Source organism: Micromonospora tarensis, assembly GCF_016803395.1.
Taxonomy (GTDB): Bacteria; Actinomycetota; Actinomycetes; order Mycobacteriales; family Micromonosporaceae; genus Micromonospora; species Micromonospora tarensis.
The window spans coordinates 1-57671 of the sequence record NZ_JAEVHL010000009.1; the positions used below are offsets into that span (position 1 = coordinate 1).

Annotated in this window: 52 protein-coding genes and 6 pseudogenes (1 of these 58 running past the window's edge); 29 read left to right on the forward strand and 29 right to left on the reverse strand. The window is 72.2% G+C overall.

The window, feature by feature from the left end; genetic code table 11:
- The 3 genes and pseudogenes from JM949_RS36380 to JM949_RS03500 form a co-directional block, all read right to left on the reverse strand.
- Positions 1-315: pseudogene (locus JM949_RS36380) on the reverse strand (MFS transporter); the annotation flags it as partial.
- Positions 288-1181: an MFS transporter gene (locus JM949_RS03495; protein ID WP_238432515.1), complete on the reverse strand. Its 894-nt coding sequence runs from the start codon at positions 1179-1181 to the stop codon at positions 288-290. The gene JM949_RS03495 and the pseudogene JM949_RS36380, both read right to left, overlap by 28 nt.
- On the reverse strand, positions 1178-1888 hold the full coding sequence (locus JM949_RS03500; protein ID WP_203147014.1) for a siderophore-interacting protein: 711 nt from the start codon (positions 1886-1888) through the stop codon (positions 1178-1180). Before JM949_RS03500 ends, JM949_RS03495 begins: the two co-directional genes overlap by 4 nt.
- An 81-nt stretch (positions 1889-1969) precedes the next feature.
- Here JM949_RS03500 and JM949_RS03505 point away from each other — a divergent pair, with 81 nt between their 5' ends.
- Positions 1970-2530, forward strand: coding sequence for a GNAT family N-acetyltransferase (locus JM949_RS03505; RefSeq protein ID WP_203147015.1), 561 nt, complete (start codon positions 1970-1972; stop codon positions 2528-2530).
- Between the two features lie 28 nt (positions 2531-2558).
- On the opposite strand, the gene JM949_RS36385 is transcribed toward JM949_RS03505, so the two are convergent.
- A complete protein-coding gene (locus tag JM949_RS36385; protein ID WP_309231986.1) occupies positions 2559-3272 on the reverse strand; it encodes a glycoside hydrolase family protein in 714 nt (237 codons plus the stop codon).
- 236 nt (positions 3273-3508) lie between these two features.
- A complete protein-coding gene (locus JM949_RS36390) occupies positions 3509-4429 on the reverse strand; it encodes an RNA polymerase sigma factor (protein ID WP_238432516.1) in 921 nt (306 codons plus the stop codon).
- 327 nt (positions 4430-4756) lie between these two features.
- Between JM949_RS36390 and JM949_RS03515 the strand changes: the two genes are divergently transcribed.
- Positions 4757-5563 (forward strand): SigB/SigF/SigG family RNA polymerase sigma factor, encoded by an 807-nt coding sequence (locus JM949_RS03515; RefSeq protein WP_203147067.1) that lies wholly within the window; start codon positions 4757-4759, stop codon positions 5561-5563.
- Positions 5564-5648: 85 nt separating this feature from the next.
- Here the strand turns inward: JM949_RS03515 and JM949_RS03520 are convergent, their stop codons facing one another.
- The 3 genes from JM949_RS03520 to JM949_RS03530 form a co-directional block, all read right to left on the reverse strand.
- A complete protein-coding gene (locus JM949_RS03520) occupies positions 5649-6716 on the reverse strand; it encodes a DUF2855 family protein (protein WP_203147016.1) in 1068 nt (355 codons plus the stop codon).
- Positions 6717-6805: 89 nt separating this feature from the next.
- Complete coding sequence (locus JM949_RS03525; protein ID WP_238432517.1) at positions 6806-8020, reverse strand: PP2C family protein-serine/threonine phosphatase; 1215 nt, start codon at positions 8018-8020, stop codon at positions 6806-6808.
- A gap of 209 nt (positions 8021-8229) precedes the next feature.
- Positions 8230-9777, reverse strand: coding sequence for an MFS transporter (locus JM949_RS03530; protein WP_309231987.1), 1548 nt, complete (start codon positions 9775-9777; stop codon positions 8230-8232).
- Between the two features lie 104 nt (positions 9778-9881).
- Between JM949_RS03530 and JM949_RS03535 the strand changes: the two genes are divergently transcribed.
- From JM949_RS03535 to JM949_RS03555, 6 genes and pseudogenes are all read left to right on the forward strand, one after another.
- Entirely contained in the window at positions 9882-10361 is a 480-nt protein-coding gene (locus tag JM949_RS03535) for a winged helix-turn-helix transcriptional regulator (RefSeq protein WP_203147017.1), read from the forward strand.
- A 265-nt stretch (positions 10362-10626) separates the two neighbouring features.
- Positions 10627-11691, forward strand: a pseudogene (locus JM949_RS03540) (S8 family serine peptidase); the annotation flags it as partial.
- Between the two features lie 142 nt (positions 11692-11833).
- Positions 11834-13651, forward strand: coding sequence for a S8 family serine peptidase (locus JM949_RS36405; protein WP_305070580.1), 1818 nt, complete (start codon positions 11834-11836; stop codon positions 13649-13651).
- A 97-nt stretch (positions 13652-13748) separates the two neighbouring features.
- Positions 13749-14036: pseudogene (locus JM949_RS39545) on the forward strand (AAA family ATPase); the annotation flags it as partial.
- A 37-nt stretch (positions 14037-14073) separates the two neighbouring features.
- Complete coding sequence (locus JM949_RS36410; RefSeq protein ID WP_238432518.1) at positions 14074-14478, forward strand: hypothetical protein; 405 nt, start codon at positions 14074-14076, stop codon at positions 14476-14478.
- Positions 14379-16259 carry an ATP-binding protein gene (locus JM949_RS03555; RefSeq protein WP_238432519.1) on the forward strand — a complete coding sequence of 627 codons (1881 nt, stop codon included), beginning with the start codon at positions 14379-14381 and terminating at the stop codon, positions 16257-16259. The genes JM949_RS36410 and JM949_RS03555 overlap by 100 nt, the downstream gene beginning before the upstream one ends.
- Positions 16260-16369: 110 nt before the next feature.
- Here the strand turns inward: JM949_RS03555 and JM949_RS03560 are convergent, their stop codons facing one another.
- The 6 genes and pseudogenes from JM949_RS03560 to JM949_RS36415 all read right to left on the reverse strand — a co-directional run bounded on the left by JM949_RS03560 (position 16370) and on the right by JM949_RS36415 (position 24197).
- A complete protein-coding gene (locus tag JM949_RS03560) occupies positions 16370-16795 on the reverse strand; it encodes a hypothetical protein (RefSeq protein WP_203147021.1) in 426 nt (141 codons plus the stop codon).
- A 208-nt stretch (positions 16796-17003) separates the two neighbouring features.
- Positions 17004-19217, reverse strand: coding sequence for a glycoside hydrolase family 27 protein (locus tag JM949_RS03565; protein ID WP_203147022.1), 2214 nt, complete (start codon positions 19215-19217; stop codon positions 17004-17006).
- A gap of 47 nt (positions 19218-19264) precedes the next feature.
- The gene (locus JM949_RS03570; RefSeq protein WP_203147023.1) at positions 19265-21352 is read right to left on the reverse strand and encodes an alpha-galactosidase; all 2088 of its coding nucleotides are present in this window, start codon (positions 21350-21352) and stop codon (positions 19265-19267) included.
- Positions 21349-22170 carry a carbohydrate ABC transporter permease gene (locus JM949_RS03575; RefSeq protein ID WP_203147024.1) on the reverse strand — a complete coding sequence of 274 codons (822 nt, stop codon included), beginning with the start codon at positions 22168-22170 and terminating at the stop codon, positions 21349-21351. Before JM949_RS03575 ends, JM949_RS03570 begins: the two co-directional genes overlap by 4 nt.
- Positions 22170-23087, reverse strand: coding sequence for a carbohydrate ABC transporter permease (locus JM949_RS03580; protein WP_203147025.1), 918 nt, complete (start codon positions 23085-23087; stop codon positions 22170-22172). Before JM949_RS03580 ends, JM949_RS03575 begins: the two co-directional genes overlap by 1 nt.
- 1 nt (position 23088) lies before the next feature.
- Positions 23089-24197 (reverse strand): annotated as a pseudogene (locus tag JM949_RS36415) (ABC transporter substrate-binding protein).
- Between the two features lie 344 nt (positions 24198-24541).
- Between JM949_RS36415 and JM949_RS03595 the strand changes: the two are divergent.
- The 8 genes from JM949_RS03595 to JM949_RS03630 all read left to right on the forward strand — a co-directional run bounded on the left by JM949_RS03595 (position 24542) and on the right by JM949_RS03630 (position 31901).
- Positions 24542-25288, forward strand: coding sequence for an SDR family NAD(P)-dependent oxidoreductase (locus JM949_RS03595; RefSeq protein ID WP_203147028.1), 747 nt, complete (start codon positions 24542-24544; stop codon positions 25286-25288).
- Between the two features lie 35 nt (positions 25289-25323).
- Complete coding sequence (locus JM949_RS03600; RefSeq protein ID WP_203147029.1) at positions 25324-26034, forward strand: FadR/GntR family transcriptional regulator; 711 nt, start codon at positions 25324-25326, stop codon at positions 26032-26034.
- The gene (dgoD, locus tag JM949_RS03605) at positions 26031-27176 is read left to right on the forward strand and encodes a galactonate dehydratase (protein WP_203147030.1); all 1146 of its coding nucleotides are present in this window, start codon (positions 26031-26033) and stop codon (positions 27174-27176) included. The genes JM949_RS03600 and dgoD overlap by 4 nt, the downstream gene beginning before the upstream one ends.
- A complete protein-coding gene (locus JM949_RS03610) occupies positions 27173-28009 on the forward strand; it encodes an aldose epimerase family protein (RefSeq protein WP_309231989.1) in 837 nt (278 codons plus the stop codon). Before dgoD ends, JM949_RS03610 begins: the two co-directional genes overlap by 4 nt.
- An 11-nt stretch (positions 28010-28020) precedes the next feature.
- The gene (locus JM949_RS03615) at positions 28021-28641 is read left to right on the forward strand and encodes a bifunctional 4-hydroxy-2-oxoglutarate aldolase/2-dehydro-3-deoxy-phosphogluconate aldolase (protein ID WP_203147032.1); all 621 of its coding nucleotides are present in this window, start codon (positions 28021-28023) and stop codon (positions 28639-28641) included.
- Complete coding sequence (locus JM949_RS03620; protein WP_309231990.1) at positions 28638-29642, forward strand: sugar kinase; 1005 nt, start codon at positions 28638-28640, stop codon at positions 29640-29642. Before JM949_RS03615 ends, JM949_RS03620 begins: the two co-directional genes overlap by 4 nt.
- Complete coding sequence (locus tag JM949_RS03625) at positions 29599-30480, forward strand: SMP-30/gluconolactonase/LRE family protein (RefSeq protein ID WP_203147033.1); 882 nt, start codon at positions 29599-29601, stop codon at positions 30478-30480. Before JM949_RS03620 ends, JM949_RS03625 begins: the two co-directional genes overlap by 44 nt.
- 128 nt (positions 30481-30608) lie before the next feature.
- On the forward strand, positions 30609-31901 hold the full coding sequence (locus JM949_RS03630; protein WP_238432520.1) for a major royal jelly family protein: 1293 nt from the start codon (positions 30609-30611) through the stop codon (positions 31899-31901).
- Here the strand turns inward: JM949_RS03630 and JM949_RS03635 are convergent.
- Complete coding sequence (locus tag JM949_RS03635; RefSeq protein ID WP_203147034.1) at positions 31826-32581, reverse strand: dienelactone hydrolase family protein; 756 nt, start codon at positions 32579-32581, stop codon at positions 31826-31828. The genes JM949_RS03630 and JM949_RS03635 overlap by 76 nt on opposite strands.
- 144 nt (positions 32582-32725) lie before the next feature.
- Between JM949_RS03635 and JM949_RS03640 the strand changes: the two genes are divergently transcribed.
- Complete coding sequence (locus JM949_RS03640) at positions 32726-33688, forward strand: SDR family oxidoreductase (protein WP_238432521.1); 963 nt, start codon at positions 32726-32728, stop codon at positions 33686-33688.
- Between the two features lie 8 nt (positions 33689-33696).
- Here the strand turns inward: JM949_RS03640 and JM949_RS03645 are convergent, their stop codons facing one another.
- From JM949_RS03645 to JM949_RS03685, 9 genes and pseudogenes are all read right to left on the reverse strand, one after another.
- Positions 33697-35700, reverse strand: a complete 2004-nt coding sequence (locus JM949_RS03645; protein WP_203147035.1) for an FAD-dependent oxidoreductase — start codon at positions 35698-35700, stop codon at positions 33697-33699.
- Between the two features lie 99 nt (positions 35701-35799).
- Positions 35800-36480, reverse strand: coding sequence for a response regulator (locus JM949_RS03650; protein ID WP_203147036.1), 681 nt, complete (start codon positions 36478-36480; stop codon positions 35800-35802).
- Positions 36477-39024, reverse strand: a pseudogene (locus JM949_RS03655) (DUF4118 domain-containing protein). Before JM949_RS03655 ends, JM949_RS03650 begins: the two are co-directional and overlap by 4 nt.
- Positions 39025-39095: 71 nt before the next feature.
- The gene (locus JM949_RS03660; RefSeq protein WP_203147037.1) at positions 39096-39977 is read right to left on the reverse strand and encodes a potassium-transporting ATPase subunit C; all 882 of its coding nucleotides are present in this window, start codon (positions 39975-39977) and stop codon (positions 39096-39098) included.
- A complete protein-coding gene (gene kdpB / locus JM949_RS03665; RefSeq protein WP_203147038.1) occupies positions 39977-42139 on the reverse strand; it encodes a potassium-transporting ATPase subunit KdpB in 2163 nt (720 codons plus the stop codon). Before kdpB ends, JM949_RS03660 begins: the two co-directional genes overlap by 1 nt.
- A gap of 20 nt (positions 42140-42159) precedes the next feature.
- The gene (gene kdpA / locus JM949_RS03670) at positions 42160-43815 is read right to left on the reverse strand and encodes a potassium-transporting ATPase subunit KdpA (RefSeq protein WP_203147039.1); all 1656 of its coding nucleotides are present in this window, start codon (positions 43813-43815) and stop codon (positions 42160-42162) included.
- Positions 43815-43904 (reverse strand): K(+)-transporting ATPase subunit F, encoded by a 90-nt coding sequence (gene kdpF / locus JM949_RS36420; RefSeq protein ID WP_203147040.1) that lies wholly within the window; start codon positions 43902-43904, stop codon positions 43815-43817. Before kdpF ends, kdpA begins: the two co-directional genes overlap by 1 nt.
- Positions 43901-44077, reverse strand: a complete 177-nt coding sequence (locus JM949_RS03680) for a hypothetical protein (RefSeq protein ID WP_203147041.1) — start codon at positions 44075-44077, stop codon at positions 43901-43903. The genes kdpF and JM949_RS03680 overlap by 4 nt, the downstream gene beginning before the upstream one ends.
- A gap of 134 nt (positions 44078-44211) precedes the next feature.
- Positions 44212-45252, reverse strand: a complete 1041-nt coding sequence (locus tag JM949_RS03685; protein ID WP_203147042.1) for a TRM11 family SAM-dependent methyltransferase — start codon at positions 45250-45252, stop codon at positions 44212-44214.
- Between the two features lie 72 nt (positions 45253-45324).
- Between JM949_RS03685 and JM949_RS39550 the strand changes: the two are divergent.
- Both JM949_RS39550 and JM949_RS03690 read left to right on the forward strand, forming a co-directional pair.
- Positions 45325-45387: pseudogene (locus JM949_RS39550) on the forward strand (hypothetical protein); the annotation flags it as partial.
- Positions 45388-45577: 190 nt separating this feature from the next.
- Entirely contained in the window at positions 45578-46216 is a 639-nt protein-coding gene (locus tag JM949_RS03690) for a hypothetical protein (protein WP_407664687.1), read from the forward strand.
- Between the two features lie 31 nt (positions 46217-46247).
- On the opposite strand, the gene JM949_RS03695 is transcribed toward JM949_RS03690, so the two are convergent.
- Entirely contained in the window at positions 46248-46775 is a 528-nt protein-coding gene (locus JM949_RS03695) for a MarR family winged helix-turn-helix transcriptional regulator (protein WP_203147043.1), read from the reverse strand.
- Positions 46776-46853: 78 nt separating this feature from the next.
- Between JM949_RS03695 and JM949_RS03700 the strand changes: the two genes are divergently transcribed.
- Positions 46854-47243, forward strand: coding sequence for a hypothetical protein (locus tag JM949_RS03700; protein ID WP_203147044.1), 390 nt, complete (start codon positions 46854-46856; stop codon positions 47241-47243).
- Between the two features lie 84 nt (positions 47244-47327).
- Here JM949_RS03700 and JM949_RS03705 read toward each other — a convergent pair whose 3' ends face one another.
- Complete coding sequence (locus tag JM949_RS03705) at positions 47328-47978, reverse strand: TetR/AcrR family transcriptional regulator (protein WP_203147045.1); 651 nt, start codon at positions 47976-47978, stop codon at positions 47328-47330.
- A gap of 365 nt (positions 47979-48343) precedes the next feature.
- On the opposite strand from JM949_RS03705, the gene JM949_RS03710 reads away from it, so the two are divergent.
- The 7 genes from JM949_RS03710 to JM949_RS03730 all read left to right on the forward strand — a co-directional run bounded on the left by JM949_RS03710 (position 48344) and on the right by JM949_RS03730 (position 54413).
- Positions 48344-49336, forward strand: coding sequence for an acyl-CoA dehydrogenase family protein (locus JM949_RS03710; RefSeq protein WP_238432522.1), 993 nt, complete (start codon positions 48344-48346; stop codon positions 49334-49336).
- Positions 49326-50540 (forward strand): acetyl-CoA C-acetyltransferase, encoded by a 1215-nt coding sequence (locus JM949_RS03715; protein WP_203147046.1) that lies wholly within the window; start codon positions 49326-49328, stop codon positions 50538-50540. Before JM949_RS03710 ends, JM949_RS03715 begins: the two co-directional genes overlap by 11 nt.
- Before the next feature lie 14 nt (positions 50541-50554).
- Positions 50555-51391, forward strand: a complete 837-nt coding sequence (locus tag JM949_RS38760) for an enoyl-CoA hydratase-related protein (protein ID WP_305070579.1) — start codon at positions 50555-50557, stop codon at positions 51389-51391.
- A 140-nt stretch (positions 51392-51531) separates the two neighbouring features.
- Positions 51532-52191, forward strand: coding sequence for a 3-hydroxyacyl-CoA dehydrogenase family protein (locus JM949_RS38765; protein WP_305070581.1), 660 nt, complete (start codon positions 51532-51534; stop codon positions 52189-52191).
- Complete coding sequence (locus JM949_RS38770; protein ID WP_309231991.1) at positions 52188-52715, forward strand: hypothetical protein; 528 nt, start codon at positions 52188-52190, stop codon at positions 52713-52715. The genes JM949_RS38765 and JM949_RS38770 overlap by 4 nt, the downstream gene beginning before the upstream one ends.
- A gap of 169 nt (positions 52716-52884) precedes the next feature.
- On the forward strand, positions 52885-54003 hold the full coding sequence (locus tag JM949_RS03725; protein ID WP_309231992.1) for a CaiB/BaiF CoA transferase family protein: 1119 nt from the start codon (positions 52885-52887) through the stop codon (positions 54001-54003).
- 131 nt (positions 54004-54134) lie between these two features.
- Complete coding sequence (locus JM949_RS03730; protein ID WP_203147048.1) at positions 54135-54413, forward strand: hypothetical protein; 279 nt, start codon at positions 54135-54137, stop codon at positions 54411-54413.
- 9 nt (positions 54414-54422) lie between these two features.
- Here the strand turns inward: JM949_RS03730 and JM949_RS03735 are convergent, their stop codons facing one another.
- The 3 genes from JM949_RS03735 to JM949_RS36425 form a co-directional block, all read right to left on the reverse strand.
- Positions 54423-55316: a cytochrome c oxidase assembly protein gene (locus tag JM949_RS03735; protein ID WP_309231993.1), complete on the reverse strand. Its 894-nt coding sequence runs from the start codon at positions 55314-55316 to the stop codon at positions 54423-54425.
- Positions 55317-55321: 5 nt separating this feature from the next.
- Complete coding sequence (locus JM949_RS03740; RefSeq protein ID WP_203147050.1) at positions 55322-55804, reverse strand: DUF2243 domain-containing protein; 483 nt, start codon at positions 55802-55804, stop codon at positions 55322-55324.
- Positions 55805-55980: 176 nt separating this feature from the next.
- The gene (locus tag JM949_RS36425; protein ID WP_238432523.1) at positions 55981-56217 is read right to left on the reverse strand and encodes a hypothetical protein; all 237 of its coding nucleotides are present in this window, start codon (positions 56215-56217) and stop codon (positions 55981-55983) included.
- 55 nt (positions 56218-56272) lie between these two features.
- On the opposite strand from JM949_RS36425, the gene JM949_RS03745 reads away from it, so the two are divergent.
- Positions 56273-57277 (forward strand): DUF2786 domain-containing protein, encoded by a 1005-nt coding sequence (locus tag JM949_RS03745; protein WP_238432524.1) that lies wholly within the window; start codon positions 56273-56275, stop codon positions 57275-57277.
- 147 nt (positions 57278-57424) lie between these two features.
- A protein-coding gene (locus JM949_RS03750; RefSeq protein ID WP_238432543.1) for a YciI family protein crosses the window boundary here: on the forward strand, positions 57425-57671 show its 5' portion. The gene runs 113 nt beyond the window's last position; only the first 247 of its 360 coding nucleotides appear in the window; it begins with the start codon at positions 57425-57427; the stop codon falls past the right edge of the window.

Here is a 57671-nt window from a genome sequence, read left to right on the forward strand (position 1 = left end):
GCGTCGTTGGTGCGCGAGGCCGAGCGCGACGCCGGCGGCCACCAGCACGATGGCCGCGACCGCGACCGCCGGATAGCCGACCCGGTCGGCGGCGGCGAGACCGGCGGACGCCGCCACGAACGAGCAGACCAGGCCGAACGACGACAGCACGGTGAAGTCGGTGCCGCCGGTGTCGGGCCGCGAGTAGTCCATGTTGACGGTGTAGAGCACGACGTTGGCGATCGTGTAGGCCACCAGGAAACAGCAGAGCGCGGCGACCGTCGCGCCCAGCGGCGCGTGACCGTTCATCAGCGGCAACAGCAGCAGCGTCGACACCGTGAGGGCGACGCCGCCGACCACGAGCACGCCGGCGCGCCCGAACGCCGCACCCCGAACCCGGCGAGCAGGCCCGCCACGATGGCCGGGGCGCTGGTCACCACGCCGGTGACGACGCCGATCCGGCCGAGCGACCAGCCCGCGTCGACCAGGGCCGGCGTCACCAGGGCGTACGCCATCCCCGCGCCCACGTAGACAAGCGGCACCACACCGAAGGTCCACCACCGGCAACCGGGCTGGCCGAACACCGACAGCAGCGCCCGGTAGGCCGCCCCGACCCGGGCCACCCGGTCGGTCCGGGGCGGCTCGCGGAACCGCCACACCACAAGCAGACCGACCGCCGTCATCGCGGCCAGCAGGCCGATCGCCGACGCCCAGCCGAACTGGTCGTAGACCAGGACACAGGCGCCCCCGCCGAGCAGGTTGCCGAGGTAGCTCGCGGCGACCTGGATGCCGTTGCCGGTGCCCCGGGCCGAGTCGGAGAGCATCCGGACCGCGACGGCGTCCACGGCGATGTCCTGGGTGGCCGAGAAGAAGACGTATGCGGCGCAGATCGCGATGATCGGGCCGAGCGCGTCGGCCGGACTGGCGAACGGCAGCAGCGCCAGCAGGGCCAGCACCAGGGCGCTCTGGAGCACGAGCAGCCAGGACCGGTAGTGGCCACGGTGGCGTGAGCCGTACCGGTCGAGGATGGGCGCCCAGAGGAACTTGATCGGCCAGATCAGGCCGACGATCTGTAGCAGCGCCAGGGTGTCCAGCGAGGTGCCGCCGTCGCGCAGGATGGCGGTCAGCCCGACGGTGATGAAGCCGACGCCGAGGTACTGGGTGACGTACAGCGCCGTCAGGGTGCCGAGCCGACCCCTCATCCGGCTTTCCAGTAGCCGAGGGCGGTGACCCGGTCCTTGTCGACGCCGAGCGTCCGCCGGATGTGCCGGGTGAGGCCTCGGGTGGTCGCCGCCTCGCAGGCCACCCAGTAGTGGCCGGTGCCGCTGGTGGGCAGGGCGGCGCAGACCGTGTCCACGAGGTGTTGGCCCGCGTCGCGCCGGGGCACCCAGGTGACGTCGTGGTGCGCCCGCGCCCGCGGTACGAGCGCCTTCTCGCCCTCGTGGGCGTACTCCAGCCAAACAGTTGCCGGGATGTCGGCGCCGGCGTCGAGCAGGCTGTTGACCGCGGGTAGGGAGGCCGCGTCGCCGACCAGGTAGAGGTGCTCGGGCGCGGGGTCGGGCAGCTCGAACGCGCTGCCCTGAACGGTGGCGCCGATGGTGTCGCCGACCTGGGCCGTGCTGGCCCAGCGGGCGGCGCAGCCGTCGTGGATGGCGAATTCGAGGGTGAAGCGGCCGGTCGCCGGGTCGGGGTCCACCAACGTGTACGCGCGCTGGTGTGCCCGGCCGTCGTTGTCGAACCACAGCCGGATCCACATGGTGGGGTGCACCCCGCACGCCTCCAGCAGGCCGCCCCCGTCCACGAGAAGCCGCTGGTAGTGCCCATCGATCGACTCGGTGCCCAACACGGTCAACCGAAAGTCCCGGCCGCCCATGGCTTTGAGGACCAGGGCCTCCCAGTTCCGTTTCACGCACCCCTCCAGGTAAGGTCATCCTTGGTTAGGGGAGGGTAACCTAAGTTGCACCTCCGACGAAATGGAGGACAGCGCCCGATGACGTACCTGGAGAAGATCGCCGGTCTCGGTGACCTGTCGTTGCTGACCGTGGACCCCGACCGGCACGCCGCGCTCCTGCACGACTGGGTCACCCGGCCCCGCAACTCCTTCTGGGGGATGGGCGCACACACCCTCGACCAGGTGCGCGAGATCTACGCCTTCGTGGACAGTCTGCCGACGCACCACGCGTACCTGATCGAACTGGACGGGGAGCCGGTCGGCCTCTTCCAGAGCTACCAGCCCGAGGCGGACCCGGTCGGCGAGCGTTACCAGGTGCAGCCCGGCGACGTCGGGATGCACCTGCTGCTCAGCCCGGACCGACGCCTCGCCCGCGGCCTCACCAACGTCGTCGGCCCGGCCCTCGTCCGCTTCCTGTTCCGCGACCCGGCCGCGCGGCGGATCGTGGTCGAGCCGGACGTGCGCAACCACCTCGCCCTGCGTCGACTGGAGATCGAGGGCTTCACCTTCGCCTCGGAGATTGACATGCCGGACAAGCGGGCTCAGCTCGCGTTCCTGACCCGCGCCCGGTTCACCGCGCGGCACCCGACGCCGGCCTGAGCACCGACGCGACCGGCACACCGACCGGTCAACGGGCAGCCTGGAACGCCCGGCCGACCACCGTCGCCTCGGTTCCGTCGCTGAACAACCCGGACCGGTCCTTGTCGGTGGCGGGCAGACCGAACCAGGCGTAACGCTGCACGTAGGGAAGTTGGCCGAGCATGGCGGTCGCCGCCGTGAGGAAGGCCGCCTGCTGTTGCTGACTGGGAAACTGCGAACCGCCCGCGCCGAACCGGATCAGCGCGAACTCGGTCAGCCAGATCGGCTTCCGGTACCGCTGGTGGACAGCCTGGAGGTACTGCCGGAGTTGGTCGACCGCGGTGCTGGTGGTGAAGTCGGCGCCGAACCAGTGCAGCGTGACGAAGTCCACCCGGTGGCCGCGCGCCTGCGCGCCGGTCATGAACCTGTCCAGCCAACCCTGCGGGTCCGGGCCACCCCAGGCCACCGCCGGGCTGCCCAGCTTGCTGCCGGTCGCCATCAGCTGCGGCCACAGGTCCAACGCCTGCTCGACTGTCATGTTCGCCTGCTCGGGCAGGTCCGGCTCGTTGAAGGTGAGCAGGTACGGCCCGGCCGCCCTGGCCCGGGCCAGCTCCGGGGCGGTGACGTTCGCCGCGCTCCGGATCATCGGTACGAACGTCGCACCTCGCGGCGTGGTGATCCCCGGGTGCTGGGTGCCCCAGGTGTAGTACCAACCGGCAGTGGAGTTCGCCAACGCCTGGCTGGCTCCGGCGAAGTTCCACACCCCGACACCCTTGCGCGCGGAGCTGACCGCCGGGGCGACCGGCGCTTTCGACGAGGGCCGGCAGTCGGCGACGGCGCGACGCTCGGGGCGGCGACGGCGGTGGGCGACGTGGGCGGCGGCGCGGCCCAGGAGGGTGCGGACGGATCGTCCGGCAGCATCACCACCGCCGTGGTGATGGCCAGAACGGCAGCCGCCACCCCGGCGGCGAGGGACGCAAGCGAGGCCACGGGGCCGGTTCACCGGCGAGGTCGACGACGCTCGGGCCGCCGCCCGGCGTCGGCCGGTGGCATCGGCCCGGCGCTCTGCGCCACAGTCGGGGTCGGGGACCCGGCGACCTGCGCGGCGGCGGGCGCGGCCGGGCTCGGGAAGTGGGCGCCGAGACCCGCCGGCAGGGGCAGCAACGGCAGACCGGCGAGCAACCGGTCGATCGGCACCAGCGTCGCGCCGAGTCGGCCGCAGAAGGCGCAGCCGCGAACGTGTCGGGCCAACCTCTTGCGCCAGAGCGGGCCGGGGACGCCGTCCCACTCGGTGGTCAGCGCGCGCAGGTCCGGGCAGCCGGGGCGGACGCGCAGAGCGCGTACCACTCCGCGGGCGCTCTGGATCTGTTCCTTCATCCGGTGGATCCGCACCGCGACGTGCCCGGGCGACAACCCGAGCGCGTCGGCGACCTCGTCGCGGGCGATCTCGCCGGTCTCCTCCAGCCACCACAGCGAGAGCAGCTCCTGGTCGTCCGGGTCGAGCCAGCGGGTCGCCTCGGCCACCTCGCGCCGCTGGTCGGTGAGGCCGAGCCGGAGGATGGTCATCCCGGCGAAGTCGGCGGCCGGATCGGGCAGGTTGTGGATCGCGTCCAGCCCGGCGTTCCGGTTGAGCGCCACCCGTCGGCGGGTCTCCCAGTCCCGCACCTGACGGATGGTGATCGCCACCAGCCAGGACCGGTACGCCGCCGGGTCGTTGAGGGCGGGCAGGTACCGGATCACCCGTACCAACGTCTCCTGGACCACGTCGTCGACGTCGGCGTGACCGCGCAGCGCGCGCCCGACGATGTTGTAGACCAGGGGAAGCGACGCCGCGACGACGTCGTCGAGAGCGCGCTGGTCGCCCTGTCGGGCCGCGACGACCAACCCGGTATCGGGTAGTGCTCGACCGGCTGACGACATGGGTGTCACTCCTCGTGTACTCATCCGCGGCGCCCGCGCTGGGCGCCTTCACGATCGGAGACTGGCCGCAACGGGCCGGATTACAAAATTCTCGGTCCGCCATTCACGCGCGCCAGACACCTGCATCGGTTCATACTTTCGGCTAGTAAATGATCGGTCGTTCGGGTAGTGTCGGATCAGCACATGAACGACATGACGCGGTGGCGAGGCCCGTGTTCGTGGCCCCGCGACAGCGCACTCTGCCCGCAGGTGCGCCCCGGCGACCGCCGGTTCGGAAATCTTCCGGTCGACTCCTTCGACGGGCACCTGCGGAAGGGGTTCATCCCCATGACCACCATCGTCGAACCCGCGACAAGCGCCCACGTCAACCAACCGAGCCGCACCCAGAGCCCGGAAGACCTGCTGGCCGCCCTGATCGCGACCCCCGCTGACGACCCTCGCCGCCCAGCCCGGCGGGACCGCGCCATCGAGGCGTGGCTGCCGCTCGCCCGGCACCTGGCGCGCCGCTACGGCGGACGCGGCGCCCCCGACGACGACCTGGTCCAGACCGCCTCGGTCGGGCTCATCAAGGCGGTGGACAACTTCGACCAGAGCCGAGGTGTCGACTTCATCGGTTACGCCATCCCGACCATCGTCGGCGAGGTCAAGAGATACTTCCGGGACCGCACCTGGGCGGTGCGCGTGCCCCGTCGCCTCCAGGAGCTACGCCTGTCGATCAGCGCGGCGAACAGCGCGTTGACCCAGACCCTCGGTCGCTCGCCGACCGTGGCCGACATCGCGTCCCACCTCGACCTCTCCGAGGAGACCATTCTGGAAGGGCTGGAGGGTGCGCGCGCCTACCGGGCCACCTCGTTGTCCACTCCCCTGGGGACCGACGGCAACCGGGAGCTCGGGGACACCCTCGGCGGCGACGACCACGAGATCGACCTCGTCGAGATCCGCGTCGCCCTCGGCCCGGCCCTCGCCACGCTGCCCGAGCGCGAACGCGAGATCCTGAGCCTGCGCTTCCACGGCAACCTGACCCAGTCAGAGATCGCCGACCGGATCGGCGTCTCGCAGATGCACGTCTCCCGACTGATCACCCGATCGTTGGCCACGCTGCGTCACCACCTCGCCGACGAAACCACCTTCTAGGGTCGGTTTCCAGCCGGCAGGGCCCGCTCGCTGAGCCGGCCGCCGCCGACACCAGCCGGAAGTGGCCGGCCCGGTCGTCGAGAGTTCACAGTTGCACGACGTGGCCCACTCGCGGCGGCGTACCTCCGGCCAGGACATCGAGCCACCCGCGCTGAAGGGCCGCCGGGCCGACACCCACCTGGACGTCCAGCCACGCACCGACCCTGGCGGCGAAGCTCTGCCAGGCCTCGGTGAACCGCTGGTCGAGCCCGTCGCGGCCCCAGTCCCGGCTACGTTTGCGCATCTGCACGGGCGCGAAGAAGACCTCCTCGGCGGCGTCGGCGTTCGGGGTCTGGTTGGTGAGCCCGACCGCGATGTCCCGGACGAGCCGATCGCCGAGGTGCCGACGCAGGGCGGCACGGGTCGATGGCGCGCCGGACAGGTCGAGGTAGACCGTCGGGAGCACGTCGAGAGCATCGATGTCCTGGTACGAGACGACGTCGTCGTAGCAGCCGAGCGACCGGGTGAACGCCAGGTTGCCGGGCGAGGTGAGCCCGATCAGGCGCGGCCCGCGACCGTGCAGCTCGAACGCGGCGGCGTACCCGGTCTTGCTGGACGCCGACGACACGACAAGCGCCTCGGCACCGTAGAAGTCGTTGTCGACGACCTGGTCGGCCAGCATGAACGAGGTGAAGAAGAGCGGCCGGAACAGGATCAGCAGGTCCTCCTGGTCGCGCTGGTACGCCGGATCGCCGGTGGTGAACCGGTACGCGTTGTACGGCGACGGCAACTCGGCCCGGTGCGGGCTCGCGTCGCGGAATCCGGACGCGTCCACCCGGTCCGCCCGCACCACGAGGTGGCCGGCAGGCGGCAGGTAACCGTAGAGCCGCTGGCCCACCTCGACACCCGCCACCCGCGAAGCGACCACGTCAGCGAAGCCCCAGAGCGGCGGCAGGCCCCACTGCGGCCCGAGCCCACGGGCGGCCGGCGGAAAGAACTGCCAGTAGCGCATCGCGTCGCCGAGCACCGCGTAGGTCACGTTGTTGGCGGTGAGGCCGACCCGCTCCACGCCCAGCAGCACCTCGCCGTCTGCCACCGTGGGCAGGGCACCGTCGACGAGGGTGGTCTGCCCGAGGTCGGCACGCGCCACCGCGAAGGTCCAGGAGTCGGCCATGAGCTGACGCTAGACAGCTGCGCAATCGGAGACAAGTGCACTGCGAGTGCAAAATCCCACTGGGTGTGGGGCCGCGCCGCCCGGTGCGGTCAGGGTCGGGTGGCGCCGAGGTCGCGCAGGTGCGCGAACGGCAGGTGCGGTGGCCGCCACTCGACGAAGAGGGCGGTCGCGTCGTCCTCGAGCTGGTCGTCCTGGTACCCGACGACCGCGCGGACCAGCCGGCGCATCGTCTCCGGGCTGGGCAACCTGTCGTTCAGGGCGCGGTTGACGAAGTCGACGAGGCGGTCCAGCCCGAACTGCTCGCCGTCCGGGCTGCGCGCATCGGTGATGCCGTCGGTGTAGGCGAGGATCCGGTCGCCCGGGTGCAGATCCTCCACGTGCGCCCGGGGGCGGCGGGGCGAGAGATGACCCAGGCCGAGCGGCAACGCGGTCGGCCCCGGAAGCTCCCGAACGGCCTTGCCGCCGCGGAGCAACATCGCACCGGGGTGACCCGCGTTGATCATGCGGAGCTGGCCGGTTCGGCGGTTCAACTCGATCAGGAGCGCGGTCGCGAAGAAGTTCGGATGCTCGGAGCGGACCCACCGGTCGATGCTGGTCGCCGTGTCGACCAGGTCGAGGCCGCACCGGCGGGCGTTGCGGTACGCGCTGACCACCAGCGAGGCCAGGGTGCTCGCCTTGATGCCGTGCCCGCAGGTGTCGAAGAGCCCGACGCTGAGCACGTCATCGTTCAGCGCGTAGTCGAAGATGTCACCGCCGACGTCGTAGCACGGTTCGAGGATGGCGGTGACCACCAGGTCGTCGGTGGCGAAGGTCAGCGGTGGCAGCAGGCCCCAGACGATCTCGGCCGCGACCTGCATCGGCAGACGCCGCCGCAGCCGCTCGACCACGTCGCCGTAGAGCCGCCGGTTGACCAGGATCTGGGCGACGTTGACCGCCACCTCCCAGGCCGGCCCGTCCATCGCGGGGCCGGCGGCGGTCGGGGAGACGATCTCCAGCACGCCCATCCGCTCGCACCCGAGCAGCAGGGGCACCCACATCCGGTCCGGATTGTCGGGCGCACGCTGGATATCGAGGGTGGTGAAGGCCCGGCCGGCGAGGGTTGTCTCGATCGGCAGCTCGTCCCTGGTGAGACCGGCATTGAGCAGTGGCACGAGAAGTGACTGTGTGTAGTCGGCCAGGTAGATCACGATCTCGCTGGCATTGATGGCCGGAGCCGCACGGGAGACCAGCTGAGACAGCTCGTCCGGCCCGTCACGGGGCGCGTTGAGCTGGAGCCACCGCACCACGTCGCCGACGTCGGCCAAGCTCCACCTCCCCGTGTCAGCCCAACCTAGGCGGCGCGGGGGCGTCCCCGCCACCACGCACCCCAGGTTCGCCGTGCGTCCGCACGCTGGCTGGCGCCCCAACGCACCGGACGCGCCCGGGTCAGGGTCCCAGGGCCAGCTCGCCCGCCCTGCTGCGGGTCTCGGCGAAGACCAGCGCGGCGGCGGTTCGGCCGGTGACCGCGGTCGCCTCAGTGCCGGTGCGGCCGGTTGCGGACCAGGGTCAACGCGAGCACGGCGGCGACGAGGAAGACGATGCCGTTGATCCGCAACCCGGCCTGGACACCGGAGGTCAACGCCTCGGCGAGTGCCGAGCGGACCGGATCGGGCAGCGGTTGATCGCCGCTGACACCGGCGGCCACCGCCGCCCGCACCGCACTGCCGGTGGGTTCGTCGACCTGGTGGGCGGCGAGCCGGTCCGGCAGGTCGGCCACCATCGTGGTGGTGAGCAGCGTGCCGAGCAGGGACGAGCCGAGTACCGAGCCGACCTGACGAGCGGCGTTGACCGCCCCGGAGGCCATCCCGGCCTGGGCAGGCGCGACACTGGCCAGCGCCGCCGCCGTCGCGGGTGCCACCACCAGAGCGCTGGCCGCGCCGAACAGCGCGAACAGCGCCCAGCGGGCACCGAACGAGGTGGTCGGCCCCTGGCCCGCCAGGGCGAAGCTGGCCACCGCGCCGAGGACCAGGCCGAGGGTGAGCGGCGCCTTGAAACCGGTACGACGGATCGCTCGCCCGGCACCGAAGGCGACCAGCGCGTAGCTACCGAAGAGCACCAGCATCCGCCAGCCGGTGTCCAGTGGGCTGAGGGCCTGGGCGCGTTCGTGGAAGAGGACCAGCAGGATCGCCACGCCGGTGAAGCCGAACAGTGACACCGCGGCGACGACCATGACCGCGCTGAACGACGCGGACCGGAACAGTCGCACATCGAGCATGGGCGCGCTGGCGCGCAGCTCGACCAGCACGAAGCCGACAAGCGCGACAGCCGCGATGATCCAGGCCGCCGTCACCACCGGGCTGGTGTAGCCGTCCTTGCCACCCTGGATCATCGCGTAGACGGCGGCGGCGATGGCGACGGTGCCGAGCAGCAGGCCGGGTACGTCGAGCCGGGCGGCGCTCGGCCGGGACTCGACCACCCCGACGCCGGCGACGACAAGGGTGATCAACCCGAGCACGATCGTCGACACGTAGACGCTGTGCCACTGGTGGTGCCGCAGCAGGGCGCCGGCGACGAGCGGGCCGACCGCGAGCCCGATGCCGGAGGCCGCCGACCACGCGGTGATGACCTCGGTCCGTCGGTGCGGGTCGGTGAAGGTCGCCCCGAGAATCGCCAGGCTGTTCGGCAGGATCAACGCCCCGCCGAGGCCGGCGACCAACTGACCGACGATCACCCAGGTCACGCTCGGGGCGCCGGCGACGACGGCGGCACCGGCGATCATCGCGACGACACCGGCGCCGAAGACGCGCTTACGTCCGTAGCGCTCGCCCAGGGTGGCGGCGGAGAGCACCACGCTCGCCACCATCAGGGTGTACGCGCTGGGGATCCAGACCAGCGTGGTCGGGTCGACGTGCAGGTTCCGTTGGATGGTGGTCAGGGCGGAGACCGTCGCGGTGATCTGCAAGAACGTGATCATCGCGCCGAGGCACATGGCGATCAGGGTCACCGGGCGGGAGCCGCGCACTGACGGACGGGCGGCGACGGCCGGTCCGGGTGGGGTCGGAATCGTCGTGCTGGTGGTCACTGGAGTCCTCGGGGTTAGTCGGGCTGACTTGCGTCTGCTTAAGCCAGCAGTGCCCAAGTGAAGCACCTGACTGTCCTGACCGCAAGTCAGGTAGGCTTGACCGCATGGAGGACCTCCGGAACGACCGCGACTCCTGGTCGAGCGAGAACTGCTCGGTAGCCCGGGCGATGGACATCGTGGGCAGCAGGTCGACGGTCCTGATCATGCGCGAAGCCCTGCTGGGCACGCGCCGCTTCGACGACTTCGTCCGCCGGGTCGGCGTCGGCGAGCCGGCCATGGCCGCCCGACTCAAGGAGATGGTCGCCGCCGGCCTGCTCGAACGGATCCCCTACCGGGAGCCGGGGCAGCGCACCCGCCACGAGTACCAACTCACCCGCAAGGGCCGCGAACTCCTGCCCGTCATCACCGCGCTACGCAACTGGGGGGACACCTGGGCCGCCAGCGATGCCGGCCCATCCGTGGTCGCCACCCACCACGACTGCGGCGAGCCGGTCCGCGCGGTGCTCCGCTGCGCAGCCGGCCACGACATCGAAAACGGCGACATCGACATCATCGCCGGGCCCGGCCTCATCCGGCGCGACTGACAGCAACCGACGGGATGGCCCGGACACCGGCGGGACGGCGGGTGTCGACCCTGCGGCGGCGGGCCTTAATGACGCGCAAAGTACCCGTTGTGTTACGAGCTTGTTTCCAAGATGACGACCAGGTTACGAGTGCTTCTCGATGATCGTTGCCGATCCTAGGTTCCGACCACCGTCATCAGTCGTGGCGGCCGGCACCGAACGTGGAGGCAACGACGTGCCACAACCGAACGCACATCGGACCGGACGGGCCAGACGCGGGGTCAGCATGCTGGCTGCCGTGGCGCTGACCGCTGCCGGCCTGACCAGCCTGCCCGGCAGCGCCAGCGCCGCGCCGGACGGTAGCGGACCGACGGCTCGCTACCTCGTCCAGCTCGCCGAGGAGCCGCTGGCCACCTACACCGGCGGGGTCCCGGGGATCGCGGCCACCAAGCCGACCAGCGGGGCCAAGCTGAACCGCACGTCCGGAAGCGCCACGGCGTACCGGAACCACCTGCGTCAGCAGCGCAAGGCGGTGCTCGACCACGTCGGCGTGCCGGCCGAGCGCACCCGCGTCACCATGGAGACCGCGTTCAACGGCTTCGCCGCCGACCTGACCGGGCCGCAGGCCGCCCGACTGCGCGCCACCGACGGCGTGCGAGCGGTGTACGAGAGCCGAAAGGTGCACGCGACCACCTCGCACACCCCGGACTACCTGGGCCTGACCGGCAAGGGCGGGGTGTGGAAGCAGGAGTTCGGTGGTGACTCCCGCGCCGGCGAGGGCGTCATCGTCGGGGTCATCGACAGCGGCTTCTGGCCGGAGAGCGCGAGCTTCGCGGCGCTGCCCAGCCCCCGCCCGGACCAGGAGATCATCGACGCCAAGTGGAAGGGCACCTGCGACGTTGGTGTCGAGGCACCGGTCACCTGCAACAACAAGGTGATCGGCGCGCGCTGGTACAACGACAGCGGCATCGCCGACGCGTTCCCGGACGACTACTCCTCGCCCCGTGACCGCAACGGCCACGGCACCCACACAGCCAGCACCGCCGCCGGCAACCACGGCGTGCCGGCGACGTCCGGCTCCCAGGACCTGGGCCTGATCTCGGGCATGGCACCGGCCGCGCGACTGGCGATCTACAAGGCGCTGTACGACGACGGGGCGGGTGGGGCGACCGGTACCGACATCGACATCGTGCACGCCATCGACGACGCGGTCGCGGACGGCGTCGACGTGATCAACTACTCGATCGGTGACGACACCGAGCGGTTCGGGGCGGTCGACGCGACGTTCTTCAACGCCGCCGCCGCAGGGGTGTTCGTGGCCGCCGCCGCCGGCAACTCCGGCCCGTACGCCAACACCGTCGACAACTCCACGCCGTGGCTGACCACTGTGGCGGCGAGCACCACCGACCGGCAGTACACCCGCGAGCTCACCCTCGGCGACGGCACCACCATCGCCGGCGTGGGCATGGGCGAGACCGGCGTCGGGCCGCCGACTGGTCTTCGCGAAGGACAGCGCGCTCGACCCGGACGGCGCCTACGGCGCGGGTCTCTGCGCCGACGACACGTTGGATCCGGCCAAGGTCAAGGGCGCGATCGTGCTCTGCCTGCGCGGCGAGATCCCGCGTACCGACAAGAGCATCGAGGTGGCCCGGGCCGGCGGCGTCGGCATGGTGCTGTACAACGAGGAGCTGAGCAGCCTCAACGCCGACGTGCAGACCGTGCCGACCGTGCACATCAACGAGGTCGACCTGGCCACGGTCTCCGCGTACGTCGCCAAGGGCAACGCCACGGCGACCATCTCGCCGAGCACGCTGGAGACCGTCGAGGCACCCGCGGTGGCCGCCTTCTCCTCGGCGGGCCCGTCGAACCTGAACGCCGGCGAGCTACTCAAGCCGGACATCAGCGCGCCCGGTCAGGACATCGTCGCCGCGTTCTCCCCGTCCATCGGCGGGAACGACTTCGCCCTGGAGTCGGGCACCTCGATGGCGGCACCGCACATCGCCGGTATCGCCGCCCTGCTGCTGGCCAAGCACCCCGGCTGGTCGCCGGCCGCGGTCCGCTCGGCGCTGATGACCAGCGCGGTGGACCGGACCGACAAGGGCAACCCGATCAAGATCGGCACGTACGACGCCACCCCGCTCAACTACGGCGCCGGCCAGGTCGAGCCGGGCAGCGCCTTCGACCCGGGCCTGGTCTACGACTCCAACCAGCAGGACTGGATCCGGTACCTGTGCGGGGTGTCCGCCGACCGTGGCGGCGACTTCGGACTCGGCGACCTGACCGGCTGCGACACGATCGGCGCGATCGACACGGCGCAGCTCAACTACCCGTCGATCGCCCTGGGCCGGATGGTCGGCAAGCAGACCGTGACCCGCACGGTCACCAACGTCAGCGACAAGACCAGCACGTACTCCTCGTCGGTGCAGGCCCCGCCGGGCTACCAGGTCACTGTCACCCCGACCAGGATGCAGATCCGTCCCGGTCACAGCGCCCGCTTCACGGTGCAGGTCACCAACACCGGCGGCCAGTTCGACACCTGGGCCGACGGCTCGCTGACCTGGCGCGACCAGTTCGAGCACGAGGTACGCAGCCCGCTGGTGGTGCACAACTCCGGGCTGGTCGTCCCCGACGCCATCGCTGGCAAGGGCACCTCCGGCAGCGTCCGGATCGCCGCGGAGGTCGGTTACCGGGGTCAGCTGATCTCCCAGCTCTCCGGCCTGACCTCGGGCACCAGCAACGTGGTGACCCTCCAGGGCGACGGGCCGAGCTGGGACTGGAGCACGTCGAACAACCTGCCGGTGCCGCTGCCCGCGTCGATCAGCAGGACCACCCTGCACGTGCCGGCCGGCACCCGCAACCCGCTCGTCCAGGTGACGTCGGAGCGGCCCACCTGCTCCCACATCGACTGGGACGACGAGGAGGGGGTGATGGAGTGCACCGAGTTCAGCCTCAACGTCTATGACAAGGACGGGAAGTTCGTCACCGCCACGGCCAGCGGCCGGGACGGCGCCAAGGTGACGCTGCCGGACGGCGCCGGGGACTACATCGTGGTCGTCGAGCAGGAGTTCACCGAGAACATCCCGTCCGGCGCGAACGCGTACACCATCACCAGCTACCTGCCGGGTGCGCCGGGCACCTCCACCGGCCGGTTCACCATCGACCCGAAGCAGCGCGCCGTGCAGCCGGGCGCGACGGCGAACCTGACAGTGCGCTGGTCCGGTCTCGTGCCGGGGCAGCGCTACCTGGGAGTGCTGGAGTTCCGCAACGGTGACGGATCGCTGAAGACCGTGCCGGTCACCGTCCAGTCCTGACGGTACCGATGGGCCGGCGGCCCGACGTGTGACCCAGGTCACCGTCGGTCCGCCGGCCCGTCGTCGCTCCGGGCAGAGGTGATCTGCTCGGCCCACGGTGATCGACGGCGACGAAACCAGGACCCGGGGCGGCGGGGGCTTGACTCCCGTCCGCCCCGAACGTCTGCGCGGGCCCGTCGCCTTCGTCGGACGAACGGCCGAACTGGCCCAGCTCCGCCGGCTCGTCGAGGACCCGCCCTGCCTGATCCTGTTGGAGGGCGAGCCCGGCATCGGCAAGAGCCGGCTGGTCGCCGAGCTGCTCACCGACCTTCCCGGCCGACACCTGGTCGGCGAGTGCGACGACGTGCCGGAGCCCTTTCCGCTCGGCGTGCTGCTGGACGCGATCCGGGGCAGCGCCGACCGCCTCGGTCCAGCTCAGTCCGGTGGCCGGCGCCCTCGCGCCGCTGCTACCCGAACTGGCCGACGCGCTGCCCGCCGCGCCACCCGCGTTGACCGACCCGGCGGCCGAGCGGCATCGGCTGCTGCGGGCGGTCGCCGCGGTGCTGGCCGCGCTGAGCCCGGCCACGCTGCTGCTCGAGGACCTGCACTGGGCCGACCCGGCGACCTGCGAGTTCCTCGGCTACCTGGCCACCCACCCGGTGGACGGGTTGGCCGTGGTGCTGACCGCCCGGGCGGCGATCGCCGGTGGCAGTACGCCGATCCACGACGCCCTGGCGCGGACTCCCCCATGGAGTGTCACCCGCGTCCCGCTCGGCCCGCTGGACGCCGACGACGTGCGCCGGCTGGCGCCCGCACCCTGCGCCTCGATGATCCGCCGCGACAGCTGACCGCCACCCTGCTCGACCGCACCGCCGGCATCCCGTTCGTGGTGGAGGAGGTGCTGCGTACGCTCGCCGAGCGGGGCGGCGATCCGTTGGCGGACGACAGTGTCCCGTTCGTCCTACGAGACGTGCTGCTCTGGCGGTTGCGCCCGCTCGACGAGGTCACCCGGGAGGTGCTCGGCGCCGCAGCCGTGCTGGGGCTGACGCCGGACCAGCGCATTCTCGCCGCCGTGCTCAACCTGGACCGGGTGGCGATCGGCGCGGCGTTGACCACGGCGCACCGGGCCGGCCTGCTGCACGACGCCGGGGACGGCCTGCGCTTCCGCCACGACCTGGCCCGGCAGGTGGTGTACGACCTGGTGCCCCGGGAGAGCCGGGAGTGGCTGCACCTGCGGGTCGCCCGGGTGCTGGAGCAGGAGCTGCCGAAGCCGGTCGCGCAACTGGCGCACCACTACCGTCGGGCCGGCAGCGGCGCCGACTTCGTCCGTAACGCCGAGGCGGCCGCCGACCTGGCCACCGAGCGCGGCGACGACGCGACCGCCGCGAGCTTCCTGCTCCAGACCATGGACATCGCCGAGCTTCCCCGACCGGTCCGGGTCCGGCTCGCCGCGAAACTGGGCCGTTCGGCCATCGACGGGCTCAGCCAGGCGGAGGCCATCCCGGTGCTGGAACGGCTGCTCGCCGACCGACGGTTGCCGCCCGGTGCCCGTGGCGAGTTGGGTCTGGTACTCGGCCGGATGCTGCGACAGCAGGGCGAGGCGCTGCGCGGGTACACCGAGATCGAGCGGGCCGTGCCGTACCTGCGCGCGCCGCGCCGCAAGGCCCCGGCGCTCGCCGTGCTGGCGGCCCCGGACACCGTGGTCGGCCGGCACGTCGACGACCACCTCGCCCGCTGCGCGGAGGCGGAGAGCGCGGCGACGGCCAGCGGCGATCCGGCGGCGCACCTCGCGGTCCGCATCGCCCGGGCCTCGCTGCTCCTGGAGCTGGGGGACCCGGCCGCCTGGGCGATCATCACGGAGCTACGCGCGTCCGCCGAGTTGGCCGACCGGCCCCGCGAACACGCGCGAGCCTGCCTGAACTGGGCGCAGGGCGCGTTGCACGCCGGGCACCCGGAGCAGGCCGAGGCGCTCCTGGCGACCGGCCGGGCGCTGGTCGACGAGACCGGGTACGAGCGGTTGACCGCCCTGGTGGAGGCGACCCAGTTGTCGCTGGACCGGGCCGCCGGCCGGCTGGACGGGCTCGCCGAACGGCTCACCCGGCTGGTCGCCAGCGCCGAGCGGATGCCGGTCACCCTGCTGGACGCGCGGGCCGAACTGGCCACCGTGCTGGCGCTCACCGCCACCGCCGAACGAGCTGGCAGCACCGGGGGGCACGACAGTCCCGACAGCCGCGCCGAGGGATGCGCCGGGCTCGGCGACAGCGACAGAGGCCGCGACGAGGTGGAGTCGGCCGAGCGGGCGCTGCGCGAGGTGGTCGCCGACGCCCGGCGGGTGGGCGCGATCTGGCCGCTGGTGCAGGCACTCTCGGCGCTGGCCCGACTGACGGTGGCCGAGCGACCGGACGAAGCGGTCCGGCACGCGGCGGAGGCGCTGTCAGTGGTACGCGGAAAGGGCATCCTGGCGTGGGCCGCCGACGCGGTGCTGGTGCTGGCCGAGGCCGCGGCCGCGAAGGGTGAACCGGCGCGGGCCGCGGCGGCCGTCGCCGAACTGGAAGCCGGGATCGCCGGCCGTGACACGCCCCTCGCCCGGGCCACAGTGCGCCGATGCCGCGAACTCGTCCCGGCCTGAACCGGCCGGACGGATGGTGCGGGTGGCGGGCCGCCGGGTCCGTCTCCAGAAGTCTGCGGCGTTACCGGCTCGTCGCCGCGCCGTGCCGGGCAACAGCGGCCCGCCCGGTGTCAGCGGACGATCCGCACCACCTGCTCGGTCTGGGCGAATTCGCAGTTCGCCCCCGGACAGGCGGAGATCGACGCCAGCAGCAGCGCCTCGCCGGTGCGGAACGGAACACCGGCCACATCGGCCTGGAAGAACGCCGACAACGGCTGTGTCTGACCGGTACAGGTCCAGGAAGGGTACTGCCCTTCGGACGCGTAGGCGATGCGGTTCCCGACCGCCTGGGTGATCCTGGCCCGCACCTCGCCGTAGGCGCCCTCGTCACAGGTCACCACGTAGTCCAGGCGCAGACCGGCGCCCTTGGCCACCAGGGTCACCGAGGTGATCTGGAGGGTGGGGGTGGCGGCGGCCGCCGGAGCGGCGCCCACGAGCACGAGCATCGGCAGCGCGAGGGCCAGGGCCATCGCGGTCAAGCGGCGGGTGCGTGGCATCGGACGGGCTCCGTCTCCGGTGGCCCCAACCGCCCGCGGTGGACGGAGGACGACCGACTCACATCATCGACCTCCACCACTGGCCCAGTCAACGCCCCGGACCTCGACCCGCCGGTCGCGGGACCACCAGCCCTCCCGCCGGCCGGTGCAGGGGAAACCGAGGTGGCGAGCCGCCGCCACACCTGGCCGGCGGCTCGCCACCCGCGGATCAGAGAACGATCTGGTGCACCCGGTCGTCCACCCCGCGCACCGCCAGCCAGGCGCTGCCGTTGGCACCGGCCGCGGCCCCGGGGGCACCCCGGAACGCGTCGGTGGCGAACTCACCGCGTCGGAACCAGCCGCCCCAGGCGCCATCGGTCAGGTTGCGCTGCCAGAGCCGGTTGTCGGCGGCCAGCGCGAACAGGTAGACCCGGCCGGCGGTGGCAAGCAGGGTCGGGCTGCCGCTGGTGGTACCGCCCAGGTTGGTCCAGGTCGACCAGGTGGTACCGGTCCGGCTGCTCCACCACACCTCGTCGGTGCGACTACGGACCGCCACGTGCAGCACGCCGGCGTCGTCGACGACAGCGCTCGGCCGACCGTAGAACGGCCGGTTGTCCGGAGCCCCGACACCGGTCCAGCCGGCGCTCGGCGTACGCGACCAGAGCTTGCCGTCGGCGCCCCGGGCGAGCAGCGTCCACTGGGTCGGGTTGGTCCAGGCCACCGTGGGCGCGTCGGTCAACGTGCCACCGAGGCTGCGCCACGGTCCCCACCCACCGGCGACGTAACTGCGCTGCCAGGCCGCGTTGTCGGTGCCCCGGACGAAGACGTCGAGCCGCCCGTCGGCGGAGCCGTACGCGGCGGGCTGGCCGAGGATCCGGCCGCCGATCGGGCCGCCGAGCGAGGTCCAGCGGGTGCCCCACGTCGCACCGGAGCGGGTGTTGACGGCCAGCGCACCGGAAGCGTCACGGACGAAGGCGGTGGCGTGCGTGTCGTCCACCCGGACCAGCGCCGGACTGGCGCTGGCGCTGCCGCCGAGGTCGGCACCGGCGACCTGGTCGGTGCCGGTGAGGCCGAGCATGGCCACCCCGTGCGCCGGCACCTCGACGGTGTACGAGCCGGTGAACGGCTGCACCCCGGCGGTGCCCGGCTGGGCGTCCACGGTGCTGCGGGTCCACAGGTCACGGACGCGAACCGACCCGCCGAGCGCCACGTCGGCGAAGTTCACAGTGATCTGCTGGGCGGTGTCGTGCCGGTTCAGCAGCGCGACCGCACGCTTGCCGGCACCGGTGAGCACCTTGCTCCAGACCTGCGCGTCGGTGCCGGTGTCGGCGACCTTCACGCCCTGCCGCACCAGCGGGTCCTGGTCCACCGCGATGATCTCCGGGTTGGTCAGCGCCGAGATCATCTCCTGCGGCAGGCCACGCGGATCGGAGCCGATCACCAGCGGTGCGGCCATGATGGCCCACATGCCGAGCTGCGTCTTGGACTCCTCCAGGCTCAACTCGTACCCACCGCCGGGCAGTGGACGCATCGGCAGCAGGTAGTCCGGGTCGTTGTAGTGCCCCGGCCCGGTGGCCGCCGGGTGGTACGCGTTGACGTCCATGTTGCGCAGCACCCACGGGAACGCCCACTGCGGGCTCGGGTCGGTGAGCCCCACGTCGGTGTAGGTCCGCCACGAGTCGGCGATGGTGGGCGCGTACGTGTAGCTCCAGGTGGAGAGCTGCTCGGGGGTGTACGGGCCGCCACCCCAGTCGGAGCTGACCGGGTTGCAGATGTTCAGCAGCATCGGCCGGGGCGACTGTCGTACCGCCTCGGCAAGCTCGCGGAAGGTGGTCTCCGGGTCCAGGCCGGCGGCCCGGCCGCAGAGCCAGTCGGCCTTGAGCGCGTCGAAGCCCCAGCCGGCGAACTGGGCGACGTCGGCCTGGTAGTGGCCGTTGCTGCCGAGCCCGCACTGCCCCGGCAGGTACGGTCCGGCGTCGGTGTAGATGCCGGCCTTCATCCCCTTGCTGTGGATGTACGCGGCCAGCGCGGCCATGCCACCGGGGAAGCGGGCGGGGTCGGCGACGAGCTGGCCGGCCTCGTTGCGCGGGGTCGGCGCGGCCCAGTTGCCGTCGATCCAGACATAGGTGTAGCCGGCGTCGCGCAGGCCACTGCTGACCATATGGTCGGTGACCGACCGGACCTCGGCCTCGGTGGGATCGCCACCGAGCCCGAAGTAGGTGTTCCAGCCCTGGTAGGGCGTCGGGGCGAGGCCGCTGTTGAAGTAGGTCGGCGCGCCCTGGTCCTCCGCGCCGGTGGCGGCCGGGGCGTGGCCGGGACGGCCGGGCCCATGATCGGCCGGTGGCGGGGCGGCGTGGGGTGGACCGGCCATCGCCGGCATGGGGCTGGCCAGGCCCAGGCCGAGCACGGCCAGGGTTGCGGTCAGCGGTCGGTTCAGGCGCATGGAGGTACTCCTGTCCCTCGGGGGCGGGGGGTGGTGGTGCTCCGGCCTCAGTCGCGGGTCAGCACGATGAGGTCGGCGTCGTGGGTCGGGCTCCACTGCACGGGCAGGCCGACCGCGCCGAGGTGGCTGCCGGAGTAGCGCTGGTCGCCGTGGGCGTACCGGGCGGTCGGGTCGAGGCCCCGCAGGGGCAGCCGGACCGGGCGGGACGGCAGCAGGCCGGCACCGTCGAGCCGGCCGGTGTGCCAGGCCAGGACGACCACCGGGCCCTGGTCCGGCGCGGTGTACTGCACGGCACAACGGGCCTGGTCGGGGCCACCGATCAGGTGCACCTCGCCGGTCGTGATGACGTCCCGGATCTCCTTGTAGCGCTCGATCCAGCCGGCCGCCTCGGCCCGCTCCTGCGGTGTCCACGCCCGGATGTCCGCGCCGATGCCGAGCACGCCGGCCATCGCTAGAACGAACCGGAACGCCAGCGTTCGCGGCCGGCGGTCGAACAGGCCGGGCGCGTCGGTGACCCAGGAGCTGAGCAGGTGTGGTGCGTTGGCGTGCAGGAAGCCGTACTGGATGGCCAGCCGGTCCAGCGGGCCGGTGTTGTCACTGGGCCAGAAGACGTCGGAGCGGGCGGCCATCGCCAGGTCGGTCCGCGCGCCACCACCGGCACACGCCTCGATCAGCACACCGGGGTGGTCCCGGCGCAGCCGCTCGTAGATCCGGTGCAGGTTGGCGACGTGCGCGCCGTCCAGGTCGAGCGGGCCGACCCCACCCGGCCGACCCGGCTCGGTACGCGGCCGGTTGAAGTCCCACTTCAGGTAGTCGATGTCGTACCGGCGCAGCAGACCGTCCACAGTGGAGTGCACGAACTCGGCGACCTCCGGTCGACCCAGGTCGAGCAGGTACTGGTTGCGCACCGGGGTGAGAGGTCGGCCGTCCACCGAGTAGACCCACTCGGGGTGCTGGGCGTAGAGGTTTGACTTCGGGTTGACGCACTCGGGTTCGACCCAGAGCCCGAAGTTCAGCCCGAGCGCCCGGACGTCGGCGATGAACGCGTCGAACCCGGCCGGGAACTTCGCCGGGTCGGGCGTCCAGTCACCCAGCCCAGCGGTGTCGTCGTTGCGGCCGACGAACCAGCCGTCGTCCACGACGAACGTCTCCACGCCCAGTTCGGCGGCGATCCGGGCGAGCGCGAGCTGACTCTCCGCCTCGACCGCGAAGTAGGTCGCCTCCCAGGAGTTGTAGAGCACCGGGCGCGGGGTGAGCCGGTCGGCGGCCAGCAGCCGCTGGTGGGTGTGCCAGACCCGGGCCAGCCCGTCCAGGCCGTCCGGGCTGTACGCCCCGGTGACCACCGGCAGGGTCAGCCGCTCGCCGGAGGCCAGCTCCAGCGGGCCGTCGACCAGCTGACGGCCGACCTGGACCCGGGTCAGGCCACCGGTGTCCCGCTCGGCGGTGATCTGCCACGAACCGGTCCAGGCCAGTGCCATCCCCCAGACCGAGCCCTCCGGCTCGGCGGTGTCCCGGACCGCCAGCCAGGGCACGTGCAGGTGCCCGGGTACGCCCTGGGAGCTGCCGATCCGGAACGCGCCGTGGCCCAGCTCGACATGGGAGAGCTGGAACTCCTGCGCCCACTGCCCCCACTGGTGACTGAGCAGCGCGCCGTGCGGCGTCGGTACGCAGAACCCACCGGACGAGGCCCGGACCACCCGCAGCGGGCCGGTGCCGTCGTTGGTCAGCTCCACCCAGCGCTGCACCACGTCGGTGCCGGCGGGCACCCGGTAGTGCACTGTGGCGCGCAGCCCGGTGCCCGGGTCGGCGAAGTCGACGGCCAGCTCCCGCTGGTCGGCGTCGACCCGCGCGTCGGTGTGCACGAAGCCCACCCGGCGCTGCCCGTTCGAGGTCTCGATCACCAGATCGGCGCCGGTGAACGGGCGGTCGGCGTCGGTCGCGTACTCGATGGGGGCGGCGTCCCCGGCGGTGAGGAACGGCACCGGGCCGTCGTACCCGACCGGCGAGGGGCCGTCGGAGACGCCGTGCGGCCCCCACGCGACCAGTTCCAGCCAGCGGCCGTGCGCGGGCACCCGCACCGTGTACTCCGTGTGCGCGCCACGCAGCGTCCAACGCTGCCCCGGCGCGGCGGTCACTTGACCGCTCCCAGCGCCAGGCCGGAGACGAAGTGCCGCTGGAAGCGCAGGAAGACCGCGACGGTGGGGACGGCCGCGATGACCGTGCCGGCGGCGATGACGTTCCAGGAGGAGACGAACTGCCCCTGTAGCGCGAGCAGCGCCGGGGTGACAGGCATGTTGTCGTCGGTACGTAGCACGGTGATCGCCCAGAGTAGGTCGTTGAAGATCCAGGTGAAGGAGAGCGCGCCGAGCGCGGCCAGCGCGGGCCGGGTCAGCGGCAGCATCACCCTGGTGAAGATCTGCGCGGTGCCGGCACCGTCGATGGTGGCCGCCTCCTGGATCTCACCCGGCAGGTCCCGCATGAAGCCGTGCAGGACGAAGGTGTAGAAGCCGAGCCCGAAGCCGACCTGCACCGCGATCAACGCCCAGAGCGTGTCGTAGAGGCCGGTCAGCTCGCTGAACTTGGCCACCGGGATGAGCAGGATCTGCGGCGGCAACAGGTTGCCGGCGAGCATCAGCAGCAGGATGGTCCGCCGCCCGGGAATCCGGAAGCGGCTCAGGGCGAACGCGGCCATCGCGGCCAGCGCGAGGCTCAGCAGCACCGACGGAACGGTGACCAGCATGCTGTTGATCAGTGCACGCAGCTCGCCGCCGTCGGTCCACGCCTGCCGGTAGGTGTCCAGGGTGAAGGACCGGGGCAGGCTGCCGACGCCGTGCGCGGCGATGTCGTCGAACGACCGGGTGGACATCACCACGACCCAGAGCACCGGGCCCAGCCAGAGCAGCGAGAGCAGGATCATGCCGGTGTGGAAGGCCCCGGTACGGAGCTTGTTCATCAGGCTTCCTCCCGGAACGCGCGGACCAGGTAGCCGAGGATGACGGCCAACGCGAGCACGAAGATCACGACGGCGATCGCGGAGGCGTAGCCCAGCCGCAGGCTCTGGAACGCGGTCGAGTACATGTAGGTGCTGAGCAGCTCCGACGAGTGGTACGGGCCGCCCTTGGTCAGCGACCAGACGATGTCGAACGAGCGCAGCGAGTCGATCACGATGACCGAGAGCACGACGGCGTTGACCCCCTTCATCTGGGGGATGGTGACGTGCCGCAGCCGCTGCCAGGAGTTGGCGCCGTCCATCCGGGCGGCCTCGTGCAGTGCCGGGTCGATCGCCTTGAGGCCGGCCAGGAAGAGCACCATCACGTACCCGATCTGCCGCCACAGCGCGGGCAGGATCACCGCGTACAGGGCGGTCTGCGGGTCGGCGAGCCAGGGCCGGATCAGGTGTTCCAGGCCGACCGCCCGCAGCAGCGTGTCGGCGATGCCGTCGGGCTGGTAGAAGACCCGCCACACCAGGGCGGTCACCACCAGCGAGAACACCACCGGGGTGAAGAGCGCGGCCCGGTAGAACCCGACGCCGCGCCGCTCCTTCTGCAACAGCAGCGCCATGCCGAAACCGCCGAGCACGGAGAGGCCGCCGAAGAGCACCAGCCAGATCACGGTGTTGACCAGCGCGCCCCGGAAGGTGGCGTCGCCGGCCAGCTCGACGTAGTTGTCGGTGCCGACGAAGGTCGGCGACGTCATCCCGTCCCAGCGGGTGAGGGAGAACCAGAAGCCCTGGATCGCCGGCCAGAAGACCCAGACGCTCTCGACCGCGAACGGTACGAGGACGAACGCCACCAGCAGCGGCGACAGTCGAGCCGACCGTCGCCGCCGCTGGGTGGGGGTGACCGAGGTCGTGGAGATCGTTGCTGTCACGTCAGCCCTTGAAGACCTTCTCGGCGCCGGCCTGCCACTCCCGCAGGATCGCGTCGATCTGGTCCGGCTTGTCGATGAACTTGGTCAGCGCGGTGTCCGCGGTCGGCTGGAGCGCGTCGCTGGAGTCGCGGTTGAAGAACTGGGTCAGCTCCTTGGCCTCGTCCAGCATCGCCTTGCCCTTGGCCACCAGCGGCGAGTCGGACGCCTTGGCCTTGGGGTTGGCCGGCAGCACGATGCCGGAGCTGGCCTTGACGTACGCCTCCTGGGCCTCGACCCCGGCGAGGTAGCCGAGCAGGGCCCTGGCGCCGGTCGGGTTGGCGGTCTTCGCGCTGGCGAAGAAGCCGTCCGTCGGCGCCTCCTCGGCCAGCGGGACCGCCGGGTCGATGATCGGGAACCGGAAGAAGTCCAGGTCACCGAGGGCGTCCTTGGGCGCCGCGTCGGCGAAGAACGTGCCGATCAGGAACATGCCGGTCTTGCCGGCCAGCAGCGCGGTGGTCGCCTCCTGGAACGGGTACGCCTTGCCCTTGGGGTCGAAGTAGGGCAGGACCTCGCGCCAGCGGGTGAAGACCGCCTTGACCTTGGGGTCGTCGAAGCGCTGCTTGCCGGCGAGCAGCTCGCGGTGGAACGGCGCGCCGTTGATCCGGATGTTGAGGTAGTCGAACCAGGCCGAGGCCACCCACGGGGTGTCGCCGAGCCGATGCCGATCGGCGGAACGCCCTTGCTCTTCAGCGTCTCGCAGAGCGCCAGGAAGTCGGCCCAGGTCTTCGGCTCCTGCACGCCCCACTTGGCGAAGTTGGACTTGCGGTAGAAGAAGCCCCACCAGTAGTTGTTCATCGGCACGAAGATCTGCTTGCCGCTGGCGTCGGTGGAGAGGGTGCGCAGCGACTGCGGGTAGTCGCCGAGCGTCTTCCAGACGTCGGAGACGTCCAGCAGCAGGTTCTTGCTGGCGTAGTCGTTGGCGACCGAGCCCGCGTACCAGGTGTAGAGGTCCGGCGGGTTCGCCGAGGTCAGGTAGGTCGGCAGCTGGGTCCGGAAGGTCTCCGAGGCGATGGTGTTCAGGCTCGCCGTGCCCTTGCCCTGGGCGTTGAAGTTCGCGATCAGCTTCTCCATCGCCGCCTTGGCCTGCGGCGAGGAGAGGTTGGACTGGATCGTGACCGCGCCCGAGCCGCTGCTCGTCGCCGGTCCGCTGGCGGAGCTGGCGCACGCGCTGAGGAACGAGCTGGCGCCGAGCGCGCCCAGGCCGGCGAGCCCAAGGTGGCCAAGGAATCGCCGGCGACCGGGGTCGAAGTCGCTCACGAGGTATCCCTTCCTCTACGACACTCAGCGTCACCGCGCGATGTGTCGTCCATGTGAATGCTGTGACGAGAAGGTTGCATCGGCCGCCGCCGGCTGTCAAGATATCTTCGTAATTAATGGTTAGTTGAGATCAAGGCGAGGGTCAGGTGGATCAGCCTATGCGCCGGCTGGAAGGCAAGAACGCGCTGGTCACCGGTGCGATGGGTGGGATCGGCGCGGCCACCGCCCGGCGGCTCGTCGCCGAGGGAGCCGCCGTCACGCTCTTCGACGTGGCCGACCCGACCCCGCTGGCCGAGGAGTTGACCGCCAGCGGCGGTCGAGCACTGTCCGTAATGGGCGATGTCAGCGACGAGGCCGACTGGGCGACTGCCGTCGCCGCCACCCGGGACCACCTCGGCCCGGTCGACATCCTGGTCAGCACCGCGTACGCGGTGCGGGTCGCTGCGGCGCACGAGACCAGCCGACAGTCCTGGGACCACCAGCTCGGGGTCAGCCTGACCGGCTCCTTCCTCGGCGTCCGCGCCTGCCTGGACGACCTGCGGGCGCGCTCGGGCGCGGTGGTGCTGATCTCCTCGGTGCACGCGCTGGTCGGGCTGCCCGGCCGACCCGCGTACGCCGCGGCCAAGGGTGGCCTGGTCGCGCTCGGCCGCCAGCTCGCCGTGGAGTACGGCCCGCAGGTGCGGGTCAACACCGTGCTGCCCGGGCCGATCCTCACCGCCGCCTGGGCCGACGTGTCCGAAGAGGACCGGCGGCAGAGTGTCGCGGAGACCGTGGCCAAACGCTTCGGCACCCCGGACGAGGTGGCCGCGACGATCGCCTTCCTCGCCTCACCGGACGCCGCCTACGTCACCGGCGCGAGCCTCGTGGTGGACGGTGGCTGGACAGCGGTGAAAGCCTCGGCCTGAGAGATCGATACCGACCAGCGAAAAGGCCAGGAGCATTGGCACAGTACGCACGCCGCGGCATCCACGGGCAGACCGTCGAAGCGATCGCCCGTCGCATCCTCACCGGTGAGATCGCCGCCGGCGCGACCCTGAACCTCGTCGCGTTGCAGGAGGAGTTCGACGTCAGCCTGACCGCGCTCCGCGAGGCGCTGAAGGTCCTCTCCGCCAAGGGCATCGTCGACGCCCGGCAGAAGCGCGGCACCTTCGTCCGACCCCGGGCGGACTGGAACCTGCTCGACGGTGACGTGATCCGCTGGCAGTTCGCCGAGGGCACCGACCAGCGCTTGCTCGACCAGTTGCACGAGGTGCGCGCCATCATCGAGCCGGCCGCCGCACGACTGGCCGCCACCCGCGCCACCGACGACGACGTGGCCGCGCTGGACCGGGCCCTCACCGAGATGGCCGAGGCCGACGGGGACCCCGCCGCCGCCATCGCGGCCGACCTCGCCTTCCACCGTGCGCTGCTCGCCGCCACCCACAACGAGCTGTTGGAGCGGATGGAGGTGGTGATGGAGACCGGGCTCGCCGAACGGGACCGTCTGGTGCACGGCGGCACCGCGCACGACGACCCGGTGCCCAGCCACCGCGCGGTGGTCGACGCGCTACGCGAGCGGGACGAGACGGCGGCCGAGACCGCGATGCGTGAGTTGCTGGACAAGGCCGTCCGCGACGTCGAGAAGGCACGGGGACGAAGGGGCAGTCAGTGAAGATCGAGCGGATCGAGACCTTCCTGGTCGCGCCACGGTGGTTGTTCTGCCGGGTGGAGACCGACGACGGGCTGGTCGGGTGGGGTGAACCGGTGGTCGAGGGCCGCGCCGAGGTGGTGCGCAGCGCGGTCGAGGTGCTCTCCGAATACCTGATCGGCGCGGACCCGCTGCGGATCGAGCAGCACTGGCAGGTGCTCACCAAGGGTGGCTTCTACCGAGGAGGCCCGATCCTCTCCAGCGCGGTCGCCGGCCTCGACCAGGCACTCTGGGACATCGCCGGGCAGGCGTACGGCGCGCCGGTGCACGCGCTGCTCGGCGGGCCGGTCCGGGACCGGGTGCGGATCTACTCGTGGATCGGCGGCGACGAGCCCGACGAGGTGGCCGACGCCGCCGCCGCGCAGGCCGCCGCCGGTCTCACCGGGGTCAAGATGAACGCCTGCGGGCAGCTCTCGCCGATCCCCACCTCGGCCGAGGTGGACGCGATCATCGGTCGGGTCGCCGCCGCCCGCGAGGCGCTCGGCCCGGACCGGGACATCGCGCTGGACTTCCACGGCCGGGCCGGGCTGGCCGCGGTACGCCGGATCCTGCCCGAGCTGACCGCCCTGCGCCCCTTCTTCGTGGAGGAGCCGGTCCTGCCCGACCAGGCCCACCACCTGGGCGACATCGTGGCCAGCACGCCGATCCCGGTGGCCACCGGCGAACGGCTCTACGGCCGCTCCGAGTTTCTCGGCCCGTTGCGGGCCGGGGTCACGGTGGTCCAACCGGACCTGTCGCACGCCGGGGGGATCTCCGAGGTCCGCCGGATCGCCGCGCTGGCCGAGACGTACGGCGCGCTGCTCGCCCCGCACTGCCCACTCGGCCCGATCTCGCTGGCGGCCAGCCTCCAGGTGGCCTTCGCGACGCCGAACTTCCTGATCCAGGAGCAGAGCATCGGCATCCACTACAACGCCGGCTCGGAGTTGCTTGACTATCTGGTCGACCCGGAGCCGTTCCGGTTCGTGGACGGGCACATCGCCCGGTTCGACCGGCCCGGGTTGGGCATCACCGTCGACGAGGCAGCGGTCCGCAAGGCCGCCCAGACCCCACACGCCTGGCGCAACCCGGTCTGGCAGCACACCGACGGGTCGTTCGCCGAGTGGTGACCGGCGCGAAGCCGGTGGCGCTGCGGGTGGCGTACGACGCGGCGCACGGCGGACGGTGGACGAGCCTGCACGGCGGCGGTCGGGAGTGGCTCTGGCGTGGCCCGGAGCCCGGCCGGAACGAGGTACGCCCCGACGACGCGTTCGTCGACGCCGGCGGGCTGGAGGAGTGCCTGCCCACCGTGCGCGGCGAGCCGGACCACGGTGAGGTGTGGTCGCGGCCGTGGCGGAGCGCCGGCCCGGGAACCGTGGTCGTCGAGCGGCCGGCCTTCACGCTGAGCCGCCGGATCACCGACGACGGCGGCGTGGTGGTGGCCGACTACCGGCTCGCCGCCGACCCTGGGCACCGGTTCGTCTGGGCCGCGCACGCCCTGCTCGGCCTCTCCCCCGCCGCCCGTCTCGACGCGCCCACCGGCACCACCACCCGACTGCACCCGGAGGCCGCCGCGCTGCTACCGCCGGGCAGCTGGCCCACCGGCGAGCCCTGGCTGGCCGGGCCGTGGCCGGCCCCCGCCGGGCTGACCCTGGACACCTTCGGCCCGGACGACGGGACAGCGCTCGGCGCGGTGCTGCTGGACTGCCCTCGGGTCCAGGTGACCGACGGCGTCGACCGGCTGACCCTTGAGCTGGAGTGCGCCGACCAACCCCGCAGCACGGCCCTCTGGCGCAACCTGGGCGGCTGGCCGGCCGACGCCCCCTACCGCAGCATCGGCGTCGAACCGATGCTCGGTGCCGCCTTCGACCTGGCCGACGCCGGCCCCACCGACGCGGCGGTCGTGCCACCCGCCGGTGAGGTCACCTGGCGACTCACCATTTCCGCCCACCGCATCCACTGAGGACACCTGTGATGAACCTGCTCGACGAGCTGCGTACCCATCGGCTGTTGGCCATCGTGCGCGGCCCGGACCCGGCGGCGGCGCTGACCGCCGTGCTCACCCTGGCCGAGAGCGGCGTCGCGCTCGTCGAGATCTCGTTGACCAGCGCCGACGCGCTCGGCACCATCCGGCGGGCCCGGGCCACCCTCGGCCCGGACTTCGCCCTGGGGGCGGGCACCGTGCTCAGCGCCGAGGACGCCCACGCGGCGGCCGACGCGGGCGCGGGTTTCCTGGTCACCCCGGCGCTCGCGCCGAGTCTCGCCGAGGGCGGCCGGCTCGGGCTGCCGGTGCTCGCCGGTGCCCTCACCCCCACCGAGGTGGTGCAGGCCACCGGTGGCGGCGCCACCGCGGTCAAGCTGTTCCCGGCCTCCCTCGGCGGCCCCGACTACCTCGGCGCTCTGCGGGACCCGTTCCCCGGCACCCCGATCGTGCCGGTCGGCGGGGTCGACGCGACCGGCGCACGGCGCTACCTGGACCGGGGTGCGGTCGCGGTCGGTGTCGGTTCCCCGCTGCTCGGTGACGCCGTCCGGGGCGGCGACCCGGCGGCGCTGCGCGAGCGCGCCGCCGCCTTCCTCACGGCGGTCCGGCCGTGACCGACCTGCTCACGCTCGGCGAGACGATGGCGGCCTTCCGCACCACCGGCCCGCTGCGGCTGGGCGGCACCGCCGGGATCTCCGTCGCCGGGTCCGAGTCGAACGTGGCGATCGGCCTGGCCCGGCTCGGCCACCAGGCCGCCTGGGTCGGCGTCACCGGCGCCGACGAGCCCGGCGAGCTGGTCCGCCGCACGCTGCGCGCGGAAAATGTCGACCTCACCTGGTCCCGGGTCGACGCCACCGCCCCCACCGGGCTGATCCTCTTCGAGAATCGGGTCGCCGACATCAACCGGGTCACCTACCACCGCGCCGGGTCGGCCGGCTCCCGGCTGCGCCCGGAGGACGTGGCCGGCGCCTTCGACGCGGCCGGGCCACCACCCCGGCTGCTGCACGTCACCGGCATCACCTGCGCGCTGGGCGACGAGCCGTACCGGGCGGTGGTGGCGGCGGTGCGCCGCGCCCGGGCGGCGGGCAGCACCGTCTGCCTGGACGTCAACCACCGACAGCGGCTCTGGTCGGTGGCCGAGGCCGCCGCCGCGCTGCGACCCCTGCTGCCCTCGGTCGACCTGGTGATCGCCTCCGACGACGAGCTGGCTGTGCTGTCCGACGAGACCGACCCGGCCCGGGCGCTGCTCTCCGCCGGGGTGACCGAGGTCGTGGTCAAGCACGGGGCCGGCGGGGCGACCAGTCACCGCGCCACCGGCACCGTCCACCGTCCAGCCCGGACGGTGCCGGTGGTGGACACCGTCGGCGCGGGCGACGCCTTCGTGGCCGGGCTGCTCTCCGGCTGGCTCGACGGCGCGACCCGCCGGACCGCCTGGACCGGGCCGTCACCACCGGCGCGTTCGCGGTCGCCACCCGGGGCGACTGGGAGGGCCTGCCCGACCGGAACGAGTTGGCGCTGCTGGACCACGAGCCGGGCGGTACGGTCCGCTGACGATCCTTTGGAGGAGCACCATGGAGCTGACCGAACCGACCGTCTGGAGCAGCGACCGGCTTGAGCTGGGCGAAGGGCTGCGCTGGGTCGACGACCGCCTGGTCCTCGTCGACCTGCTGGCCGGACGACTGTTGGAGACCGACGGCGACGCCCCCGCCCCACTGCGCGAGGTGCGCCGTCTCGACGTACCGCTCGGCGCGGTCGCCCCGGTGGCCGGCCGACCCGGGGAGTGGCTGGCCGCCGCCGGGACCGGCGTCACGGTGCTGCCCGCCACCGGCGACGCCCGACCGGTCGCCGACCTGGTCGGTGCCGCACCCGAGCCCACCCGGATGAACGACGCGGTCGCCGACCCGCACGGCCACTTCTGGGCCGGCAGCATGACGTACGCGGCGGTGCCCGGCGAGGGCACGCTGTACCGGCTCACCCCGGGCGCGGCGCCGGTGCCCGCGGTGACCGGGCTGACCATCCCGAACGGGCCGGCGTTCGACGCCGCCGGCACCACCATGTACCTGGCCGACACGCCGCGCGGCGAGATCGACAGGTTCACCGTCGACCCCGCGACCGGGGCCCTGCACGGGCGGGAGCCGTTCCTGCGGCTGCCCGCCGCCGACGGCGGCCCGGACGGCATGACTGTCGACGCGGCCGGTCATCTCTGGATCGCGCTCTGGGGCGGCTCCGCGGTACGCCGCTACCGGCCGGACGGCACCCTCGACCGGGAAATCAGGCTGCCGGCCCAGCAGCCGGCCGGCATCTGCCTGGGCGGCCCCGGCCTGCGCAGACTCTTCATCGGCACCGCCAGGGTGGGGTTGGACCGGGCGGGCCCGGAGGACGGCGCGCTGCTCGCGGTGGACGTGCCGGTCCCCGGCCTGCCCGCCGCGCGTGCCGCCGCGCCGCTGGGCTGACGCCCGGGCACGTGGCCGACGACCCGGACCACGGCGAGGCATACCGGACCCCCGGGCGGGAATAGCCGGATCGGAGCGCGGCACCGAACCGACAGGGGAGCGACGATGAGCATGCTGGGACGGGCGTCATGAACGGGCCGGTCGGCGACGAGCCGGTTGGCGAGTTGGAGCTGGTGCACACCTTCACCGGCCCGATGCCGACCGGCGTGAGCGTCTCGCACCGGGGCCGGATCTTCGTCAACTTCCCGAAGTGGGGTGACGAGGTTCCGGCCACCGTGGTCGAGTTGCGCGACGGCCGCGAGGTGCCCTATCCCGACCAGGCGTGGAACGACCCGTCCGGCGACGACGACGCGGGCGCGTTCGTGTCCGTGCAGAGCATCGTGGTGGACCCGGCCGACCGGCTCTGGGTGCTGGACACCGGCAGCCCGATGTTCCAGCCCACCAGGCCGGGCGGCCCGAAGCTGGTCCGGATCGACCTGGAAACCGACACGGTGGCCCAGGTGATCACCTTTCCGGCGGACGTGGCACTGCCGACGACATACCTCAACGACGTCCGCTTTGACCTGCGGCGCGGCGAGGCCGGCGTCGCGTACATCACCGATTCGGCCTTGTCCGGGCCGAACGGGATCATCGTGGTGGACCTGGCCAGCGGGGCGTCCTGGCGACGGCTGCACGACCACCCGTCCACCAAGGCGGAGCCGCTGACGATGTTCCGGCCGGTGGTCGAGGGCCGACCGTTCCTCGAACGGCCGGCGGACGGGCCACCGAAGCCGGTGGCGATGGGCTCGGACGGCATCGCGATCTCCGCCGACGGCAGCCGGCTCTACTACTGCCCGCTGACGTCCCGACGCTGGTACAGCGTCTCCACCGAGGCGTTAGCCGACCCGGGCGTCACCCAGGAGGCGGCCGCCGCGACAGTGGTCGACGAGGGCGACAAGGGCACCGCGTCGGACGGGCTGGAGAGCGACGACGCGGGTCGGTTGTACATCACCTCCTACGAGCACAACGCGGTGCTGCGCCGGCTGCCGGACGGCGGGTACGAGACAGTGGTCCACGACCCGCGACTGCTCTGGCCGGACACCATGTCGTGGCCACCGACGGGCACCTCTACGTCACCGCCAACCAGCTGCACCGGCAGCCGCAGTACCAGCGGGGCCAGGACCTGCGGCGCAAGCCGTACGCGCTGTTCCGGACCCGGATCGACGCCGGCCCGGTGCTGCTGCGCCGCTGAGCCCGCGCCGCGTCGCCGACGCAATCTTGGACAGTTTCCGTTACCTGCTGACGGAAACTGTCCAAGATTGCCGGAGCGGAACCGTTTCGGCGTGTCGTGCGGGCACGCCAGCCGTCAGGCGACGGGCAGGGTGCGGTCCAGCAGGTCGAACAGGGCCGCCCAGTGGCGCTCGGTGGCCCGCTCGTCGTAGGCCGGGGTGTCGGCCATGGTGAAGCCGTGGTGCGCGCCCTCGTACACCTCGGAGCGGTAGCGCACCCCGGCGGCGTCGAGCGCCTTCTCCAGCGTGGCGATCTGCTCCGCTGTCATCGACTGGTCGGCGTCGGCGTGCCCGAAGTACACCTCGCCGGTGATCGAGCCGACGCCCAGGTGCGGGCTGTCCGGCGCGTCGGTGACGATCCGCCCGCCGTGGAAGCTGGCGATCGCCGCGATCCGGTCCGGGTGCGCCTCGATGGACCGCAGCGCGTTGGTGCCGCCCATGCAGTAACCGGTGATCACCACCGGGCCCGGCCGGACGTCGTCCCGGCTGGCCAGAAAGTCGAGGTAGGCGGCAGTGTCCCGACTGATCACGTCGGCGGTCAACGCGTGGATCAGCGGCATGGCCTTCGCGAAGAGGGCGGCCCGCCCGTCAGCCTCACCGAGGCGGGACAGGTCGAACAGCGGTGCCCGGCCGCCCCGGTAGAGCAGGTGCGGTGTCAGCACCAGGTAGCCCCGCGCGGCGATCCGCTCCGCCATCTCCACCAGGCGCGGGCGCGGCCCGATGGCGTCCATGAAGAGCAGCACCGCCGGGAACGGCCCGGCACCGTCCGGGCGGGTCAGTGACGCGTCCGCGATCCCGTCGTCGGTCGGGATGTCCACCGTCGTCGTCTGCACCGTGCCTCCTCGTCCGTCGATCTTGGTCTGTCCAGGACGCTACTCGCCATCCGGCCGCCCTGCTCGACACCCAGGGACCGCCGATCCCTGGACAAGCCCGCCCTGGGTGATCGTCGGTGGCCGACCCAGGCTTGCTCACGACCGTTGTGGGACACCGTCGACCTGGGGGTTGTCGTGCTCGACCTGACCGTTCCTGACCTGACCGGAAAGCTCGCCGTGGTGACTGGCGGCAGCGACGGCCTGGGCCTCGGCCTGGCCACCCGACTGGCACAGGCCGGTGCCGAGGTGGTGCTGCCGGTCCGCAACCCGGTCAAGGGCGCCGCCGCGCTCGACGTCGTCCGGGCCGCCGCGCCGGGTGCCACAGTGTCGACCCGGGACCTGGACCTCGCCTCGCTGGACTCGGTCGCCGCCCTGGCGGACACCCTGCTCGCCGAGGGCCGACCGATCCACCTGATGATCAACAACGCCGGGGTGATGACGCCACCCACCCGACACGCCACCGCCGAGGGCTTCGAACTCCAGTTCGGCACCAACCACCTCGGCCACTTCGCGCTGAACGGACGGCTGCTGCCACTGCTGCGCGCCGGACGGGCCCGGGTCACCACCATGTCCAGCAGCGCCGCCCGCTCCGGCCGGCTGGACTGGGACGACCTCCAGAGCGGCAACCGGTACGCGGCGATCCGCGCGTACAACGCGGCCAAGCTCGCCAACCTGCACTTCGGCCTGGAGCTGGACCGGCGCAGTCGGGCCGGCGGCTGGGGCATCGTCAGCAACGTCGCCCACCCGGGCACCACGATGACGAATTTGTACGCGTCCGGTCCCAACCTGGGTCGCCGCCGGCCCTCCCCGCACCACGCGGTGCTGAGTCGGCTGGCCCGGTGGGGTTTCCTGGTGCACTCGGTGCAGGCCGGGCTGCGCCCCGCCCTGTACGCGGCCACCAGCCCGCAGGCGCGGGGCGGCCGGTTCTACGGCCCGGACGGGCTGGGCCAGTTCACCGGGGCGCCGACCGAGTTGGCCGTCTACCGTTCCGCCCGGCGCACCGACGACGCCGCCCGGCTCTGGACCGTCTCGGAGCGGCTGGTGGGGGTCGAGTTTTCCGGCGGATGACCGGGCGGTCAGGCGCGGACGAAGCGCACCGCGTCGGCGATCACGTGGCCGTCGGTGTCCTCGGTGCGGATCAACACGCTCCCGTCGGTGCCCGCCGTGAACGGGTAGGTGCCCAGCGGCACCCACTGGGCCCCGGACTGCCGCTGGTCGACCGTCCGGGTGGCCACCCCGCCGGAGTACGCGATGTCCACCGGCACGTTGCTCGCCCGGTTCGGGTCCGCGGTCCAGCGCAGTTGCACGGTCCACGACCCGGACGCGGGCAGGGTCGGGCGGAACCGCAGCCGGTTGACCCCCTTGGCGGTGTTGCCGTCGTGCTCGTAGTCCGGGCCGTAGTAGCCGCCGACGCTGGTGCTGCGCAGCCACGTCCCGGCGCGGGTGATCCCGGTGGACGCCGCGTTGTCCAGGATGACCTCGCTTGTCGAGCCCCACTCCAGCACCGCGCCGTCCTGCCGCAGCCGGGCCTGGAGGGCGGGCACCGACACCGCCTGCACGGCGAGGTTGCCGGCGAGCGCCAGGGACGCCGCGGTGGCGGCGGCCTGCCCGAGGATCATGAACACCGGCTCCATCCGGATCGAGCCGTACGCGATGTGGCTCGCGGAGAGGCAGACCGGCACGATCAGGTTGGCGCACTGCGCCTGGTGCGGCACGATCGCCCGGTAGCTCACCGGGTACGGCTGCGGCACTCCGATCTGCACGTCCCCCTCGTTGCGGACCTTGCCGTCGACGATCACCCGCTGGCAGTTGTGCGAGTCCATCGTGTAACTCGCCAGGCCCACCGAGTCGCTGGCCCGCACCCGGCCCCGACAGTCGGCCTCGGTCATCACGTAGGCGGAGACCATCCGGCGGGCCTCACGGATGTAGAGCAGCGGCGGCCAGCCACCCGTGCTGGTGAACTCGTCCACCGGCAGGCCCCAGCGGGCGGTCGAGTCGCGGACCGACGCCGGCAGTCGGGGGTCGTTGGCCAGGAACCACATCAGCCCCTGCTGGTAGCTGCGGTGCTCGGCGATGATGCTCTCCCGCGCCGCCCAGCTCGCCGTCGGGTACGCGTGGTTGAAGCCGATGTGGTCGGTGGAGACCGCGCCGTTGTTGTTGGAGTCGGTCTTCCCGCCGCCGACCGAGTGGGTGGTGAAGTACGGCCCGGCGAAGCCCGCCTGGATGTGTCGCAGCAGCAGCTCGTAGTCGATCGGGTCGTAGTCGGACGGCCGGCCGAACGGGATGCGGTTGGCCGCCTGGGTCAGGCACATCCGGAAGCAGTACGCCTGGATCCGGTCGTCGCCGCTGCCCTGCGGGGCGAGTGGGGTGGCGGAGATCCCCGGCAGCAGGCCGCTGGCGGGCGACCCGGCCGTCACGTACGGGTCGACCGGGTAGCCGAACTGGTGGGTGTTGCGCGACTGCACCCCGTTGATCGTCTCGCCGTAGGTGGCGTTCGACTCCCGCCCGACGGTGAACCCGACGCCGGCCATGGCCAGCAGATCGCCCTCGTAGGTCGCGTCGACGAACACGCCACCCCGGTAGACCGAGCCGTCCTCGGTGCGCAGCTCGGTGATCCGGTTGCCGGTCCGGCCGAGACCGGCCAGCCGCGCGCCGACGACCACCGGCACACCCGCCTCGGCCAGCATTTCCGCGAAGACCTGGGTGGCGATGTGCGGTTCGAAGGTCATCCGCAGCGGCGAGGTCGGCGTGAGGGTTCCGCCGTGGTACTTCACGTACACCCGGCGGTAGAACTCGGCGGCCAGCCCGCCGATGGACGCCTGCACGCCGGTGTCGGTGGCGCCCAGCCCGGCGGTGCTCAGCCCGCCGACGTGGGCGGTGGGCTCGACCACCACCGCGGTGCGGCCGAGCCGACGCATGGCGATCGCGGCGGCCAGCCCGCCGGAGGTGGCGCCGTAGACGACCAGGTCGACGGTGGTGACGGCGGCCCAGGCGGGGCGGGACGGGCCGGTGAGCCCGGCCAGGACGAGGCCGGCGCCGCCGGCGGTCAGCAGTCGACGACGGGACAGGGGCAGAGACACGGCGAACTCCCGAGGGGTAACCGGAGGGGACGGTTACAGAAGCACGCCGCTGCCGCTGCTAGCGAAATTCTTCAATCTCTGCCGGTGGGTGTCAACCGGTCAGGGGCAGTAGCGGTAGCCCATTCCCGGCTCGGTGATCAGGTGCCGGGGGCGGGCCGGGTCGTCCTCCAGCTTGCGCCGCAGCTGGGCCAGGTACTGCCGCAGGTAGTTGGTCTCGTTCTGGTACTCCGGACCCCACACGTCCTGGAGGAGCTGACGCTGGCTGACCAGCTTGCCGGGGTGGCGCAGCAACTTCTCCAGCACACTCCACTGGATGGGGGTCAGCTTGACCTCGGTGCCGTCGTCGCGCCGCACACTGTGGTCGGCCAGGTCGACGGTGTGCTGGCCGATCCGCAGCGCCGGCACCGCCTCGCTGGGCGCGCCGAGCCGGCGGGTCACCGCCCGGATGCGGGCCAGCAGCTCCTCCACCCCGAACGGCTTGGTCACGTAGTCGTCGGCTCCCGCGTCGAGCGCCGCGACCTTGTCCTCGCTGCCGGCCCGACCGGAGAGCACGATGATCGGCACGGCCGTCCATCCGCGCAGGCCGCGGATCACCTCCACCCCGTCGATGTCGGGCAGGCCGAGATCCAGCACCACCAGGTCGGGTGGGTGGCTGGCGGCGGCCTTCAACGCGGCGGCTCCGGTGCCGGCGACGTCCACGTCGTAGCGGCGGGCACGCAGGTTGATCCGCAGGGCCCGCAGGATCTGCGGTTCGTCGTCGACGACCAGGATGCGCGTCATTCCTGCGGCCCCTCCGAGCTGGTCGGCGCGGCCGGCAACCGCAGCACCATGGTGAGCCCACCGCCGGGGGTGGTCTCCGGGGTGATGCTGCCACCCATCGCCTCGGCCAACCCCCGGGACAGGGCAAGACCGAGACCGACGCCGGTCTGGTTGTCCCGGTCACCGAGGCGTTGGAACGGCAGGAAGACATGCTCCCACTGGTCCTCCGGGATGCCCGGGCCCCGGTCGATCACCCGCAGCTCGACCTGCCCGGCGTGGGCGCTGGCGGTGATCGTGGGCGGCTGCTCGGGCGGGCTGTAGCGCAGCGCGTTGGCGACGATGTTGACGAGCACCCGCTCCAGCAGGCCCGGGTCGGCGGTGGCGGCCGGCAGGTCGGCCGGGATGTCCGTGCCGACGGTCGCGGCCGCCGGGCCAAGTTCGTCGAGCGCCAGGGGTACGGCGTCCTCCAGGCCGATCGCGGTCGCCGAGATGCCCAGGACGCCCGCCTGGAGCCGGCTCATGTCGAGCAGGTTGCCGACCAGCCGGGCGAGCCGGTCCAGTGACTCCTCGGCGGTTTCCAGCAGCTCCTCGCGGTCGGACTCGTCGAACTCGATGTCGTGGCTGCGCAGGCTGGTCACCGCGGCCTTCGCGGACGCCAGCGGGGTCCGCAGGTCGTGGCTGACCGCCGCGAGCAGCGCGGTGCGCATCCGGTCCGCCTCGGCGAGGGGCCGGGCGGTGGCCGCCTCCTCGGCGAGTCGCTGCTGGCGCAGCGCGACGGCGGCCTGGGCGGCGAACGCCTCGACGATCCGCCGGTCGCGGCCTCCAGCCGCCGGCCGCTGAGCACCACGGTGATCCGGTCGTCGACAGGTACCGCCGTCTCGCCGCCGCCGGGCGTGCAGGCCGGCTGCTCGCCGACGCTCGCCACCACGCACCAGGCGTGCTCCTCGCGGGCCCGCTCCGGACGCCCGCTGGCCTCCTCGGCCAGCTCCAGCACGCTCACCGCGCGCAGCCCGAAGGTCTCCCGCAGTTGGTCGAGCAGGGCCGCAGCGGGCGTTCGCCGCGCAGCACGCCACCGGCGACGGCGGCGAGGGTCTGTGCGTCGGCGGCGGCCCGCGCGGCCTCCCGGGTCCGCCGGGCGGCCACGTCGACGATCCAGCTCACGGCCAGCGCCACCCCGACGAAGACGGCCAGGGCGAGCAGGTTGTCCGCCTCGGCGATGGTCAGCGTGCGGTACGGCGGGGTGAAGAACCAGTTGAGCAGCAGCGATCCGCCGAGCGCGGCGACCAGGGCCGGCCACACCCCGCCGACCAGGGCGACCCCGACGACCCCGGCGAGAAACAGCAGGATGTCGTTGGTGAGGGTCAGGTCGGGCAGGGTCTTCAGCAGCACTGTGAGCAGTGGCACGCCCAGCACGGCGAGGGCGAAGCCGAGCAGCCGGCGACGTCGGGACAGCGCCGCCGGCACGGCCGCCGCCCGCCGGCCCTTGCCGGCCTGCTTGTGGGTGACCAGGTGCACGTCGATCGAGCCGGAGCGCGCGGTGGTGGTCACCCCGACCCCCCGGGCGAAGATCTGCGCGAGCCGGCCCCGGCGGCTGGCACCGAGCACCAGCTGGGTGGCGTTCACGCCCTGGGCGAAGTCGAGCAGCGCGGCCGGCACGTCGGTGCCGAGCACCTGGTGGTACGTGCCGCCCAGGCTCTCCACCAGCACCCGCTGCCGGGCCAGCTGGGCCGGGTCGGCACCGGCCAGGCCGTCGCTGCGGGCCACGTGCACGGCGAGCAGGTCGGCGCCCTTGCTGCGGGCGGCGACCCGGGCCGCCCGGCGGATCAGCGTCTCGCCCTCCGGCCCGCCGGTGAGCGCGACCACCACCCGTTCCCGGGCCTCCCAGGTGGCCGCTATGCCCTGCTGGCTGCGGTAGCGGTCGAGCTGCTCGTCGACCTTGTCGGCCAGCCAGAGCAGCGCCAGCTCACGCAGCGCGGTGAGGTTGCCGACCCGGAAGTAGTTGCCCAACGCAGCGTCGATCTTGTCGGGTCGGTAGATGTTGCCGTGCGCCATCCGGCGACGCAGCGCCTCCGGGGTCATGTCGACGAGCTCGACCTGCTCGGCGGCGCGGACGATCTCGTCCGGCACGGTCTCCCGCTGGATGGTGCCGGTGATCTGCGCGACCACGTCGTTCACCGACTCCAGGTGCTGCACGTTCACCGTGGACAGCACGTCGATCCCCGCGTCGAGCAGTTGCTGGACGTCCTGCCAGCGCTTGTCGTGCCGGGAACCGGGCACGTTGCTGTGCGCCAACTCGTCGACCACGGCGACCTCCGGCCGGCGGGCCAGCACCGCGTCCAGGTCCATCTCGGTGAACTCGACGTCCCGGTACTCCATCGCGCGGCGGGGCACCTGCTCCAGGTCGCCGAGCATCGCGGCGGTGTGTTGGCGGCCGTGGGTCTCCACGAAACCGATCACCACGTCGGTGCCGCGCGCGGCCCGGCGCTGGGCCTCCTCCAACATGGCGTACGTCTTGCCGACGCCGGGGGCGGCCCCGAGATAGATGCGCAGTTCTCCGCGTGGCACGGGACCATCCTCCCTGGTCAGATCGGCGGGCGGGGCCGTGCCCGGTGGGCCCGGTCCCGCCGCGAGGGTGCTCAGCGCGCGGCGACCTGCTCGTCGAGGGCGAGGTTCAGCTCCAGCACGTTGACGCCGGGCTGCCCCATGAAGCCGAGCGCCCGCCCGCTGGTGTGCTCCTCGACCAGCTTGCGGACCGCCGCCGGGTCCGCGCCGCGCTCGCGCGCGACCCGGTTCACCTGCAACTCGGCGTACGCCGGGCTGATCTGCGGGTCGAGGCCGCTGGCGCTGGCGGTGACCGCGTCGGCGGGCACGGCCGGGTCGGCGGGCGCGTCGCCCCGGATCGGGGTGACCACTCCGCCGGCCGCCACGTAGTCCTCGCCGGGCTTGGCCAACTCCACCGCGACCCCCTGGTACGAGGTGACGAACGGCGTCGCCGGGGCGACCTGGTTGACGCTCACCACCCGGGTGACCGGGCCGGTCAGACCGTCGGCGCGGAAGAGCGCGAGCACGGCGCCCACGCCGTCGTCGGTGCAGAAGGGGCGGCCGCCGTCCACGCCGTTCAGCTCGCCGACCGCCTTGCTGCGCCCGCAGACCTGGGTGAGCAGGCTCTCGCTGGACTTCTCCGGGTCGGTGGCGATGGTGTCGACCACGCTCTCCGGGCCGAGGTTGCTGGCCGAGGTGGCGGTCGGGTCGTAGCCGTCGCCGGCGGCCGACGGGCGGGACTGGAAGTAGCGCGGGACGGGGTTGCCGTCCGCGTCGGTGAAGGACTGGCCGATCAGCGAGCTGCCGACGGTGTTCCCGCCCACGGTGATCAGCGAGCCGTCGGTCTTGTGGTTGAGGCCGGGCAGCTGACCGAGGGCGACCAGGGCCAGCGGGTAGACCAGGCCGAGCAGCACGGTGAAGACGAGCAGGGCGCGCAGCGCGGCGAGGTGTTGGGCGATCCAGGTGGGTAGGCGCATCACGAAATCCCCGGGACGAACTGGATGAGCAGGTCGATGAGCTTGATCCCGATGAACGGCACGATGATGCCGCCCAGTCCGTACACCAGCAGGTTGCGGCTGAGCAGCTTCGACGCGGCGGCCGGCCGGTACCGCACGCCGCGCAGGGCGAGCGGGATCAGCGCGATGATCACCAGGGCGTTGAAGATGACGGCGGACAGGATCGCCGACTCCGGGCTGGACAGCCGCATGATGTTCGGCGCGTCCAGGCTCGGGTAGAGGCCGGCGAACATGGCCGGGATGATCGCGAAGTACTTCGCGATGTCGTTCGAGATGCTGAACGTGGTCAGCGCGCCACGGGTGATCAGCAACTGCTTGCCGATCTCCACGATCTCGATCAGCTTGGTCGGGTCGGAGTCGAGGTCGACCATGTTGCCGGCCTCCTTGGCGGCCGACGTACCGGTGTTCATCGCCACCCCGACGTCGGCCTGGGCGAGCGCCGGCGCGTCGTTCGTGCCGTCACCGGTCATCGCGACCAGCCGGCCGCCCTCCTGCTCCCGCCTGATCAGCGCGAGCTTGTCCTCCGGCGTCGCCTCGGCCAGGAAGTCGTCCACCCCGGCGTCGTCGGCGATCGCCTTCGCGGTACGCGGGTTGTCGCCGGTGATCATCACGGTCCGGATGCCCATCCGGCGCATCTCGTCGAACCGCTCCCGCATTCCGGACTTGACCACGTCCTTGAGGTGGATGACGCCCAGGGCGCGGGCGGGCTCACCGTCGACGTGCTCGGCAACCACGAGCGGGGTGCCGCCGGTGCCGCTGATCGCGTCCACGATCTCGCCGACCTGCTCGGTCGGGTGGCCGCCGTTCTCGCGTACCCACTTCATCACCGCGGCGGCGGCGCCCTTGCGGACCCGGCGGGCCGTGCCCACCGCGCCGCCGTCCGGGGTCAGGTCGACGCCGCTCATCCGGGTCTGCGCGGTGAACGGCACGAAGGTGGCGTGCGGCATGACGCCGGGCTCGCGCTCGCGCAGCCCGAACTCGTTCTTCGCCAGGACGACCACCGAGCGCCCCTCCGGGGTCTCGTCGGCCAGGCTGGACAGCTGCGCGGCGTCGGCCACGGTCGCCGCGTCGACCCCCTCGACCGGTACGAACTCGGCGGCCTGCCGGTTGCCCAGCGTGATGGTGCCGGTCTTGTCCAGCAGCAGGGTGTTGACGTCGCCGGCCGCCTCGACGGCTCGGCCGCTCATCGCCAGCACGTTGCGCTGGACCAGCCGGTCCATGCCGGCGATGCCGATGGCGGAGAGCAACGCGCCGATGGTGGTGGGGATCAGGCAGACCAGCAGCGAGACCAGCACGACGCCGGTCACACCGGAACCGGTGATCGCCCCGCTGTCCGGCGCGACGGCCTGGTACGCCTTGGAGAAGATCGCCAGCGGCTGGAGGGTGACCACGGCCAGCAGAAAGATGATCGTGAGCGCGGCGAGCAGGATGTTCAGCGCGATCTCGTTCGGCGTCTTCTGCCGGTTGGCGCCCTCGACCAGGGCGATCATCCGGTCGATGAAGCTCTCCCCCGGCTTCTGGGTGATCTTCACGATGATCTGGTCGGAGAGCACCCTGGTGCCACCGGTGACCGCGCTGCGGTCGCCGCCGGACTCCCTGATGACCGGGGCCGACTCGCCGGTGATGGCCGACTCGTCGACGCTGGCGATGCCCTCGACGATGTCGCCGTCGCCGGGGATGATGCCGCCCGCCTCGACCAGCACGATGTCGCCCTGGCGCAGTTGCGGCGCGGGCACCGCCTCGTCGCGGTAGGCGTTGGCACGGGCACCGGGCTGCCAGTCGATCAGCCGGGTGGCGATGGTGTCCTGCTTGGCCTGCCGCAGCGCGGCGGCCTGGGCCTTGCCCCGGCCCTCGGCGACCGCCTCGGCCAGGTTGGCGAAGACCACTGTCAACCAGAGCCAGATGGTGATCGCCCAGGCGAACACCGACGGATCGGTCACCGCCAGGACGGTGGTGAAGGCCGCGCCAACCTCGACGATCAGCATCACCGGGTTACGCCACAACGTGGCCGGGTTGAGCTTGCGTACCGCGTCCGGCAGGGACCGGAGCAGCTGCTTGGGGTCGAGCAGGCCCCCGCCGATCCGGTTGCCTCCGGTGGCGAGCTGCCCGGATGTCACGGACATGTCCTCGTTCCTCATGGTGGTCAGAGCCCTTCTGCCAGCGGGCCGAGCGCGAGCGCGGGCAGGAAGGTCAGCGCGACGAGGACCACAGTGACGCCGACGACCATCCCGATGAACAGGGGTCGGTGGGTCGGCAGGGTGCCCTCGGACGCGGGGGTGGGTGCCTGGCGGGCCAGCGAGCCGGCCAGCGCGAGCACGAAGATCAGCGGCAGGAACCGGCCCAGCAGCATGCCCAACCCGAGCGCGGTGTCCCACCAGGTGGTGTTGACGGTGATGCCGCCGAAGGCGGAGCCGTTGTTGTTGCTGGCCGAGGTGAACGCGTACAGCACCTCGGAGAGGCCGTGCGGGCCGACGTTGAGCGCTGTCGAGTTGTTGCCGGTGCCGAACGCGGCCGCCGTGCCGACCAGCACCAGGATCGGCGTGATCAGGAAGTAGAGCGAGGCGAACTTGATCTCGCGCGAGCCGATCTTCTTGCCCAGGTACTCGGGGGTGCGGCCCACCATCAGCCCGGCCACGAAGACCGTGATCACGGCGAGGATGAGCAGGCCGTACAGCCCGGAACCGGTGCCGCCCGGCGCCACCTCGCCGAGCATCATGTTGACCATGGTCATCATGCCGCCGAGCGAGGTGAACGAGTCGTGGAACGAGTTGACCGCACCCGTCGAGGTGAGCGTGGTGGCGGCGGCGAAGGTGGCCGAGTTCGACACGTCGAACCGCACCTCCTTGCCCTCCATCGCCGCACCGACCGCCTGCGGCACCGTGCCGTGGCCGGCCAGCTCGAAGACGTTGGTGAGGGCGACGCTGGCGAACGCGAGGATGCCCATCACCGCGGCGATGGCGTAGCCCTGCCGGTGCTGCCCGACCATCCGGCCGAAGACCCGGGGCAGGCTGAACGGGATCAGCAGGATCAGGAAGATCTCCAGCCAGTTCGTCCAGCTGGTGGGGTTCTCGAACGGGTGCGCGCTGTTGACGTTGTAGAAGCCGCCACCGTTGGTGCCCAGCTCCTTGATCACTTCCTGGCTGGCCACCGGGCCGCCGGTGATGGTCTGGGTGCCGCCGGTCAGCGTGCTCACGTCGGTGCCGGCGGTAAGGTTCTGCACCGCCCCGCCGATCATCAGCGCGATCGCGCCGAGCACCGCGATCGGCAGCAGGATCCGCAGCACGATCCGGGTCAGGTCGACCCAGAAGTTGCCGAGCTGCCCGGTGCGACTGCGGGCGAAGCCGCGTACCAACGCGACCGCCACCGCGATGCCGACCGCCGCCGAAACGAAGTTCTGCACCGCCAGGCCGGCCATCTGCACCAGGTGACCCATCGTCGACTCACCCGAGTACGACTGCCAGTTGGTGTTGGTCACGAACGACACGGCGGTGTTCCACGCGCCGTGCGGCACCACCGGGTCGAAGCCCAGCGACAGCCACAGGTGGTTCTGCACCCGCTGGAACAGATACAGGAACAGAATCGAGACGGCGGAGAACGCCAGCACACTGCGGGCGTACACGCCCCAGGTCTGCTCGGCGGCCGGGTTGACCCCGACCAGGCGGAAGACGCCCCGCTCGACCCGCGACTGTTTGGTGCCGGTGACCGCCCGGAACATGTGGTCGCCGAACGGCTTGTAGACGGCGACCAGGGCCGCCACCAGCGTCAGCACGAAGATGACGCCCGCTGTTGTCATGGTCATCAGCAGCGCTCCGGGAACAACAGGGCGAACACCAGGAACGCGCCCAGGACGACCGCGAGCACCAGACCGACGGCGTTGACCGCGTTCACAGCTTCTCCACCGCCCGGACCACCAGGGCGAGCACCGCGAACAGCGCCACCGTCAGGACCACGAACACCACGTCAGACACGCTGACTCCTCTTACCGGAAAGGTTCGTCGCGACCGCCTTCCGGCCGCGCCCGGCAAGCAAAGCCCTGCCAACCGCCGGACGGCAGGGGTCATAACGCGACCATGACGGCGGCGAACCGTTTCTTGACGCGGTTTTCACACCTGCCCGGTGAACAGGTGAGATGCGGCGCAGCGCAGGGTTGGTCGACTCGGGTTTCAGGAAACCGAGGTGATCTTCCGTGCGGAGGTCAGGCCGGGCGGCGGGCCACCAGCACGTCCCGCATGATCGACTGATCCACCCGGTGCCGCAGCGCGCGGTAGGGCTCGTCGTCGACCACTGTCAGGCCCGCGTCGGCCAGCGCCGCCGCGGCGTCGTCCCGGCTGGCGACGTGGGTGTTCCAGGAGATCCCGAGGGCACCGCCGGGGCGCAACAGCCGGGCCCAGACCGGCGCGGCGTCCGCGAGCAACGCCAGCGGATCGCGCGAGAGACCCTGATGTGCGGTACGGCTGCCGTGCTGTACGCCGTACGGCGCGTCGGCCACCACCAGGTCCACGGTCTCCGGGCGGAAGAACTCCCCCGACCGGGCGGTGTCCGCGTTGACCACGTCCAGCAGCTGGGTCTGGCCGGCCTTGTGCTCCTCGCGGGTCGGCGCCAGCTCGATCCGCACCCGCCGGCCGACCACCTTGCGTTCCCGGCGCACCGGCCCCGACTCCAGCACCCGGTGCTTGACCCGCTTCTGCTTCAGCCAGGTGGTGATGAACGCCCGGTACGCCTCGACGTCCTTCTGGTCGCGCTCCACCCCGGCGGCGTCGAAGCCGTACATCAGCGCCTGGTTCAGGGTGGTGCCCCGACCGCAGAGCGGGTCGAGCACCCGGAACCGTCGGCTGGTCAGCTCGCCGGCCCAGGCCGAGGCGAGCAGGGTGACGTTGAGCAGCAGCTTGGTGAACTGCTCGTTGGTCTTGCCCGGGTACTTCTGGATGGTGAGCAGGTCGTCGTCGTAGCGGTCCAGCCGGCTCCACTCGACCGGCCGCAGCAGCTCACCGACGATCTCGAACAGCGCGTACCCGGCGGAGAGGTTGCCCAGCGCGGCCAGGTCACGGTCGGTCAGCCCATCACCGCTGAAGGTGACGTAGGACGCCCCTCCGACGACCTCGGTGTCCAGCTCGCCGATCCGACCGTCCAGCGCCGAGTTGCCGAAGATCTCCAGCTCGGCCCGGGTGAGGTCGACGGCGGAGCGGGCGTACACCCGGTTGGTGGCGGGCAGGATGAGCAGGCCGTAACGCGTCATGATCCGGCGAGTATTCCACAACCGGTGACAGTCGCCGGGAACCGGAACGGCCGCCGGAGCGACTACCGGTACATGGGGTGTGAGCAGTGGCGGGAGGTCCTGTCCGCGCAGTTGGACGGGGAGGAGACCGCCGCCGAACTGACGGCGGTGCAGCAGCACCTCGACGGGTGCGCCGAGTGCCGGGGCTGGTTCACGGCCGCGGCTGCGGTGACCCGTCGGGTTCGTACCCGATTGGTCGCCGAGGTGCCCGACCGGACCGAGGCGATCCTGGCTGCCACCGCCGCCGCCCCGGCCCGCCGCCCGTGGTGGCGACGCCGGGCCGGGCATGGCCCGCTGGTCGCCGGTCTCACGGAAGGCGCGCGGGCATGGCCCGCTGGTCGCCGGCCTGCGGAAGGCGCGCGGGCGTGGTCCGCTGGTCGCCGGGCTCCGGTCGGCGCTCGGGCTGCTCGGCGCGGTGCAACTGGTGCTCGGCCTGGCCCAGGTGGGCCGGGGCGCGACCGCCGATCACCTGCACCCCACCGGCCAGCACCTGTGGCACGAATCGGCAGCGTGGAACGTCGCCGTCGGGGCCGGCTTCCTCTTCGTGGCGCTGCGCCGCAGCCCTCCGGCCGGGCTGCTGCCGATGCTCAGCGCGTTCGTCGGCACGTTGCTGCTGCTGTCGGTGAACGACCTGGCCACCGGATCGGTGGGCGGGGAACGGCTGGTCAGTCACGGCTTCCTGGTGGTTGGCTACCTGATCACCGTGCTGCTGTCCCGACCCGGCCTGCGCCCCGGCGGGCCCGCGCCGCAGCGGCAGCCGACACCGTCGCGCTGGCGGTTCGGCGCCGACGAGGTGGACCGGCCGCTGCGGGTGGTACGCCCCGAGTCGTATCCAGCGCAGGCCGCCGACCGTTTCGCCGCCCCGGCGGCGCAGGGCGGGCATGCCACGCGTACCGATCAGGCCGGCGGACGTCGCGCCGCCTGACCGTCGGCGGCATCGACCACCCGGCGGACGCTCAGGTCGTGTGCCTGGTCGGGCCCTCGCTGTGGCGCGTTCCGGCGGCGTCACTGCCGAGCAGCAGGCCGAGTTCCGATGTGTCGTCGGTCTGGCACCGGGGATCGTGGGCTGCGTAGAGCAGGGACAGCTGTCTGTGCAGCTGGCGCCGTTCGTCCTCGCCGAGCGGAGCGAGGAAGCCGTCCTCGGCCCAGCGCAGCGCCGTGAGGGCTTCCGACAATACGGTGCGGCCGTCGGTGGTGACGCTGATGAGCTGTTTCCGGCGGTCGGTGGGGCTGCGCTCGCGCCGGACATATCCGTTGCGCTCAAGGCCGTCGATGACCGCGACCATCGTGGTGCGGTCGAGTCCAGTCTGCTGAGACAGGTCACGCTGGGACAACTCCCCGTCCTGGACGAAGGCCAGCACCCGCAGATCCCGGCCGCGTAGGCGGAAGGGCAGGAGCGCCTCTTCCATTCGGGCGCTGGCGAGGTTGGCCAACCTCAGCAGCAGGTAGCCGGTGGCGGAGGAGATGGTTTCGGATGAGCGCACAAAACGTAGCCTAGTCTTCCGCTGAACTGATCGTCAGCTACGCTGATGATCAGTGAGCCGGCCTACTAGGAGAGTCGTATGAAGATGCGCGTCATCCTCACCATCGTCGGCGTGATCACCGCAACGCCCGCACTTGCCTTGTTCTGGCCGCAACTGCTGACGAGCAGTTATGGACTGGCCGACCCCGATCGGATGACCACCGCGCTGCTCCAGCACCGAGGTGTGCTGCAGGCCGCTCTCGGCGCGGCCATCATCTGGGGAGCCTTCTACCTGCCGGCCAGAGTGCCGGCGGCGGCGACCGCCATCATCACCAAGTCGGTCTTTCTCGCCCTGACCGTCGTCGACGTCGGCATGCGGGCCGACATGAACCTCGTCTCGCTGGTCTTCGACCCGATCGCCATCGTCATCCTGACGATCGTCATCGTGCTCCACTTCCGCGAATCGTCCCCCGCCGCCGCACCAGCCTGAAGCCCGGCACTGGCGTGGCTCGGGCAGAGCGCGGGTTCCGTCAGCGGCGGCGCGAGCGTGCAGGCCAGAGCAGTGGAGGGCAGCTCAAGCCGGAGGCGCTGGCCGGGCCGGGCCGGCACCGGCGATGACCTGCGGGATGACCTGTTCGACGATGGTCAGCAGGGTGGTGGTGAGCAGCAGGTGGACCTGGGCGCGGGTCAACGCATCCCGCTGGAGCCACTCCCGGGCGGTCGACGTGGCCAGCCCGCCATACGCCCGGACCATCCCGCGCAACTCCTCGCGGTGGTGCGCCTCGCCGGCCAGCCCGACGGCGACCAGCATGCGGTCCGCAGCGACCTCCTCAGCCTCGGCGAGCACCCGCTCCACGTCGGCGTCCCCGCCCATCCCCCGCGCGGTGACCGCTGCCAGCCAGGACGTGCTGTGCCGGGACACCACGTCGAGGAACCAGGTGACGCTGGCGTCGACCCGGGTCCGCAGATCACCCTTGGGCAACCGCTCCACCGCCACCTCGGGGATGGTCACCATGACCCGGACGACCTCCAGGTAGAGGTCCTTCTTCGTGCCGAAGTAGTGGTTGACCAAGCCCCGGGCGACACCCGCCTCGCGGGCGACGTCGGTGGTCGACACGTCCGCGTACGGGCGCTCGCCGAACAGCCGGACCGCGCAGGCCAGGATCTGCCCGCGCCGGGCGTCCGGTTCCAACCGCCGGCGACGAGGAGCCGTCTCGACACTCATCTGCCCGACCCTATCGCCGCACATCCCCGGCGACGCTCACGTCGCTTGATCGACTCGGCTTCCTTGAAGTCGCGGCATCCGGCGGCGGCGGATAGCCCGATTTCAAGAACCCGAGTCGATCAGCGTGCCCGTCGATCAACGCAGCCGGGCCTCCGCGACTTATTGACATGCCGCCAACAGGACGCGAGGGTGGTGCACATGTCGACGCCCGACGGTCCCCCCTCGCCCTGGCGGCAGCCTGAGCACGACGACCTGGCCGACCTGGCCCGCACCTTCTTCACCAAGGAGGTGCTGCCGCACGCCGAGCGCTGCTGGCGCAGGGCCACCCGGACCGCGGGCACTACCGGCGCGCCGGCGAGCTGGGGTTGCTCGGCCTGTCCGTCCCGGAGGAGTACGGCGGTGGCGGCGGCGGCTTCACCCACGAGGCGGTGCTGCTGCACGAGCAGGCGCACACCGGGGAGGGCAGCCTCGGACTGGCAGTGCACAGCGGCATCGTCACCGGCTACCTGGTGGCGTACGGCAGCGAGGAGCAGAAACGGCGCTGGCTGCCCGGCCTGTGCAGCGGCGAGCTGGTCGGCGCGATCGCGATGACCGAGCCGGACGGCGGCTCCGATCTCCAGGCGATGCGCACCCGGGCGGTCCGCGACGGCGACGACTACCTGGTCACCGGCGCGAAGACGTTCATCACCAACGGCGGCCTGGCCGACCTGGTCATCGTGGCCGTGAAGACCGACCCCGAGCAGCGGGCGGCCGGGGTCTCGTTGCTGGTCTGCGAGGTGGGTGGCGACCCGGAGGGCTTCCGCCGGGGCCGGCTGCTGTCCAAGATCGGGCTGCACGCCAACGACACCGCCGAGCTGTTCTTCGACGAGTTCCGGGTGCCGGCGGCCAACCTGCTCGGCGGTGCCGAGGGGCTGGGCTTCATCCAGCTCATGCAGCAGCTCCCGCAGGAACGGCTGGTGATCGGGGTCGGCGCGGTGGCGGCCATGGAACGGGCGGTCGAGCTGACCGTGGCGTACGCCAAGGAGCGCACCGCCTTCGGCAAACCGCTGATGGGGCACCAGAACACCCGGATGGTGCTCGCCGAGTGCGCCACCCGCACCCGGGTCAGCCGGGTCTTCCTGGACGACTGCATCGTCCGGCACACCCGGGGCGAGCTGGACGTGGCCACCGCGGCGATGGCGAAGTCGTGGCTCACCGACGGGCAGTGCGAGGTCATCGACCGGTGCCTCCAGCTCTTCGGTGGCTACGGCTACACCACCGAGTACCCGATCGCCCGGATGTACGCCGACGCCCGGGTGCAGAAGATCTACGGCGGCACCAACGAGATCATGAAGGAGCTGATCGCCCGTGCCCTCTGAGGCGTACGTCTATGACGCGGTCCGCACCCCGCGCGGACGCGGCCGGGACACCGGCGCGCTGCACGGGGTCAAGCCGATCTCGCTGGTGGTCGGCCTGATCGACGCGTTGCGCGAGCGCAACCCCGGCCTGGACGTCGGGCGGTTGGAGGATCTGCTGCTCGGCATCGTCACCCCGGTCGGTGAGCAGGGCGGTGACCTGGCGCGGGCCGCCGCGCTGCTGGCCGGGTTGCCCGACCAGGTGGGCGGGGTGCAGCTCAACCGGTTCTGCGCCTCCGGATTGGAGGCGGTCAACTCCGCCGCGGCGCGGATCCGCTCCGGTTGGGAGCACCTGCTGCTCGCCGGTGGGGTGGAGTCGATGTCCCGGGTGCCGATGGGCTCCGACGGCGCGGCCTGGGCCACCGACCCGCAGACCGCGCTGGCCACGTCGTTCGTGCCGCAGGGCGTCAGCGCCGACCTGATCGCCACAGTGGAGGGCTTCACCCGCGACGACGTGGACGGCTACGCGCTGCGGTCGCAGGAGCGGGCCGCCAAGGCGTGGGCCGGCGGGCACTTCGCCCGGTCGGTGGTGCCGGTCCGCGACGGCAACGGCCTGGACATCCTCACAGTGGACGAGCACCTCCGCCCGGACACCACCCGGGAGGCCCTCGCTCGGCTCACCCCGTCCTTCGCCAGCATGGGCGAGGCGGCCGGGTTCGACGCTGTCGCGTTGCAGAAGTTCCACTGGCTGGAGGCGATCGAGCACGTGCACCACGCCGGCAACTCGTCGGGCATCGTGGACGGGGCGGCGCTGGTGCTGATCGGCTCTGAGCAGGTCGGTCGGGACCTCGGCCTCACCCCGCGCGCCCGGATCGTCGGCGCGGCGGTCACCGGCGCCGACCCGACGCTGATGCTGACCGGCCCGATCCCGGCCACCCACAAGGCGCTCGCCGCCGCCGGGCTGACAGTGCACGACATCGACCTGTTCGAGATCAACGAGGCGTTCTCGGCGGTGGTGCTCAAGTACGTCCGTGACCTGGGCCTCGACCCGGACCGGGTGAACGTCAACGGTGGCGCGATCGCCCTCGGCCACCCGCTCGGGGCGACCGGAGCGATGCTGCTCGGTACGGCGTTGGACGAGGTGGAGCGCCGCGAGCTGCGCCGCGCCGTGGTGACCCTGTGCATCGGCGGCGGCATGGGCGTCGCCACCGTGCTCGAGCGCTGCTGACCCGGAGGACAACCATGACCGACACCATCCGGTACGACCGCGGCGCCGACGGCATCGTCACGCTCACCCTGGACGACCCGACCCAGTCCGCGAACACCATGAACCGGGCGTACGCCGCGTCGATGAGCGCGGTGCTCGACCGGCTGGAGGCTGAGCCCGACCTCGCCGGCGTCATGGTGACCAGCGCCAAGTCGACGTTCTTCGCCGGCGGCGACCTGCCGGAGATGATCCGCGCCACCCGCGCGGACGCGCCCGCGCTGGCCGAGCTGCTCGGCACCATCAAACGGGACCTGCGCCGGCTGGAGACGCTGGGCCGGCCGGTGGTCGCGGCGGTCAACGGGTCCGCGCTCGGCGGCGGGCTGGAGATCACGCTCGCCTGCCACCACCGGATCGCGCTGGACGTGCCCGACTCACGGCTCGGGCTGCCCGAGGTGACGCTGGGTCTGCTACCCGGGGCCGGCGGGGTCACCCGGACGGTACGGATGCTCGGCCTGGCGGAAGCGCTGACCACTGTGCTGCTCACCGGCCGACGGATGCGCCCGGCCGACGCGCTGGCCGCCGGTCTGGTCGACGAGGTGGTCGGCACCGAGGCGGAGTTGCGGGACCGGGCCGTGCCTGGATCGTCGCCAACCCGCAGCCGAAGCAGCCGTGGGACCGGCCGGACTACCGGATGCCCGGCGGCAGCCCGGCCAGCCGTTCCCTCGCCGCGCAGCTGCCCGCCTTCCCGGCCACCCTGCGCAAGCAGCTCAAGGGCGCCCGGCTGCCCGCGCCCGAGGCGATCCTGGCCACCGCCGTCGAAGGCGCGCAGGTCGACGTGGACACCGCGTTCACAGTGGAGACCCGGCACCTGATCGGCCTGCTCACCGGGCAGGTCGCCAAGAACATGATCGGGGCGTTCTTCTTCGACCTGAAGGCGGTCAACGGCGGTGCCGCCCGACCGTCAGTGGACGTCCCGCAGGTGCGGCGGGTGGCGGTGCTCGGCGCGGGCATGATGGGCGCGGGCATCGCGTACGCCTGCGCCAACGCCGGGTTGGACGTGGTGGTCAGGGACGTCTCCCCGGAGGCAGCCGGCCGGGCCCGGTCACACGCCGAACGGTTGCTGGCCCGCAAGGTGGGCAAGGGCCGCGCGACGGAGGCGGACGCGCGCGCCGTGCTGGACCGGATCACGGTCACCGACCAGGTGGACGCGCTCGCCGGCTGCGACGCGGTGATCGAGGCGGTCTTCGAGGACCCGGCGCTGAAGCAGGCCGTGTTCGCCGAGGTGCTACCCGTGCTGGCGCCCGACGCGCTGCTCGCCTCCAACACGTCCACCCTGCCGATCACCGGGTTGGCCGAGGGCGTGGACCGGCCGGCCGACTTCATCGGGATGCACTTCTTCTCCCCGGTGGACCGGATGCCGTTGCTGGAGATCGTGGTGGGTGAACGGACCGGGGACGTCGCGCTGGCCCGGGCCTTCGACCTGGGCCGGCGAATCGGCAAGACGCCGATCGTGGTCGACGACGGGCGGGGCTTCTTCACCAGCCGGGTGATCGGCCACTTCATCGACGAGGCGGTCGGCATGGTCGCCGAGGGCGTCCCCGCCGCGTCGTCGAGCAGGCCGCCCTCCAGGCCGGCTACCCGACCGGGCCACTGGCGCTGGCCGACGAGGTGAGTCTCACCCTGATCCAGCGGATCCGCCGTCAGTTCGAGGCGGCCAGCGCGGAGTACCGGCCACTGCCGGCGCACCGGCTCGTCGACGAACTGGTCGACGCGTACGACCGGCCGGGGCGCGCCGCCGGGCGCGGCTTCTACTCGTACGACGACGGCACCCGAGGCCGGCTGTGGACCGGTCTCGCCGACCTGATCACCGACGCCGGCCGGGCGGTGCCCTTCACCGATCTCCAGGAGCGGATGCTCTTCGCCGAGGCGCTGGACGCGTTGCGCTGCCTGGAGGAGGGAGTGCTGCGCACCGAGACCGACGCCAACATCGGCTCAATCTTCGGCATCGGCTTCCCGGCCTGGACCGGTGGGGTGATCCGCTACGTCCGGCAGTACGCGGGCGGCCCGGCGGGCTTCGCGGCCCGGGCCACCGAGCTGGCCGACCGCTACGGGGACCGGTTCAGGCCTCCCGCCGACCTGGTCGACCGGCTCGCCGCGTCCGGCGCCCGGTCCGCTGATGCGACGGCCGCCGGATGAGAACCGCCTGCGGTCGATTCGCGCGGGTCGCCGCCCGCGCCGTGAGGGCCGACAGCATGATCGTGCCCGATCAAGGATCTGGTGGCATCGGATGGCTTCGCACACCACTACATCCTGGATCGAGCGCGATCTTGGCCGGAGACAGCGAGACCACGCCGATGAGCGCCGCGTGACGACGTCCAGTGGTCCGCTCGCCGGCGTGCGGGTGGTCGAGCTGGCCAGCCTCGCCCCGGCGCCGTTCGGTTGCATGGTCCTCGCCGACCTCGGCGCGGACGTGGTGCGGGTGGACCGGCCCGGCGCCCCGGGGCCGGGCCGGCTGGCCGCGCCGACGGGCGGGCCGTTGCAACGCGGCCGGCGGGTCACCGCGCTGGACCTGAAGTCCGCAGCCGGGGTGGCCGACCTGCTGCGCCTGGTCGAGCGGGCGGACGTGCTGGTGGAGGCGTACCGGCCGGGGGTGGCCGAGCGGCTCGGCTTCGGCCCGCAGATCTGCCAGGCCCGCAACCCACGGCTGGTGTACGCGCGGATGACCGGCTGGGGTCAGGACGGTCCGCTGGCCGCCCGCGCCGGGCACGACATCGACTACATCGCGGTGGCCGGGGCGTTGGAGCCGCTGGGCCGGGCCGGCGAACGCCCGTACGCGCCGATGAATCTGCTCGGCGATTTCGGTGGCGGTGGCATGCTGCTCGCCGTCGGCGTGCTGGCCGCACTGCTGGAACGGGAACGCTCCGGCGTCGGCCAGGTGGTCGACGCGGCGATGGTGGACGGGTCGGCGCTGCTCACCTCGTTCCTGCACGGGCTGCTCGGCACCGGCCGGTGGGCCGCCCCACGCGGGCACAACATGTTCGACGGCGGGGCGCCGTTCTACGACACCTACCGCACGGCCGACGGTCGGTTCATGGCCGTCGGCGCGATCGAACCAGCCTTCTACGGCGTACTCCTGACCGGCCTGGACCTCGCCGACGACCCGCACCTGCCCGCCCAGTACGACCCGAGCGGCTGGGACGAGCTGCGCCGTCGATTCGCCGAGCGGTTCGCGGAACGCAGCCGGGACGAGTGGACGGCGATCTTCGCCGACCTGGACGCGTGTGTCGCACCGGTGCTCGCCCCCGGTGAGGCGCCCACGCACCCGCACAACGCCGCCCGGGGCACGTTCGTCGAGGTGGGCGGTGAGATGCAGCCGGCACCGGCCCCCCGCTTCGACAGGACCCCGACCGGTCCGCCCGCCCCGGCCCCCGACCCGGACCACGACACCCAACAGGTAGCGGACATCCTCACCACCTGGCAGTGATCCACAGCGGACTTCCCGGGCAGCCGCACCGATGCCGCGTTGATACCGTCGGGCACCGATGGTGGACCGCTGACGGAGGGGAACGAGTTGGGTTGGGACGGCGGCCGGATCTTTCAGGGGAGTCGACGAGCATGGGTACGGACAGTTGGAAGGGCCACGTCAACGGGGTCCTCTACGGGACCCAGTTCGACAGGGCGCTCGACGATGCGGTGGTGAAGCGGGTCGCCGACGGGGTGGCCACGGGGCTCTACCCGGGTGGTTTAGCCGAAACTCGGGATGCGCTCGACCAGGCGCTGCGCTACTCGGGCCCGCTGAACGACCAGGCCGAGACGCACCACAGCGAGGACGAGATCCGCGCGTTCCTCCGCCGGCTGTCGGCAACCCTGGCCTCCACCCCGTCCCAGACTTGATCGAAAGGTTCACGTCAGCGAGCTGTCCTTTTCTGACGCAAACCTCTTGATCAACCTAGGAGAGGGGCGGCGGCGGGGAGCACGTCGCCGGTACCAGGTGGCGAAGAGGGCTGTCGCCAGGAGCAGTTCCGCCACGTCGCCGCCGTAGTACATGAGTTGGGCGGCCGACTGGAACGCCGCCGGGTCCCGGTCGGTGAGGCCGGGTGGCAGCGTCGCAGCGTTCGCGTACAGGTACTTGGCCAGCACGGCGTGACCGGCCGCCGCGCCGAGCAGCGCGCCGACCCGCACGGCCAGCCCCGGCCGGCGGGGTGCCGGGTCCGGCCCGGCGAGCGACCAGGCGAACAGGTACCCGGCGGCCAGGTAGTGCAGGTGCACGCCGTGGTGCAGGGCGGATTGCCGCTCGGCCATCGCGTACAGCGGGGTGAGCAGCACCAGCGCCAGCCCGCCGGTGCTGAGCAGCGCGGCGGTGACCGGGTGGGCGATCACGTGCAGCGGGCGGGCGCGCAGCAGCCGGCCCACCCGCCGACGCGTCGGCGACGACGCGACGTGCAACAGCAGCGTCACCGGTGCGCCGAGCACCAGCCCGAGCGGCGCCAGCATGCCGAGCAGCAGGTGCTGCGCCATGTGCCCGCGCGGGTCGCCGGGGAGCGGGGCGAGCGGTCCGAGGGCGACCGCCAGCACCGCGCACCCGGCCAACCAGGCGGCGGTACGCCGGTGGTCCCAGCCGCGCGGATCGCGTACGGCGGCCAGCAGGTAGCCGACGGCCAGCAGCACGACCGGGAGTAGCGCCAGCCAACCCGGCCCGTCCGCCGGGTGGCCGCCGTGCGCCAGTTGCGGCGACACCGGCCAGGCCGAGCCGTCCGCCGCGGGCCCGCCGGACGGCACCGTCGCACCCGGAGGCACCGCCGTCACCGGAGGCCGTCGCCCGCGCCCCGGGACCGGGCCCGCCACAGCAGCGCCGCGCCGGCCAGCACCAGCACCGCGCCGGCCACGTTCCACAGCACGTCGTACGGGACCAGGTGGACGCCGTAGCGGATCTGGTGCAGCCGGAGCACCTTGTGGTCGACCAGCCCGTCGAAGATCTGGAAACCACCGGCGCCGAGCAGGAAGCCAGCCCAGGCCAGGCGGGACGACAGGGCGTGGCGTCGACGCAGGTCGGCGAACCAGAAGAACCCGCCGACCAGGGCGATCACCTCGGCGGCGTGCAGCAGCCCGTCCGAGAGCAACGCCACCGACGGGGTGGACCGGTCGTAGAAGTGGTGCCAGGCCAGCAACTGGTGGAAGACGATCTCGTCCACCGCAGCCATGATCGCGACGCCGATGAGGACGCCGGCGAGCGTCGAGGCGCGGGCGTCGGCGCGACGCGCAGTCGGCAGGATCGAGCCGGTCACCACACACCTCTCAGTCGTGTCGGGTCAGCACCGAACTACCCGGAAACGGACGGCGCATGCCACCGGGGTTGACCGCCGGCGAGCTGAGCAACAGGGATTCGCTGAGGTCGGGGTGGCTGATCCGGTGGGATGGCCCGGCATCCGGGAACTCGTGTTGATCAGGGCATGGCGCATGATCATGGGAGCAGCGAGAGAGGGAGGTGCCGGTGCCGGACGCAGACGAACTCGTCGCCAACGCGCTCGCGGCGGTGCGTGGCACCGACGTACGACAGGCCGAACGGCAGCTCGACCAGCTGATGGTCGGCACCGGCGCGGCGGACGGCGGCACGGCGGTGGACGCGGCGCTGCTGCGCCGCCTGGTGCGCGGCCTGGGCCGACTCTGGCCGCTCGGTTGGCAGCCGGCCGACGTGCACCGGATCACCGGTCGCCGGCTCGACGCCCGCGCGGCTCGGCTGGTCCGCGACGGCGATGGCCGCCCAGCGGCGGGACCAGGCCGAGCCGGTCCCGCCCTGGTGGGACGAGCAGCTCCGCGACCTGGCGGCCACCGGGGGGAACGACGACCCCGGTGTGCTGACCGGCTGGGCCAGCCGGGAGGGGCTCGACCGGGCCGACGCGCTGCGCGCCGCCGTCGACGTACTCGCGCTGGTGGAGAGCCTGCCGCCGATCGCGGTGCTGCGCCCGCCACCCGGCTCGACCGGCGCGGCGATCCCACGCGCGGCCGGTACGGCCCGCAGTGGGTCGCCGATGCTGGACCGGGTACGGGCGCTGCTGGCCAAGGCCGAGTCGACCACCTTCCCGGCCGAGGCGGAGGCGCTGACCGGCAAGGCACAGGAGCTGATCGCCCGGCACAGCATCGACGAGGCGCTGCTGGCCGGCGGGGCGGAGCGCGGCGATCTGCCCGGCGGGGTACGCCTGAGCACGGACACCCCGTACGCGGGCGCGAAGGCGCTGCTGGTGCAGGAGGTGGCGGCGGCGAACCGGTGCGAGGCGGTCTGGTCGGATGATCTCGGCTTCGCGACAGTGCTGGGCTGGCCGGCCGACCTGGTGGCGGTGGAGGTGCTCTACACCTCGCTGCTGGTCCAGGCCACGGCGGCGATGCTGCGCGGGCGCGCCGAGCGGCGGCCGGGGTCGGGGCGACGGACGAAGGTCTGGGACGAGTCCTTCCTGAACGCGTTCGCGCTGCGGATCGGCGAGCGACTGCGTGCGGCCACCGAGGCGGCCACCGAGGCGGCGGCCGAAGCGGCCGACCAGGCGGCTGTCGAGTCGGATCGACTGTTGCCGGTGCTCGCCGCACGGGGCGAGGCGGTCCGGGAGCGGCTGGAGACGCTCTTCCCCGGCGTCACCCGGCACCGGCTCAGCGTGCGCGACGCCGACGGTTGGTCGTCCGGCACCTCGGCCGCCGACCGGGCAGCACTGGACGTCGGCGGTGGCCGGAAGCCCCGACAGGTGCCGGGCCGACCCGACCGGCGCTGAATCACCCGGCGTGGGAACGCCACCGCCGGAAGTTTCTGCGATTTTCTTCGGTATGCGGTAGGGATCGGGGGGACGGCTCCGACCCTCCGGTGAGCCGCGCCCCGGCCGGGGTGTGGCCAGAGTCTGAGGAGCATCGCCGTGAAGTACATGCTGCTGATCTGGAACCGACCCGGCTTCACCGAGGAGCTGACCGAGCAGGACCGCACCGCCCTCTTCGGCGAGGTCGACGAGATCATGCGGGAGTTGACCGAGACCGGTGAGCTGGTCGGGGGTCAGGCGCTGGCCAACCCGGCGCAGACGTTGACGGTCCGGCTCGTCGACGGCAGCGCCGAGGTCGTCGACGGGCCGTTCATGGAGAGCAAGGAGCAGTTCGCCGGCTACCTGACGGTCGACT

Bases quoted from the DNA above. Each gene is read 5' to 3' on its own strand.
- JM949_RS03660 (WP_203147037.1), bottom strand. From the start codon at position 39,977: ATGCGCCTACCCACCTGGATCGCCCAACACCTCGCCGCGCTGCGCGCC.
- JM949_RS03520 (WP_203147016.1), bottom strand. From the start codon at position 6,716: ATGGCCGACTCCTGGACCTTCGCGGTGGCGCGTGCCGACCTCGGGCAG.
- JM949_RS03680 (WP_203147041.1), bottom strand. From the start codon at position 44,077: ATGACCCCTGCCGTCCGGCGGTTGGCAGGGCTTTGCTTGCCGGGCGCG.
- JM949_RS38765 (WP_305070581.1), top strand. From the start codon at position 51,532: ATGGGCGCGGGCATCGCGTACGCCTGCGCCAACGCCGGGTTGGACGTG.
- JM949_RS03615 (WP_203147032.1), top strand. From the start codon at position 28,021: ATGAACCTGCTCGACGAGCTGCGTACCCATCGGCTGTTGGCCATCGTG.
- JM949_RS03495 (WP_238432515.1), bottom strand. From the start codon at position 1,181: ATGAGGGGTCGGCTCGGCACCCTGACGGCGCTGTACGTCACCCAGTAC.
- JM949_RS03515 (WP_203147067.1), top strand. From the start codon at position 4,757: ATGACCACCATCGTCGAACCCGCGACAAGCGCCCACGTCAACCAACCG.
- JM949_RS03505 (WP_203147015.1), top strand. From the start codon at position 1,970: ATGACGTACCTGGAGAAGATCGCCGGTCTCGGTGACCTGTCGTTGCTG.
- JM949_RS03595 (WP_203147028.1), top strand. From the start codon at position 24,542: ATGCGCCGGCTGGAAGGCAAGAACGCGCTGGTCACCGGTGCGATGGGT.
- JM949_RS03730 (WP_203147048.1), top strand. From the start codon at position 54,135: ATGGGTACGGACAGTTGGAAGGGCCACGTCAACGGGGTCCTCTACGGG.
- JM949_RS03535 (WP_203147017.1), top strand. From the start codon at position 9,882: ATGGAGGACCTCCGGAACGACCGCGACTCCTGGTCGAGCGAGAACTGC.
- JM949_RS03690 (WP_407664687.1), top strand. From the start codon at position 45,578: ATGGCCCGCTGGTCGCCGGTCTCACGGAAGGCGCGCGGGCATGGCCCG.
- JM949_RS03630 (WP_238432520.1), top strand. From the start codon at position 30,609: ATGAACGGGCCGGTCGGCGACGAGCCGGTTGGCGAGTTGGAGCTGGTG.
- JM949_RS03565 (WP_203147022.1), bottom strand. From the start codon at position 19,217: ATGCGCCTGAACCGACCGCTGACCGCAACCCTGGCCGTGCTCGGCCTG.
- JM949_RS03700 (WP_203147044.1), top strand. From the start codon at position 46,854: ATGAAGATGCGCGTCATCCTCACCATCGTCGGCGTGATCACCGCAACG.
- JM949_RS03650 (WP_203147036.1), bottom strand. From the start codon at position 36,480: ATGACGCGCATCCTGGTCGTCGACGACGAACCGCAGATCCTGCGGGCC.
- JM949_RS36390 (WP_238432516.1), bottom strand. From the start codon at position 4,429: ATGTCGTCAGCCGGTCGAGCACTACCCGATACCGGGTTGGTCGTCGCG.
- JM949_RS03745 (WP_238432524.1), top strand. From the start codon at position 56,273: ATGGCCGCCCAGCGGCGGGACCAGGCCGAGCCGGTCCCGCCCTGGTGG.
- JM949_RS03685 (WP_203147042.1), bottom strand. From the start codon at position 45,252: ATGACGCGTTACGGCCTGCTCATCCTGCCCGCCACCAACCGGGTGTAC.
- JM949_RS03555 (WP_238432519.1), top strand. From the start codon at position 14,379: ATGGAGTGTCACCCGCGTCCCGCTCGGCCCGCTGGACGCCGACGACGT.
- JM949_RS03575 (WP_203147024.1), bottom strand. From the start codon at position 22,170: ATGAACAAGCTCCGTACCGGGGCCTTCCACACCGGCATGATCCTGCTC.
- JM949_RS38760 (WP_305070579.1), top strand. From the start codon at position 50,555: ATGACCGACACCATCCGGTACGACCGCGGCGCCGACGGCATCGTCACG.
- JM949_RS03560 (WP_203147021.1), bottom strand. From the start codon at position 16,795: ATGCCACGCACCCGCCGCTTGACCGCGATGGCCCTGGCCCTCGCGCTG.
- JM949_RS03705 (WP_203147045.1), bottom strand. From the start codon at position 47,978: ATGAGTGTCGAGACGGCTCCTCGTCGCCGGCGGTTGGAACCGGACGCC.
- kdpB (WP_203147038.1), bottom strand. From the start codon at position 42,139: ATGTCCGTGACATCCGGGCAGCTCGCCACCGGAGGCAACCGGATCGGC.
- JM949_RS03625 (WP_203147033.1), top strand. From the start codon at position 29,599: ATGGAGCTGACCGAACCGACCGTCTGGAGCAGCGACCGGCTTGAGCTG.
- kdpA (WP_203147039.1), bottom strand. From the start codon at position 43,815: ATGACCATGACAACAGCGGGCGTCATCTTCGTGCTGACGCTGGTGGCG.